Genomic DNA, 55,371 nt, shown 5'->3' with positions numbered 1-55,371 from the left:
ACTACTCACCCGGCGCCTGCTCGCTGTCCCCGCACATCGTGCTGCGCGAGGCCGGCCTGGCCTTCGAGCCGGTGCTGACGCCGACCAAGACCCACAAGACCGCCGACGGCACCGACTACTACACGATCAACCCGCTCGGCTACGTGCCGATGCTGGAGCTGGACGACGGCACGCGCCTGCGCGAAGGCCCGGCCATCGTGCAGTACATCGCCGACCAGGTGCCCACCAAGAACCTCGCGCCCGCCAACGGCACGCTGCCGCGCTACCGCCTGCAGGAGTGGCTGACCTTCATCGGCACCGAGATCCACAAGTCGTTCTCGCCGCTGTTCAACGCCGCCATGCCCGAGGAAGGCAAGCAGATCTACCGGGATCGCCTGTCGAACCGCTTCCAGTTCGTCGACGGCCAGCTCGAGGGCAAGCAGTACCTGATGGGCGACAACTTCACGGTCGCCGATGCGTACCTGTTCACCGTGAGCGGCTGGACCAAGCCCCTGAACATCGACATCTCCGGCTTCAAGAACCTGCTGGCCTACCGCGACCGCGTGTCGGCACGTCCGGCCGTGCAGGAAGCGATGAAGGCCGAAGGCCTGATCAAATAGCGCGTTCCGTCATCCCCGCGAAGGCGGGGACCCACCGCTTCCATTCGGAAGCTCGTCAAGAAGGAAGCGATGGATTCCCGCCTTCGCGGGAATGGCGATTACGGCCTGCCCGGCACCGCGCGCTGGCGCCACGCCAGTGCCGCACCCAACCACAGCGCGCCTGCCGACACCAGCAGGCCGCGCCCCAATCCTCCTGAGCCGTCGGCGATCCAGCCGACGATGGTCGGGCCGACGATCTGGCCGGCGGCGAACACGATCGTGAACGCACTGATGCCGGCGGCCCACTGCGACGCCGGCAGGTTGTGGCGCACCAACGCGGTGGTCGAAGCCACCACCGACAGGAACACGGCGCCGAACAGCAGGCCCGAGCCGAGCACCAGCGGCCAGGACGCGGTGAGCGCCGGCAGCATCGTGGCCACGCCCAGCAGCACGTTGAGGATGGCGAGCGGCTGTCCTTCGCGGAAGCGATCGAGCAGCCCGGCCCACAGGCGCGACGACGCGATCACCGCGAGCCCCAGCAACGCATAGAACAAGGTGATGCGCGTCGCGGGCACCTGCTGCTCGCGCAGCAACGCGACGACGAAGGTCATGTAGCCGATGTAGCCGACGCCGAACATCGCGTAGCCCGCGAGGCCCGGCGCGAAGTCGGTCCAACGAAAGCGCATGCCCGATGCCGCCGTGTGCGCCGCCCCCGCGCCGCCCACCTCACGCAGCACGCGCAGCGGCCACGCCAGCACGCCGGTCGCGATCGCACACGACAGTGCGAGTGCCCACCAGGCCCAGGCCCACGCATGCGGCCGTGCGTGCGCCGCGTCGATCACTGCAGGGACCAACAGCGCGGACAGCGCGATGCCCAGCCCGGTGCCGCCGTAGTAGATCCCCAGCAGCAGTCCGGCGCGTGACGATTGCATCGCGCCCAGGCGCGCCGCCAGCAGCCCGCCGGCGATGAAGAGGAAGGCACTCGCGACCCCCGCGAGCACGCGTTGCACCAGCAGCGCCGTCGCATCGGTGAAGAACCCCGACAAGCCCATGAACACGGTCGCGAGCACGGCGCCAGCCAGGCCGACTCGCGCCGCGCCCCAGCGCTGCATCAAGCGCGGCGTCACCAGCGCGCCGATCAGGTAGCCGAGCGCGTTCGCGGTGTTCATGCCACCGGCGAGCGTGTACGACCACTGCAGATCGGCGCGCATCGGCGGCAGCAGCAAGCCGTAGGCGAAGCGCGTGATCCCGAGTGACACCGCCGCGCCCAGCGAGAGCGCCACGGCGAGGGCGAAGTGCGGCAGGCGCTCCTGGCTGCTGTGCATGGCGGCGCATTGTCCTGCGTCGAGGTCGAGCGAGGCGGGCCGGCCGGGATGTCCCGCGCCGCCACGGGTTTCCCGCGGCGTCCGACGCCGCGCAGGCGCACTCGCCGCTACGCTGCGCCCTTCGTTTTTTTTCCGAAGCACCCCAACCGATGCCCAGCCTCTTCGATCCCGTGCAGGCCGGCCGCCTGCAGCTGCGCAACCGCATCGTCATGGCGCCGCTCACGCGCAACCGCGCGCCCAACGCCGTCCCGACGCCCCTGATGGCCGAGTACTACGCGCAGCGCGCCAGTGCCGGCCTGCTGATCACCGAAGCGACGGCGATCAGCCACCAGGGACAGGGCTATGCGGACGTGCCGGGGCTGTATGGCACCGAGCAGCTCGATGGCTGGAAGCGCGTCACCAGCGCCGTGCACGCCAAGGGCGGGCGCATCGTCACGCAGTTGTGGCACGTGGGCCGCGTGTCGCACACCAGCCTGCAGCCGGAGGGCCAGGCGCCGGTCGCGCCATCGGCCATCACGGCCAAGACCAAGACGTACCTGATCGACGACCAGGGCGGCCGCTTTGCCGAAACGTCCGAGCCGCGTGCCCTGCGCCTCGAGGAGCTGCCCGGCATCGTGCACGACTTCCGCCACGCGGCGCGGCACGCGGTGAGCACCGCGCACTTCGACGGCGTCGAGATCCACGGCGCCAACGGCTACCTGCTGGACCAGTTCCTCAAGCGCGGCTCCAACCACCGCACCGACGACTACGGCGGCTCGATCGAGAACCGCGCGCGGCTGCTGCTGGAAGTGATGCGCGCGATCTGCGACGAGGTCGGCGCCGGCCTGGTCGGCATCCGCCTGTCGCCGGTCACGCCCGCGAACGACGTGCACGATCCGGACCCGCAGCCGCTGTTCGAGTACGTCGTGCGCCAGCTCGCGCCGCTGGGGCTCGCGTACATCCACATCATCGAAGGCGCGACCGGTGGCGCGCGCGAACTGCCCGATCGGCCCTTCGACTACGACGCACTCAAGCGCGCGTACCGCGACGCCGGTGGCCGCGGGGCCTGGATGGTGAACAACGGCTACGACAAGGCGAGCGCGGAGAAGGCGGTCGCAAACGGTGCCGACCTCGTCGCGTTCGGCAAGCTGTACATCGCGAACCCGGATCTCGTCGAGCGCCTGCGCACCGATGCACCGCTGAACGCGCCGGACAAGATGACGTTCTACGGCGGCGGCGCGAAGGGGTACACGGACTATCCGGCGCTGGGGCAGACGAAGTAACCCTGTCGTCCCCGCGCAGGCGGGGACCCATCGCTTTCATTCGGAAGCTTGCAAAGACGGAAGCGATGCATTCCCGCCTTCGCGGGAATGACGAATCAGCGCAACCGCCGTCCCACCGGCAACCACCGCGCCAGCTTCGCGACGCCATCGCGCCCGCTCGCCGCACGGCCCACCAGCGCCGTGCCGGCCGCGAGTCCTGCGGTGCGCACCAGCGGCGACGGGTGGACCCGCGACGCGAGCCACACGCCGACGCCAGCGGCCAGCGTGATCCAGTGTTCGCCGGGCAGGCTGGGCCGCTGCTCGTCGTACTGCTTGAGGCGTTGGAGGGCGTTCATGGCGAATCCTTGGCATCGTCCGGCCCGGCGCCTGACGCTTCGCCGGACGGCACGTCCTTCTGCGCGTCGGCGTCCAGCACGTCGTCCCAGCTGCGCGTGCGCTCGACCAGCGACGACGCATTGCGGCCGATGCGCGACGGGTCCACCGGTTGCGATTTGGGCTGGTTCTGCTGCGCGCGCACGGGCGCGCCGTCGATCACCACCGCACCTTGGCTGTCGCGGTGCTCGGCCGGCAGCGGCTCGGCGTCGCTCAAGACCTGGCCGGGCACCGACGGCGGCGCGTCCGATTCCGGCTGGGTTTGGCCCACCGCGCCGAACGCCCACGCCGCCGCCGCCGCGGCAAGCGCGAGGCGAGTGAGCAGGCACGGCTGGCTGGACATGGGCACATCCTGCATTCTCAGCCGCGGGCCGCCATGTCGCTGTGGATGCGGTGTTGCTGTAGGAAGTGACTGGCCGAAGCACGTCTTTACACGGGCGTGACCGTGGGGCAGTGGGCGATTGACACTTCGATTCCACAGTCCATCCACCTTGGCAGGTTTCCTGCCGGGAACCCCGAAAGGACAAGCACCATGCATTTCCCGCTTCGCAAGCACTTCGTCACCCTCGCTCTGCTCGCAGGCGTGGGACTCGCTTCCGCCCAGGCGCAACAACCGGCGCCGCAAGCCGCGCAAGCCGGCCCGGCCGCGTCCGCCCCGAAGGCGCACAAGTTCGATCCGGCCAAGCGCGCCGAGCGCGTCAACAAGCGCCTGGCCGACCTCCATGCCAAGCTCCAGCTGAGCCAGGGGCAGGAGTACGCGTGGTCGCAGTTCGTTGCCGCCATGCAGCCGCCGGCCAACGCGCCGCAGCGCCCCGATCGCGCCGCGTTCAAGGCGATGACGACGCCGGAACGCATCGACCAGATGCGCGCCATGCGCGACCGCCGCAACGCGGAGATGGACCAGCGCGCCGAAGCCACGAAGACCCTCTATGCCCAGCTGACGCCGGAGCAGAAGAAGACCTTCGACGCCGAGAGCTCGCGCATGTTCCAGCGCGGCCACCGCGGCATGCACGGCCACCACGGCCGCTCCTGACCCTGCCGTGCCCCGGCTTGCGCCGGGAGGGCAAGACCGGGCCTGCGTGGCGACACGCAGGCCCTTTTCATTGGGGCGGGGTGCGCGGGCTTGCAGTGCCGTGCGTGCGGGTCGCACGCAGGTTGCCAGCAGGTGCGACAGCGTCCCTGCCTTGCGTCCTACAGCTTGCGGCAGAGCGCATCCGTACAACGGAAGGCTCTCACCAGCCATGACGGGAATGCCAGAGACGACCTCGGCCACTGCCGCCCCGCTCACCGTGATGACGGTCAACACGCACAAGGGCTTCACCAGCTTCAACCGCAGGTTCATCCTGCCCGAGCTGCGCGATGCCGTGCGCAAGGTCGGCGCCGACGTGGTGTTCCTGCAGGAAGTGCTGGGGACCCACGAAGAGCACGGCAAGAAGTGGGAAGAGTGGCCCGACGCGCCGCAGTACGAATTCCTGGCGGACAGCATCTGGCCGCAGTACGCGTACGGCCGCAATGTCGTGTATCCGAAGGGCGACCACGGCAATGCCGTGATGTCCAAGTTCCCTATCGTGCATTTCCAGAACCACGACGTCTCGCTGCCCGGCCCCGAGAAACGCGGCCTGCTGCACGCGGTGCTGCGCGCGCCCAGCCTGCCGCACGACGTGCACACCATCTGCGTGCACCTGGGCCTGTCGGAATCGCACCGGGTCCAGCAGCTGGACCTGATGTGCGAGCTGGTGCGCAGCGAGGTGCCCGACAACGCACCGCTGATCGTCGCCGGCGATTTCAACGACTGGCGCCGCAAGGCCAACGCGATCCTCGAGCGCGAGATCGGGCTGCGCGAAGTCTTCCAGCAGGCGTACGGGGAGTCGGCCAAGACCTTCCCGTCGCGCTTTCCCCTCCTGTGCCTGGACCGCATCTACGTGCGCAACGCGTCGGTGCACCTGCCGGTCGTGCTGCCGCGGCGCCCCTGGTCGCACCTGTCGGACCATGCTCCGCTGGTGGCCGAGATCCATCTCTGAAACGGCTGACCCATGGCGGCGCGCTGGACCGACGGCAACGACTTCACCCTGCTCGAGAACGGCGAGCAGTTCTACCCGCGCGTGTTCGAGCGCATCGACCAGGCGCAGCGCGAGGTCGTGATCGAGACCTTCATCCTGTTCGAGGACAAGGTGGGGCTCGCGCTGCAGGAGCACCTGGTCAACGCAGCGCGCCGCGGCGTGCAGGTCGACCTGACCATCGACGGCTGGGGCTCGCCCGACCTGTCTCCGCGATTCATCGCCGCGCTCGTCGAGGCCGGCGCGCGTGTGCACGTGTTCGACCCGGGACCGCGGCCGTTCGGCTGGCGCCCGAACATGCTGCGCCGCATGCACCGCAAGATCGTGGTGGTCGATGGCGAGGTCGCCTTCATCGGCGGCATCAACTACTCGGCCGACCACCTGGGCGACTTCGGCCCCGAGGCCAAGCAGGACTACTCGGTCGAGATGCGTGGCCCGATCGTGGCCGAGGTGCATCGGTTCGCACATGCCAACCTCGATGCGGGGTCGCGGCACAACCACGCGCTGCGCCGGCTGTGGCGCTGGCGGCGCAAGTTGCGCCACAAGCCCGAAGACCTGCCGAAGGTCGGCACGGCGCGCGCGCTGCTGGTGTCGCGCGACAACAGCTTCCACACCACCGACATCGAACGCCAGTACCGCGTCGCGATCCGCAGCGCGCGCGAGCGCATCGTGATCGCCAACGCCTACTTCTTCCCTGGCTACCGCCTGATCCGCGACCTGCGCCGCGCGGCGCGCCGCGGCGTCGACGTGCGGCTGATCCTGCAAGGCATGCCCGACATGGCGATCGTGAAGGTCGGCGCCAGTGCGCTGTACAGCCACCTGGCCAAGGCCGGCGTGCGCATCTACGAGTATTGCGAGCGGCCGTTGCACGGCAAGGTCGCGCTGGTCGACGGCGAGTGGTCGACCGTGGGCTCGAGCAACCTCGACCCGCTGTCGCTGTCGCTGAACCTGGAAGCCAACGTCATCATCCGCGACCGCGGCTTCAACGAGCACCTGCACGAGCGGCTGGACTGGCTGGTGCAGAACCATTGCAAGCAGATCACCTTCGAGGAGGTCGAGCGCGAAGGGGGGGTGCTGAACCTGGTGCGAAGCTTCGTGGCGTTCCACCTGGTCCGGCTCTATCCGATGCTCACGACCTGGTTGCCCCGCCATCGTCCGCGCCTTGAAGCGGCGATGGCCCAACACCTGGCGCACGAGGCGGGACGATGAGACGCGATCGCCTGCCCCGCTCGCTGCTGGACGCGGCCAACGACAGCTCGATCGGCGAGCTGCGTGACGCGGACAGCCTCTCGCAGCCGCTCGGCCCTGACGATGCACCGCCGGCCCCGCCGGCCAGGCACGGCTGGTGGTCGCGGTGGAAGAAGCCGCTGTCGGTGCTGTTCTTCGCCGCCGTCGGCGTGCTGCTGTTCCAGTACGCCCGCCACATCAAGTGGGGCCTGGTCTGGCAATCGCTCACCGACCTGCCGATGCTGGCGCTGGGCGCCGCACTGGGCCTGGCGGTGGCCAGCCACGCGCTGTACGCGACGTTCGACCTGATCGGGCGGCGCTACACCAGGCACACGCTGAAGACGCCGATCGTGATGGCGGTCACGTTCATCAGCTACACGTTCAACCTGTGCATCGGCTCGCTGGTGGGCGGCGTCGGCTTCCGCTACCGCCTGTACTCGCGGCTGGGGCTGAAGATGGGCGTGATCACGCGCATCGTCACCATGAGCATGCTGACCAACTGGCTGGGCTACAAGCTGCTGGCCGGCATGTTGTTCATCCTGCATCCGCTGCCGCTGCCGCCGTCGTGGCACATGGGCAACCACGGCCTGCAGTGGATCGGTGCCGCGCTGGTGGCCATCTCCGCTGCGTACCTCATCGCTTGCTGGCGCATGGGCGACCACACCTGGAACTGGCGCGGCCACGAGCTGTACCTGCCGCCGCCGAAGATGGCGATGCTCCAGATGGCGATCTCCGCGCTCAACTGGTCGCTGATGGCGGCAATCATCTGGGTGCTGCTGCAGCAGAAACTGCCGTACGTCGACGTGCTCACCGTGCTGCTGATCGGCGCGATCGCCGGCGTGGTGCTGCACGTGCCGGCGGGCCTGGGCGTGTTCGAGGCGGTGTTCATCGCGCTCCTGAGCCACCGCATCGCCGAAGAGGAGCTGCTCGCCGCGCTGCTCGGCTACCGCGCCCTGTACTACATCCTTCCGCTCGCGATCGCCGGCCTGATGTACCTGGGCATGGAGCTGAAGGCCCGCCGGCTGCGAAAACGGGCGCACATCGCCCCTGCCTGAGGGACACCACGATGGCCCCGCCGCCTGCGACTTCGTTCACGGATTCCCGATGGGGACATCCCGCCGAAGCGAGGCGCAGGGCGGCCCGCTGCCGAGCACTGTACGATCATCCAGTGAACCTCAACGCCAAGCTCGCCATCCTCGCGGACGCCGCCAAGTACGACGCGTCGTGCGCGTCCAGCGGCGGGCGCGCGCGTGACTCGCTCGACGGCCGCGGCGTGGGCTCGAACGACGGCACCGGCATCTGCCACAGCTATGCGCCGGACGGCCGTTGCATCTCGCTGCTGAAGATCCTGCTGACCAACTGGTGCCAGTACGACTGCCTGTACTGCGTCAACCGCGCCAGCAGCAACGTCCAGCGCGCGCGGTTCACGGTCGATGAGGTGGTGCACCTCACGCTGGACTTCTACCGCCGCAACTGCATCGAAGGGCTGTTCCTGTCCAGCGGCATCATCCGCAGCGCCGACTACACGATGGAGCAGGTCGTCGAGGTCGCGCGCAAGCTGAGGGAGGAGCACGACTTCCGAGGCTACATCCACCTCAAGACGATTCCGGAAGCGGCGCCCGAACTGCTCGCGCGTGCCGGCCTGTACGCGGACCGGCTGTCGATCAACATCGAGCTGCCCACCATCGCGAGCCTGCAGTCGCTGGCACCCGAGAAGGACGTCGGTGCGATCAAGCGCTCGATGGCGCGGCTGCGCGTGCACATCGACGACGCGAAGGAGGCCAAGCGCGAGGTCGAGGCCAAGCCGTTGACCTTCGTGCCCGGCGCCACGAAGCGCACGCCCGCGCCGCACTTCGCCGCCGCCGGCCAGAGCACCCAGATGATCGTCGGCGCCGACGCCACCGATGACGCCACCATCCTGTCGACCAGCGCGCAGCTGTACGGCTCGTACAACTTGAAGCGCGTCTACTACTCGGCGTTCAGCCCTATTCCGCATGCGGCGCCGGCGCTGCCGCTGAAAGCGCCGCCGCTGGTGCGCGAGCACCGGCTGTACCAGGCCGACTGGCTGATGCGGTTCTACGGCTTCGAAGCGGCCGAGATCACGCCGCAGAAGGGCATGCTCGATCTCGACGTCGATCCCAAGCTGGCGTGGGCGCTGGCGAATCCGGAGCGCTTCCCGGTCGACGTGAATCGCGCGCCCAAGGAACAGTTGCTGCGCGTGCCGGGCCTGGGCGTGAAGGCCGTCGACCGCGTGCTGCAGGCGCGGCGCGTGCGCCGTCTTCGCACCGACGATCTCAAGCGGCTGCACGTGCCCGTGCGCAAGGTGCTGCCCTTCGTCGAACTGGCGGACCACCGGCCGCGGGCCGAAGCCACGCGGCGCGCGGTGCAGCCGCCGGCGCGCGCCGAGCAAGGCGTGCTGTTCTGATGCACGAGGCCGGCCATGCACGCGCGTCTGTCCTCTGAAATCGACCTGACCGGCTTCCGCAACGAAGCCCGCGAGCTGTTGGCGCGCCAGGTGCCGCCGGACGAGGTCGAGTGGGAAACGGATAGCGCGAACAACCCCGACCTGTTCGCGCAGCCCGGTGGCGACGCCTCGCGCGTCGACGCCAACATGCCGCGCGCCGCCGCGGCCATCGTGCCGGCCTCGTTCCTGCGCCTGTGTGAAGTGGTCGTGCTGCACCACGACCCGCAGCGCTTCGCCCTGCTGTACCGGCTGCTGTGGCGCCTGGTCTACGAGCCGTCGCTGCGCAACGACCCGCTGGACGCCGACATGCAGCTGGCGCAGCAGATGGCGCAGGCCGTGCGGCGCGACATGCACAAGATGAAGGCCTTCGTGCGCTTTCGCCAGGTGCCCGACGAGGACCATCCCGGCGAGCAGTTGCACGTGGCCTGGTTCGAGCCCATGCACCACATCGTCGAGGCGGTCGCGCCCTGGTTCGCGCGGCGCTTCGCCAACATGCGCTGGGCGATCCTCACGCCCGGGCGCTCGGTGCACTGGGACGGCGAGCAGCTGCTGTTCGGGCCCGGGGCCAGCCGCGCCGACGCGCCGCCTGCGGATGCGGGCGAGGAGCTCTGGCTGACCTACTACCGCAGCATCTTCAATCCCGCGCGGCTGAAGATGAAGCAGATGCAGAAGGAGATGCCGCGCAAGTACTGGGACAACCTGCCCGAGTCACGCCTGATCGGCGAGTTGTCGGCGCAGGCGCCGGAAAGGATCGGCAGCATGATCGAGCAGCCCGGCGAAGCGTCGCGCAAACGCGTGCCGCGGCCCGTCGCCAGCGACCCCGTGGTCACGTTGCACCGCGACGGCATCCATTCGCTCGACGAGCTCAAGGCCGCGACGATGCGCTGCCGCGAATGCCCGATCGGCGAGATCGCCACGCAATCGGTGATCGGTGAAGGGCGGCTGCACGCGCCGCTGATGTTCGTCGGCGAGCAGCCGGGCGACCAGGAGGACCTGCAGGGCCATCCCTTCGTCGGCCCGGCCGGCAAGCTGCTCGATCGCGCGCTGGAAGCGGTCGGCGTGCCGCGCGACGCGGTGTTCGTGTCGAATGCCGTGAAGCACTTCAAGTACGAACTGCGCGGCAAGCGCCGCATCCACAAGAGCCCGACGCAGCGCGAAGCCGCCGCGTGCCTGCACTGGCTGGAAGACGAGATCGCGCTGGTGAAGCCGCGCGCGCTGGTGGCGCTGGGCGCGACCGCGGCGCGATCGCTCATGGGGCACCAGGTGGCGGTGACCGCCGAGCGCGGCAAGTGGCTCGAGCGGGCGGATGGCTTGAAGGTGCTGGTGACGCTGCACCCGTCGGCGCTGCTGCGCATGGACCCGAGCGAACGCGAGGAAGCGTTCGCGGCCTTCGTGGCGGATCTGAAGAAGGCGCGGAAGGTTCTGGACCAGGGCGAGCATTGAGTCTGGATTCCGGCTTTCGCCGGAATGACAAAGACACTTGTCATTGCGGGCCTGACCCGCAATCCACGCGCAGCGCCGCCAGGCGCGCCTACTGCACCGACGGCACGCCGCGCCGCGAATGCTCCAGCGTGCGCCGCGCGCTCTTGCGCACCTTCTTGCCCGTGCTCTGGTCGGTGCCGGCGGAGTCGCGGTCGCGCTTGATCACCTCGCCGTCGTCGCGGTCACGGCGCGGCGACAGCTCGCCGTCCTTGGGCACGTCGACGCCGGGATCGCGCGGGACCGCCTGCTCGCCCTGGCGGGGCACGTCCTGGTCCGGCTGTTTGGGCGTGACGTCGCGATTGCGGATCGACTCCGGCGCCCGCAGCACCAATCCGCCGCCGGGCTGGTCCGTCGACTGCGGCGCGACACCGCCTTGCGGCGGCCCGGCCATCGCGCCGGTGCCGGCTTGTGCGCCAGCCATCGCCGGGCGGCCCTGGAACGTCGCCTGCGCACCGGTGCTGCCCTGGTTCTGCGCCTGGCCGTGCACGTGGCCGAAGGTGAACACCACCACTGGCACGACGGCGGCGATGGCGATCCATTGCGAGAGCGTACGTTGGGACTGCATGGCACTGCTCCTTGCACCCAGTGTCCCGCCGCCACGTGAAGAATGTCTGAAGCGGACGGCAACACAATGTGTAGGACGGCACCGCCGAGCCAAGCTAAGATGCGCCGGCCTCGCCGAGGCACAGCAGTCGCAGTAGAAGTAGCAGTACCCCATGCCTGTCGCCGTCACCGGCCGCTCGCCCGCCACGTTCGAGATCAAGAGCGCGACCCTCCCGTTGGTGTCGCTGCTGCTCAAGTCCGCCGACCTGGACGCGCTGGCCGACGAGTTCAAGGAGCGCTTCGGCGACATCCCCGATTTCTTCGACGGCGACGCGCTCGTCATCGACCTCGGCCCCCTGCGCGGCGGCGAGGACGTGCCCGACTTCGCCCGGCTGCTGGCGATGCTGCGCAAGTGGCGCGTCGCGCCGATCGCCGTGCGCAACGGCAACCCCAAGCAGATTGCCGCTGCCGTGCGCGCCGGGCTGGTCGTCGCCAGTGACGCGGTGAGCACCCTGCAGCGCCCCGCTGCCGCGCCGCGCGAGGCCGCACCCGCAGCGGCCGCGCAGCCACCGCTGGGCGCCCTTCTCATCGACAAGCCGCTGCGCTCGGGCCAGCAGGTCTATGCGCGCGGCCGCGACCTGGTCGTGATGGCGATGGTCAACCCGGGCGCCGAAGTCATCGCCGACGGCAGCATCCACGTCTACGCCCCGCTGCGCGGCAAGGCGATCGCCGGCGCGCGCGGGGATGCCGAAGCGCGCATCGTCACGCTGTCGCTGCAACCCGAACTTCTCTCGATCGCCGGCGTGTACCGCACCAGTGACGTCCCGCTGCCCGCCGAAGTGCTCGGCAAGCCGACGCAGGTGCGGCTGGTCGGCGGCACCGAAGGCACGCTGGTGATGGAAGCACTGGCTGGATTCACTCCCTCCCCTTTGGGGCGAGGGCGCTAGACCGAAAAGGAACCCGCACTCATGGCAAAGATCATCGTCGTCACGTCCGGCAAGGGCGGCGTCGGCAAGACGACCACCAGCGCGAGCTTCGCGTCGGGGCTGGCGCTGGCCGGCCACAAGACCGCCGTCATCGACTTCGACGTCGGCCTGCGCAACCTGGACCTGATCATGGGTTGCGAGCGACGCGTCGTGTACGACTTCGTCAACGTGATCCACGGCGAGGCGACGCTGAACCAGGCGCTGATCAAGGACAAGCAGTGCGACAACCTGTTCGTGCTGGCGGCCTCGCAGACACGCGACAAGGAAGCGCTGACGAAGGAAGGCGTCGAGAAAGTCCTGAACGACCTGGCGACGATGGGCTTCGAGTACATCGTGTGCGACTCGCCCGCGGGCATCGAGACCGGTGCGCTGATGGCGATGCACTTCGCCGACGAGGCGCTGCTGGTGACCAACCCGGAGGTGTCGTCGGTGCGTGACTCCGACCGCATCCTGGGCATGCTGTCGTCCAAGACCAAGCGCGCGATCGAAGGCAAGGACCCGGTCAAGGAACACCTGCTGGTCACCCGCTACAACCCGAACCGCGTCGACCAGGGCCAGATGCTTTCGCTGCAGGACATCGAGGACATCCTTCGCATCCCGCTGATCGGCGTGATCCCCGAGAGCGAAAACGTGCTGCAGGCCAGCAACCAGGGCACGCCGGCCGTGCACCTGAAGGGCACCGACGTGTCCGAGGCGTACAAGGACGTGGTGGATCGCTTCCTGGGCGCCGACAAGCCGCTGCGCTTCGTCGACGCGCAGAAGCAGGGCTTCCTCAAGCGGCTGTTCGGGGGGCGCTGACCATGGCCTCGCTGCTCTCGTTCCTGCTCGGGGAAAAGAAGAAGACGGCCAGCGTCGCCAAGGAGCGGCTGCAGATCATCCTGGCGCACGAGCGCTCGGGTCGCAATGCCGCCGAGCCCGACTACCTGCCCGCGCTGCAACGCGACCTGGTCGCGGTGATCAGCAAGTACATCAAGATCGACCAGCGCGACATCAAGGTGCAGCTGGATCGGCACGACAATCTGGAAGTGCTCGAAGTGAAGATCGAGCTGCCCGAGTCGCGGTTCTGATTCGTCAGGAAGGCCGGAGCGGTGGATTCCCGCCTCCGCGGGAATGACGGAGCCGTTGGCTCAGCTTGACGCCACGCTGGCCCCGCGGCGATAACCGGGCCATGAGCTCGATTTCCACCATCCTGCGCGTGCAGCGCGCGTACGCGTGCACCGCCGAGACGATCTACGACGCGTGGCTCGACCCGGACGTCGCGCGCCACTTCCTGTTCGCCACCCCGCCGACGGGTGAAGTGACGACGTGCGAGATCGATCCGGGCGTCAACGGCCACTTCGTCGTCGTCGACCACCGGCCGGTGGATGGCGACAGCGCGATGGACATGCGGCACGAAGGCCGCTACCTGCAGCTGGACCGGCCGCGGCGCATCGCGTTCACATTCTGGCTGCCGCAGTTCGGCGGCCACGAGACCACGGTGATCCTCGACATCGAGCCGCAAGGCGATGGCTGTGAGCTCACGCTGCGCCACGACCTCGGGCCGTGGTTCAAGGACCCCGAGGTGCGCCAGCGCACCGAGGACGGGTGGTCGAAGATGCTGGCGAACCTGGAGGCGGCGCTGGCGAAGGCGTGACCTTCGTCATGCCCCGCCCGGGATTGTCATTGCGGGCTTGACCCGCAATCCACACGAAGGGGCGAACGCCCGCATGGATTCCGGCTTGCGCCGGAATGACAAAGAGCCGTCAGCCCGCCCCGCGCGGCGAACGCCCGCCGCCCTTGCCGCCGGTGCGCATCTCCACTTGGTTGCTCGAGCCGGCCTGGTTCTGCCGGTCATGCCGCGCCTGCGGCGAGCGCTGGCCCTGGTTGGTCTGCGTCGCTTCCTTGTTGCCCATCTTGTTGCGGTCGTTCTGGACCTTGGGCGAGCCGGGCTGCTGGTGGTCGGCCGTGTTGCCCTTGGCCTGGCTGCGCACCGTCTTGTCCGCGCCGGTGCCCTTCTGGATCCGCTCGGGATGCTTGTCGCGGCTCTGCTCGGACCGGATGTGATCCTGCTTCTTGGTCATCACTTGTCTCCTTCGTCATGCTGGCCATGGGGCCCGATCGGGTGCACTTCCTCGTGCTCGGGGTGGTTGTGCTTCGCGCTGCCGGGCTGCGCGAGCTTGCGGTGCGTCTCGGCGACGGCCTGCGCGGGCAGGACCTTCGACGCGATCACCTGCATCTTGCTCTTCCAGCCGGCGACGACGTCGGCTTCGCCCTTGAGCATCGCGTCGAAGCCGACGCGCGCGACCATCGCCGGGTCGTCCTTCTTCATGTCGACACCGACCTTGGTCTCCGCGGCGGTCAGCCCGGAGCGCTCGAAGAACTCGGTGTCGGTCGGTCCCGGCATCAGCAGGCTCACCGTGACGCCGGTGCCCTTCAGCTCGTTGCGCAGCGCGTGCGCGAACGAGTCGACGAACGCCTTGCTGCCGTTGTAGACCGCGTGGAACGACCCCGGCTGGAAGCCCGCGATCGATCCGGTGACGAGGATGCGCCCCTGCTTGCGGGCCACCATGCCGCGCGCCACCTGCTGGATCAGGTAGATCGTGCCGGTGACGTTGGTGTCGATCACGTGCTGCACTTCGTCGAACGCCTGGTCGAGGAACGCACCGGCCAGTCCGTGGCCCGCATTGGCCAGCAGCGCATCGATCTCGCGGCCTTGCAACTTCGACAGCAGTTCATCGACACCCTGCTTGCTCGCCAGCTCGACTTCGCACGCGTCGACGCGCACCGCGCCTTCCGCCTGGCAATCGAGCACCGCCTGCTGCAGTGGCGTGTCGGCCGCGAGCACGAGGTCGTACCCGTGCCGCGCGGCCAGCACCGCGAGGTGGTAGCCGATGCCGGACGACGCGCCGGTCACGACCGCAAGCGGCCGTGCGCGCTTCGCTTCTTCCATGGAGGTTCTCCCTGTCTTGCCTGGTTGCGATGCATTCTGCGAAGCGCGTGCTCGTCCTTGGTGTCGGACGACGGCGGGCGCGCGTGTGCCCTTGTGTCGCAGCGCAAGCAGGCGCAACAGGCGAAGAGGCGCCGCAGTTGTCATTCCGGCGTCCATGCTGGTGCGCCGCTAGCGTGGCTTCGTGTGGATTGCGGGTCGAGCCCGCCATGACAAAGTCCCGGTCACGCGTGGCCGTCATGAGGCCGCAATGACAAAGGTCGGGGCGCGCGCCGCGCCGCCTCCTCAAACCCCCAGCGGGCTGACCCCGATCAGGAACGTATGGCCCCAGAACGCAAACACGGCCCAGGCCACCAGGCCCACCAGCGCCGCGATCACCGTCGGTTGCGTGCGGCCGGGCGGATACGTGACACCGGCCGCGCGATCGCGCCGGCGCGCGGACGCGAAGTCCACGATCGCCCACACCAGGAAGCTGCCGAACAGCACCACGTCGGCGACGTTGCCGTTGGCCAGCAGGTGCGCGAAGGCCCACACCTTCACGCCGATCACCATCGGGTGGTGCAGCCTGGCCTTGAACGCGTTGCCGGGCACGTAGGCAGCGACCAGGAACACGAACGAGATGACCATCAGCAGTGCGGCCGCGTGGTTCATGCCGCGCGGCGGGTACCACAGCGCGACCGGCTGCTGCCGAGCCAGCCCGTAGCCCCACACGATCAGCGCGAAGCCGACCAGCGACGCCAAGGTGTACAGGCCCTTCCAGGCGCCAGGGCCCATCCGTGCGATCGTGCGCGTGCGCCAGCCGTCGGCGACGATGCGCGTCGAGTGCACGCCCAGGAAGAGCACCAATCCCAGTACCAGCATCGCCATGGCCACCTCCAACGGTTGTGTCGTGCGGATTATTGCCGCGCCAGCGGCGTGCGACTGCGCCGGCAGGCGGATGGGAAATAGCTGGCGGGCAAAGTTACCGCACTGCCACGCCCGCCAAGCCGACGGCTGCGTAGATTGCCCAGCGATGCAAGGCAGCAGTTCGACCGGGCAGGAGTGGCGCGGCTACGCAGTGGCGGCCGTGCTCTGCCTGCTCGCCGCCATGCTGCGCGAGGCGCTGCAGCCGTGGCTGCACGGCCAGGCGCCCTTCATCCTGCTGCTGATCCCGCCGGTGCTCGCGGCCTGGTACGGCGGCGGCGGCCCGGGTTTTGTCGCCTTGCTCATTGGCGCGGTGCTGGGACAGCTGCTGTTCGTTCCGCCGCGCTGGTCGCTGCTGCCGGCGCAGGCCACCGACTGGATCAGGCTCGCGCTGTTCCTGCTGATGGGCGGCCTGTCCACCTGGCTGATCGCCACGCGCCACGCCGCCTTGCGCCGGCTGCAGCGTGACCACGAGCAGCTGCAACAGGCGCGCAACGAACTCGAACTGCGCGAGCGCCGCCTGCAGGACGCGCTGCACACCTCCCGCACCGCCGAAGCCGACCTGCGCCACAGCCGCGCGCAGCTGCAGCAGCTGTTCGAGACCAACCTGCTGGGCATCGTGTTCTGGCGCACGGATCGCCGCGTTGTCGAAGCCAATGACGAAGTGCTGCGCATCTGGGGCCGCACCCGCGAGGAGTTCACCGTGGACGGCCTGTGGCTGGACGCCCTCACGCCGCCCGAGTTCGCGCCCCAGGACCGGGCGGCGCTGCAGCGGCTGCGCACCGAAGGGCGCGTGCCGCCGATGGAAAAGCAGTACGTCCGCCCCGACGGCAGCCGCGTGTGGGTGCTGGTGGGCGCGGCGTTGACGGGCGAGGACGAAGGCGTGGCTTTCGTCCTCGACATCTCGGCGCAGAAGGAAGCGGAGCTGGCCACGCGTGCCAACGCGGCGATGTTCCAGAGCCTGGCCGACAACATCGCGCAGCTGGCGTGGATGACCGACGCCACCGGCTACATCACCTGGTACAACCGCCGCTGGTTCGAGTACACCGGCACGGACCTGCAGCAGATGAAGTCCTGGGGCTGGCAGTGGGCGCACCATCCCGAGCACGTCGAGCGCGTGCTCACCAAGTTCCGCCGCCACATGGCCAGCGGCGAGCCGTGGGAGGACACCTTCCCGCTGCGCGGCGCCGACGGGCAGTACCGCTGGTTCCTGTCGCACGCGTTCCCGCTGCGCGACCATGCCGGCCGCATCGTGGCCTGGTTCGGCACCAACACCGACGTCGACGCGCAGCGCCGCGCCGAGCAGCAGCTGCGCGAAGCCGACCGCCGCAAGGACGAATTCATCGCGGTGCTGGCGCACGAGCTGCGCAATCCGCTGGCGCCCGTGCGCAACGCCGTGGAGATCCTCAAGCGGCTGGACCTGGCCGAGCCACGCCTGGGCCGCGTGAGCGTGATCGTGGACCGCCAGGTGAGCCACATGGCGCGCCTGATCGACGACCTTCTGGACGTCAGCCGCATCGCGCGCGGCAAGCTCACGCTGCGCAAGGAGCCGTGCGACCTCAGCGACATCGTCTGCAACACCGCCGACGACTACCGCGCGACGCTGGCGGCTGCGCAGCAGCAACTGCACGTGACAGGCTGCGACGAGGCGACCTGGGTGGAAGGGGACCCGGTGCGCATTGCGCAGATGGTCGGCAACCTGCTGACCAATGCGGCGCGCTTCAGCAATGGGCCGGGCCAGGTGCGCGTCGAGTGTTCGGCCGACAGGGCGACCAACACGGTGCGCATCGGCGTCAGCGACACCGGCATCGGCATCGAGCCCGAGTTGCTGGTGCGGCTGTTCGACCCGTTCGCGCAGGCGGCGCAGGACATCGCGCGCAGCAAGGGCGGGCTGGGCCTGGGCCTGGCGCTGACCAAGGGCCTGGTCGAGCTGCACGGCGGCGGCGTGCTGGCGGAAAGCGACGGCAGCGGACGCGGCGCGCGCTTCACCATCACGCTGCCGCTGGCGCGCGCCGAGCGCGCCTCGCGCCCGGCACCGTTGGGGCGTGCGGGCAGCGAACCGCTGCGCATCCTGGTGATCGAGGACAACCAGGACGCCGCCAACACGCTGGGCGAATTGCTGCAGCTGGGCGGCCACGAGGTGCAGCTGGCGTACGACGGCGCGAGCGGCATCGACCTGGCGCGGCGGTTGCGGCCCGACGTGGTGATCAGCGACATCGGCCTGCCCGGCACGCTGAGCGGCTACGACGTCGGTCGCGCGCTGCGGGCCGAATCCGACCTGGACGGCGTGTACCTGATCGCGCTGTCGGGCTACGCGGATCACGTGGCCCGCGGGCGGGCGGCGGAGGCCGGGTTCGACACCCACCTGGCCAAGCCGCCGGACATCGGTGCGCTGGAGACGGCACTCGTGGCGGTGAAGGCGCGCAGCGCGGCCTGACCCCTCTTCGTCGTTCCCGCGGAGGCGGGGACCCATCGCTTTCAGCGCGCAGCTCGAAGGAGACGGAAGCGATGGATTCCCGCCTCCGCGGGAATGACGGGGTGGCAGCGCGGATGCCCCCGCTTTCCTACAATCGCCCCTTGCCCAGGCCACCAGGCCGGCGCCTCTCTCCGGAACCCTGCCCATGCGTCCCACCCTCTCCCGCCGCGCCCTCGTCCAGGCCGCGTCCGCCTCCCTCGTCGCCGGCGCGCTGCCTTCGCTGCATGCCCAGGAAGCCGCACGCCGCTTTGCGCCGCAGCCCAGCGGCTGGCGCACCTTCGACGTCGTGACCACCGTGACCCTGCGCCAGCCCAAGGGCGAGTCGCTGGTCTGGGTGCCGGTGCCGTCGCTGGACACGCCGTGGCAACGCACGCGCGACGTCAGCTGGACGTCCAACGGCGGCGACGTGAAGCTGGGCGCCGACGGCCAGACCGGCGCCAAGGTGCTGGTCGCGCGCTTCGACAAGACCACACCCGAGCCCAGCGTCGTGCTGACCAGCCGCGTCGAGACGCAGGACCGCGCCGTCGACTGGCAGTCGCGCGATGCCGGCCCGGCGGCGGATCCCGCGGACCTGCGCCGCTGGCTGGAGCCGAGCGAGCTGATCACCACCGACGGCATCGTGCGCAAGATCGCGAAGCAGATCGTGCTGGGCTCGCGCAACGACCGCGAGAAGGTGCAGCGCATCTACGACTGGGTGATCGTCAGCACCTACCGCGAACCCAAGGTGAAGGGCTGCGGCGAAGGCGACATCAAGGCCATGCTGGAGACCGGCAACCTGAGCGGCAAGTGCGCCGACATCAACGCGTTGTTCGTCGGCCTGTGCCGCGCGGCCGGCGTGCCGGCCCGCGACATCTACGGCGTGCGCCTGGTGCCCAGCCAATTCGGCTACCGCGAACTGGGCGCCAACCCGGCCAGCCTGAAGGGCGCGCAGCACTGCCGCGCCGAGGTGTACCTGCAGGCGCATGGCTGGGTGGCCATGGACCCGGCCGACGTCACCAAGGTGATGCGCCAGGAAACGGCCGAGTGGATCAAGGACGCCGGCCACCCGGTGGTGACGCCGGTGCGCAAGGCGCTGTTCGGCAGCTGGGAAGGCAACTGGATGGGCTACAACACCGCCAGCGACATCGCCTTGCCTGGCGCGAAGCGCGGCAAGCTCGGCTTCTTCATGTACCCGCAGGCCGAGAGCGGCGGCGCCGCACGCGACCCGTACGACCCCGACAGCTTCGCGTACCAGATCACGGCGCGCGAGATCAAGGCCTGAGCTTCGCCCGCATGCCGTCGACCACCAGCAACCCCGTCACGCCGCCGCCGGAAGGCACGCGCAGCAGCGCTTCGGCACTGACGCTCGCCGGCTTGGCCGCGCTGCTGGCGTCCAGCTGCTGCGTGCTGCCGCTGGCATTCGCGCTGGTCGGCATCTCAGGCGCGTGGATCGTGCACATGCGCGTGCTCGAGGCGTACACGCCGGTGCTGCTGGTCGTCGCTTTCGCGGCGCTCGCGTTTGCCGCCTGGCGCCTGTACCGGCCGGCGCGTGGTGAAGAGGCCGTCTGCCGCGACGGCACGTGCTCGCCTGCCGTCGGCATCGCCCGCCGCTGGTTCTGGCTGGTGGCTGTGCTCACCTTGATTCCCTTGCTGGTGCCGCTGGTGGCGCCGCTGTTCTACGAATGATCCCGAGGCCTCGCATGAACAACAAGCTGCTCGCTCTTGCCGCCACTGCGTTGCTCGTCACCGCCGCGCCGGCCTTTGCCGCCCAGAAGCAAGTGACCCTGTCCGTCCCCACGATGGACTGCGAGACGTGCCCGGTCACGATCCGCGTGGCGCTGATGAAGGTACCGGGCGTGAGCAAGGCGGTGGTGAGCTACCAGCGCCGGAACGCCAAGGTCACGTACGACGACGCAAAGACCGACGTCGCCGCCCTGACCAAGGCCACCGAAGCGGCCGGCTACCCGTCGTTCGCCGAGTAAGCGCGCTTGCCGTCGTCCCCGCGAAGGCGGGGATCCACCGCTTCCTAAAGCAGCGCCGCGACCCAGCGGCGCGCATCGGCACCAGCCCAGTCGACTTCCCCGGTGACAACGAACCGGGCCCGCCCCTGCCGGTCGATGCCCACCGTGCTCGGGAAGATGCGCACACCGAACGACTTGGCAGCGGCGCCATCGCGGTCGTAGAGCACGGGCAGTGACAGCCCGGTCGCGCCGAGGAATTTCCGCACGGCGTGTTCGCCTTCCTTGAAGTTCACCGCCATCACCTGCAGCCCCTGCCCCTGGTGCTGCGCCGCCAGTTGCTGCAACGACGGCATCTCGGCCCGGCACGGCTCGCACCAGCTGGCCCACCAGTTCAGCAAGACCGGCTTGCCGCGCGCAGCGGCGAGTGACCACGTCGTGCCATCGAGCGCCGGCAGCTGAAGTGAAGGCGTCGCGCGCTGGCGCGGCCAGGCGCGGTGCTGGCTTCCTTGTTCAGCGAACGCCGGCAACGCCCAGGGCGCACCAGCAGCAGCCGCGAGCCAGCGACGGCGAGAGATGTCCATGGAAGGGTTTTACCCCCTCCCTCGTCGTCGAGGGGGTAGGGTGAGTGGCGTCCCCGGAACGACGCCTAGATGTACCTCGCCCGCGACCGTTCCTCGGCCACCTTCAGGAAGCGGAAGAACAGCCCATCGCACTCGTCCTGCGTCGCACGCAACCTCGTGCGCAGCTCGATGGGCTCGGGTCCGCCCTCCTGCTCATGGTGACGCAGCGCCCGGTCGTACCCCGGCCGCAGGTCCCTGACCGCGCAGTGGCAAAGGTCCCACGTGTTGAAGGCGCTGTGGACACGGATGTCGATGGAATCGGCGTGGTCGCCGTCGGTGGGTCGCATGGGGGCACTCCTGGAAACGAAGTGCATCGGCAAGAAAGCGACCCGCTTCGAATCGCGGAAGCGCCGGCCCAGGGCACGAAGGAGGGCGGCGGAGGTCGAGACGGGACAGTGTACGCCTGACCTCGCATCTGCGGGGCGAGCGCGACGAGCGGGGAATGCGGCGAACCAGCAGCTGCGCTTCAGTGGTCCGCCACCCGCCGCGCCAGGTGGGCCAGCGCCTCTTGCACCTGGTCCACGAGCACCAGGCACAAGTCGCCGGGCTGCAGCCGGGCCAGCGCGGCGTCGATGGCGGCGAATTCGCCGCGGATCTCCTCCACGTGCGTGGTGCGGCTCGCGCCGTCGAGCCCCTGGCGCAGCAGCGCCATCACCTCGCCGTCGGCGCGCCCGCGCTGGGCCGCGTCCTGGTACAGCAGCACGTCGTCGAAGGCAGCGCCCAGGATGGCGGTCTGGTCGCGGATGTCCTGGTCGCGCCGGTCGCCGGCGCCGCTGATCACCACCGAGCGGCGCTTGGCCGGCATCGCATCCACCGCCGCCACGAGCGCGCGCATCGCGTCCGGGTTGTGGCCGTAGTCGGCGATCACGGTCGCGCCCCGGTAGTCCATCACGTTGAAGCGGCCGGGCACGGTGTGCGAGTCATTGACGAAGGTCGCCATCCCGCTGCGGATGGCGTCCCACGCCAGGCCCGCGCCCCACGCCGCGCCGACCGCGGCCATCACGTTCTCCACCTGGAAGCCGATGGTGCCGTTGCGGGTGATCGGGATGTCGGCCAGCCGCACGTGGCGGCGCCAGGTGCCCTCGGCCGCGACCACCGAGCCGCCGTCCAGCGCGGGATCGACGTAGACCACGCGCCCACCCTGCGCGCGGTGCGCGGCCATGACGGCGTGGTGGCGGTCGGCCGCGAAGTAGATCACCTTGCCGGGGCAGGTCTGCGCCATCGCGGCGACGATGGGGTCGGCGGCGTTCAGCACCGCATACCCGTCCTTCGGCGTCACGTTCTGCACGATCACGCGCTTGAGGACGGCGAGATCCTCCACCGTCGTGATGTAGTTGAGCCCCAGGTGGTCGCCGGCGCCCACGTTGGTGACCACCGCGACCTGGCAATGGTCGAAGCCCAGGCCTTCGCGCAGGATGCCGCCGCGCGCGGTCTCGAACACCGCCGCCTCGACGTCGGGGTGCATCAGCACGCTGCGCGCGCTCTTCGGGCCGCTGCAGTCGCCCGAGTCGATCTGCCGGCCATCGACGTAGACGCCGTCGGTGTTGGTCATGCCGACCGTCAGGCCGCTGCTGGCGAACAGGTGCGCGACCAGCCGCGCGGTGGTCGTCTTGCCGTTGGTGCCGGTGACCGCGACGGTGGGGATGCGGCCGTCGTGCCCGGGTTCGAACAGGTGGTGGACGATCGCCTCGCCGACGTTGCGCGCCTTGCCGTACGACGGCGACAGGTGCATGCGCAGGCCGGGCGCGGCGTTGACCTCCACGATGCCGCCGCCCTGCTCCTCCAGCGGCTGGAGCACGTTCTCGCACACCATGTCCACGCCGCACACGTGCAGCCCCACCATCTGCGCCGCGGCGATCGCGCGCTCGGCCACCTCGGGGTGCACGTCGTCGGTGACGTCGGTCGCGGTGCCGCCCGTCGACAGGTTCGCGTTGTGGCGCATCCGCACGCGCTGGCCCCGCGCCGGCACGCTGTCCGTGGTGAAGCCCTGCTCGGCGAGCAGCGCGATCGCGATGTCGTCGATGCGGATCTTCGTGAGCGACGTGGCGTGGCCATCGCCACGCCGCGGGTCGGCATTGACCCTGGCGACCAGCTCCGCGATCGTGTGCTCGCCGTCGCCCACCACCAGCGGCGGCTCGCGGCGCGCGGCGGCGACCAGCCGGTCACCGACCACGAGCAGCCGGTGGTCGTTGCCGGCCAGATACTTCTCGACCATCACTTCGCCGATCTCCGCCGCGGCCTTGTAGGCCAGCGCCATGGCGTCGCGCGTGGTGAGGTTGACGGTGATGCCCTTGCCCTGGTTGCCGTCGCGGGGCTTCACCACCACGGGCAGGCCCACCTCCAGCGCGGCGGCCCAGGCATCGGCCTCGTCGACGACCGGGCGGCCGATGGGCACCGGCACACCGACGGCGCGCAGCAGTTGCTTGGTCAGGTCCTTGTCCTGCGCGATCGATTCCGACACCGCGCTGGTCTGGTCGACCTCGGCGGCCCAGATGCGCCGCTGGTGCTTGCCCCAGCCGAACTGCACCAGGCTGCCGTCGGTCAGGCGCCGCCACGGGATGCCGCGCGCTGCCGCGGCCTGCACGATGGAGCCCGTGCTCGGGCCGAGGCGAACGTCCTCGTCGGTCTCGCGCAGGCGGGCGAGCGCGGCGTCGATGTCGAAGGCGGCCTGTGGGTCCAACGCGGCCGTGACCAGCTGCTGCGCGAGGTCGAAGGCGAGGCGGCCGACCGCCTCCTCGCTGTATTCGACGACCACCTGGTAGACGCGCGGTTCCACCGTGGCCTGGGTGCGGCTGAAGCTCACCGGGCAGCCGGCTTCTTCCTGCAGGGCCAATGCCGCGGCCTCGAGCACATGGGCCAGCGACACCGGGCCGCTGGTGGGCAAGTCGCCGATTCCCGGGAACAGGGTGCGCAGGCGGGCCTCGAAGCCGGGGCGCTCGGCGACCGAGACTTCGTCTTCGGCGCACGCCACGACGGCCTCGATGGAGGTGTGGCGGCTCCACAGGTTGGGGCCGCGCAGCGCGCGGATGCGGGAGATGTCCATGGCGGGCTCAGGCTGCGGCGTTGTGGGCGTCGAAAGTCTCGAGGCCGGCGGTGATGAGGTCGCGCGGGATGTCCAGCGCCCAGGCGGTGGCGACGACGGCAAGCAAGGTGTCGTCGTCCATGTCGCCCCGTGCGGCGGGCGACAGCACGGCCAGTCGCGCCTCGGCGCTGCCGGTGGCCAGCACCGGCCGGCCGTCCTGCAGGAACACGACACGGCCGCCGCGCGCGCCCTTGTCGCGATGCGCCAGCAGTGCAGGCGTGCGCGCATCGGCCGCGTAGAGAATGACCTCGCCGTCGCAGAACTCGCCCAGCGCCGCGACGCGCTCGTCCGCCGCGTTCAGCACGGCGACGCCGTCGTCCAGCACCACGTCGACCTGCGTTCGCAGCACCTTGGCCATCTGCTCCGGCGATTGCACGTCGAAGTCGGCCAGCGCCTCGGAACCATCGAAATCGGTGACCACGCCGACCGTGCAGCGGTCGTAGGCCAGGCCGTCGCGCAGGATGCAGCGGGCATCGTTCTCGAACACGGCGGCCTTCACGTTGCGGTTGACCAGCAGGCGGTGCGCCACGTCGAAGCGGCGCGCGTCGCCAGGTGCCAGGCAGCGGCGATCGAGGAAGAGACCGTCGGCACAGGCCAGGCCCACGCGCAGGCCGCGCAACTGCGCGAGCCAGGCGACCAGCTGCGCGATGCGGGTGGTGCCGCGCGTGCCGGCGACGCCGACGATGGGGATGCGGCCGGCGTGTGCGCGTTCGTCGGCCATGGGGAACAGCGCGTCGACGATGGCGCGGCCCACCGGGCGCGGCTGGCCCACCGCGGGCTTCAGGTGCGCCAGCAGGCCGGGGCCGGCGTTGACTTCGACGATCGCACCGCCCTGCTCGTGCAGCGGTCGCGAGATGTCCTGCGCCACGAGGTCGATGCCGGCAATGTCCAGCCCGACGATGCGCGCGGCCAGGGCGACCACGTGTTCGACTTCGGGGTGGACCTGGTCGGTGCAGTCGATCGCGACGTTGCCATTGCGCTGGATCAGCACCTTGCGGCCCGCCTCGGGCACCGCATCGGGCGTGAGGCCTTGCCGCGTCAGGTCCCCCAGGATGGCCTCGTCTTCTTCGAGCACCAGCCGGTTCAGCGGGTAGTCTTCGGTGGTGCCGCGGCGCGGGTCGCTGTTGATCTGCGCGTCGACCAGCTGGCGCACGGTCGAGCGGCCGTCGGCGGTGACCCAGGCGGTCTCGCCACGCGCCGCCGCCACCACCTTGCCGGCGACCACCAGCAGCCGGTGCTCGTCACCCGGGATGGAGCGTTCGACCAGGACTTCGCTGCCATGGGGCTCGGCGATCGCGAAGGCGGCTTCGACATCCGCCTGGGTGCGCAGGTCCAGCATCACGCCGCGGCCGTGGTTGCCGTCGCTGGGCTTGACGACGACGGGCAGCCCGATGTCCTGCGCCGCCTCCCAGGCCTCGGCCGGTGAGGCAACGGCGCGGCCCTCCGGCACCGGGACGCCGCAGCCGGCGATCAGGCGCTTGGTCAGGTCCTTGTCGCCGGCGATGCCCTGGGCGATGGCGCTGGTGCGGTCGGTCTCGGCGGTCCAGATGCGGCGCTGGCGGGCGCCGTGCCCCAGCTGCACCAGGTTGCCGTCGTTCAGGCGGATGTGCGGGATGCGCCGGTCGGTCGCCGCGGCCACGATGGCGGCGGTGCTGGGCCGAGGTACGAGTCGTCGACCTGCTCGCGGATCTTGCCGACAGCCTGGGCCACATCGAAGGATTCGCCGTTGATGGCCGCCATGAGCAGGCGGTGGCCCTGCGCCAGCGCACTGCGCGCGACCTGCTCGTCACGGGCGCGGAACACCATGCGGTAGACGCCGCGCTGCGAGGTGCTGCGCGTCTGGCCGAAGCCGGTAGGCATGCCGGCCAGGTTCAGCAGCTCGATGACCACGTGTTCCAGCACATGGCCGGCCCAGGTGCCTTCCTGCAGCCGCTGCAGGAAGCCGCCGCGCTCGCCGACGCCGCAATGGTGTTCGATGAGCGCGGGCAGCAGCGCGGTGAGCCGATCGTTGAACCCGGGGAGCTTGTTCGACGGCCAGTCTTCCAGCTCGCCGAGGTCCAGCCAGGCTTCGAGCACCGGCCGGTAGGTCCAGAGGTTGGGGCCGCGCAGGTAGTTGACGCGCAGCAGTCGGATGTTGTTGTGCTTGCTCATGGGCAGTTGCCGGCTTGGGCGAAAATCCGCGTCCCAACCAGGGCACGGGCCCAGTGTTTCCTCACCACCGCCGCATGCAATCTACTTCTCCGGCCGTCGCAGTGCCGGGCCCGGACTGGCGCAAGGCGCTCGACACGGAACTCGACAGCAACGAGAACGTCTTGGCCACCCTGGAGGTTGACATCGACGCGGCGATGCACTTCAACACCGGAGCGTTGGTCCTGACCGAGAAGCGGCTGCTAGCTTGCGTGGACGGCCAGTGGGCTGACTGGCAACTGGCTGACGGCATGGTGCTGCGCCACGGCGACCATGCGGGAATTGGCACGCTGGAGTTGCTGGATCGCACGCGGCGCGTGGCTTTGTGGCGCTTCACGCTGGCGCAGCAGCGCGCGGTGCTGGCCTTCGTCGCCCGTTTCGAGCGCCTGCAATCGGGCGAGCCCGCGCCGGAGGAGGCCGCCAGCGAGGACGAGGCCGACGAGGACACCCGCCCGCCCTCGACCTGGGTCCTGCTGCGCCTGGCCCGCTTCGCCCGCCCGTACCGCAAGCAGCTGGCCATCGGCTTCGGGCTGACGCTCGCGTCCACCGCCGCGACGCTGGTGCCGCCCTACCTGACCATCCCGCTGATGGACAAGGTGCTGATCCCGTTCCAGAACGGCCAGCGCATCGACGCCGGCTACGTGCTGCTGCTGCTGGCCGGACTGCTCGGCTCGGCGCTGCTGGCGTGGAGCCTGGGCTGGGCGCGCACCTGGCTGCTGGCCCTGGTGTCCGAGCGCATCGCGGCCGACCTGCGCACCACGGCCTTCGAGCACCTGCTGCAGCTGTCGCTGGACTACTTCGGCGGCAAGCGCACCGGCGACCTGGTGGCGCGCATCGGCTCCGAGACCGACCGCATCTCGGTCTTCCTGTCGCTACACGCGCTGGACTTCGCCACCGACGTCCTGATGTTCGCCATGACGGCGGCCATCCTGTTCTCGATCAACCCCTGGCTGGCGCTGGCGACGCTGCTGCCGCTGCCCTTCATCGCCTGGATGATCCACGCCGTGCGCGACCGCCTGCGCACCGGCTTCGAGAAGATCGACCGAGTCTGGAGCGACGTGACCAGCGTGCTGGCCGACACCATCCCGGGCATCCGCGTGGTCAAGGCCTTCGCGCAGGAGCGGCGCGAGGCGCAGCGCTTCCGCGAGGCCAACCAGGCCAACCTGGTCGTCAACGACAAGCTCAATAAGACCTGGAGCCTGTTCTCGCCGACCGTGTCGCTGCTGACCGACGTCGGCCTGCTGGTGGTCTGGGCCTTCGGCATCTGGCTGGTGAGCAAGAGCGAGATCACGGTGGGCGTGCTCACGGCCTTCATCGCGTACATCGGACGCTTCTACACGCGGCTGGACTCGATGAGCCGCATCGTCTCGGTCACGCAGAAGGCAGCCGCCGGCGCCAAGCGCATCTTCGACATCCTGGACCACGTGTCCAACGTGCCCGAGCCGGCGCAGCCAGTGAAGATCGAATCGCTACGAGGCGCGATCGACATGCAGGGCCTGGGCTTCCGCTACGGCAACCGCAGCGTGATCCGCGGCCTGGACCTGTCGATCCGCCCCGGCGAAATGATCGGCCTGGTGGGCCACAGCGGATCGGGCAAGAGCACGCTGGTCAACCTGATCTGCCGCTTCTACGACGTGACCGACGGCGCCATCAAGGTCGACGGCACCGACATCCGGCGCTTCGGCGTGGCCGACTACCGGCGCCACATCGGCCTGGTGCTTCAGGAGCCCTTCCTGTTCTTCGGCACCATCGCCGAGAACATCGCCTACGGCCGCCCTGACGCCACCCGCGCCGAGATCGTCGCCGCCGCGCGCGCCGCGCACGCGCACGAGTTCATCCTGCGCCTGCCCCTGGGCTACGACTCCATGGTCGGCGAACGCGGCCAGGGCCTGTCGGGCGGCGAGCGCCAGCGCATCTCGATCGCCCGCGCGCTGCTGATCGACCCGCGCATCCTGATCCTGGACGAAGCCACCTCCAGCGTCGACACGGAAACGGAGAAGGAGATCCAGAAGGCGCTGGACAACCTGGTGCAGGGCCGCACCACCATTGCCATCGCACACCGCCTGTCCACGCTGCGCAAGGCGGATCGGTTGGTGGTGATGGATCGGGGGCGGGTGGTGGAGGTGGGGCCGCACGACGAGTTGATCGCCAAGCAAAGCGCGTATTGGCGGCTGTATGAAGCGCAGGCACGTCAGGTCGATGAGGAAGACCAGCTGCAACTTCCGGCGCCGGTGCATGCAGCGCATCCGGCGGGGGAATGACGATGTTCAAGCTTGAACGGAGTTCATTCGGCCGGCTGGTGCTGACGCTGGCGGACGGCGCGGTGCACGAGGGCGTGGTGCCGGTGCGGGCGTTTCCGCTGGCTGCGCCAGAGGAAGGCGTGTCGCTGGTGAGTGGCGAGGGGCGGGAGGTGGCTTGGGTGGAGCACCTCGGGTCACTTGCTGGTGAGGTCCGCGCCTTGATCGAAGAGGAGCTGGCCGGGCGCGAATTCGTGCCGACGGTGCAGCGCATCGAGGCGGTGTCCAGCTTCTCGACGCCCAGCACGTGGAGCGTGGTGACCGATCGCGGGGCGACGCAGTTCGTGCTGAAAGGGGAAGAAGATATTCGGCGGCTTGGGGACGGGGCGCTGTTGATTGCGAGTGGGGAAGGGATCAACTTTCGGATCGCGAACCGATCTGGACTGGACCGACATTCGCGGAAGTTGTTGGAGCGCTTCCTGTAGAACTCCCTCTCCGCTCCGTCCCCCGCCCTGTCATTCCGGCGGAAGCCGGAATCCATCCCTGCCACCGCCCCGCTTCGTCACCGCCACGACGACAAGCGCCATCCCCAGATGCACCGCCGCCGAGAGCACCTTGACCCCGCCCTGCGCGTGCACATCCACCTGCCATGCGGCGTCGATCGCCTGTCCCGCGAAATTCCATCCCCAGTGCAACCCTAACGCGGCCCATAACGTCCCCGTCCGCCAGAACGCCAGCCCGTAGGCGATGCCGAAGCAAAGCAGCATGAACCACTCGCGCCAGCCCGCACCGAGGCGCCACACGTGGTTGAGGACGTACACGGCCGCCGTCGCGACCACGAACACCAGGCCGCTGCGCGCGAGCGGCGACTGTGCGAACACGCCCCGCGTGAGGATGTCCTCGGCGAGCGAGGGCACGAAGGTGACCAGCAGCAAGGAGAACCACGTCCCCGCATCGATCGCGCGACCGGCCGGGCCGCCCGACAGGTACAGGCCCCAGTGCACGCCGATTGCGATGGCTGCAATCTTCGCGACGACCGCCAGCAGGAAGAGCGCCGCCAGCCAGGCCCACCACTCGTTGCGAGGAGCCAGGCCATAGGCCGACAACGGCCCCGGGCCGCTGCGGCGCCCGAGCCAGAACGCGAGGGGAAAGAACAGCAGCAGCGCCGCCGAGGCCACCCCCGCTGCCACGCCGAGACGCGCGGCGACTTCAGGCAGGTGGTACGCGAGGAAGAGCGGGCCGAAGGCGAAAAGCCAGAAGCGCGGGCGAGCGGCGGACAGCGGGGACACGCACGTATTGTCTGCGGCGCCGCGCCCCACCCACGGACGCCCTGAGAGAGGCGCCGCCTAGATGAAGCGGATGCGCGTGCGGTCTTCGGCGGCGCGCAGGAAGCGGAAGAACGGCCGGTCGCACTCCACCTGCGTTGCCCGGATCCGCGTGCGCAGGTCCACCGGCTCCGGCCCGCCTTCCTGCTCATGGTGGTACCGCGCGAGCTCGTACGACGGCCGCAGGTCGCGCACGTCGCAGTGGCTCAGGTCCCAGGCGTGGAACGCCTGGTGCCCGTGGGTGTCGAGGGAATCGGCGAAGTCGCCGTTGGGGTCTGCATGCGCACTCCTGGGATGGGAAAGTGCGATGGCTTCGGAGTGACCCGCTTCAGGCTGCGAAGCGCTGCCCAGGGCACGAAGGAGGGCGGCGGAGGTCGAGAGGGCAGTGTACGCGTGCTGACTACACTGTGCATTGGCTCGTTTCATGTGATCAACGCGGTGGCACTGCGCAAAGCGGAAAAGTTCGATCGAAATGCAGATTTGCGATCTGTCTTCACTCCACCCGAAAATTCCGGGTGGGGCGTAGTCCTCATCACCCTGGCGGTTCTTGCCCTCGTGTGGCTCGCCTTCGATCGATATCCTGTTGTCGGTCGCTCGCACCAAGCCCCCGCCCCGCCTGCGTCCACTCCAACTCCGCTGCCTACGCCGTCGGTCCACTCTCAAAGTGTGAGAACCCCGCCGCGCGCAACGCGCAGAGAAGTGGTGAAGTGCATCCTTGGTGGTCGGGTGACGTTCTCTGATGGTCCTTGCGAACCCGGCGCGCAAACCAGCGTGGTCACCCTGCAAGAGCCCAACGTCGCAGACCCGGTTCGTCAAGTTCAGAGCACGTTGACGCAAACCCAGCCTCCACCGCAGGCTCACAGCGGCGCCGCGGCCGCAGCGAATGTTTCCGATCATCGAGATGCGAGCATTGATCGCCGCGCGGAGTGTGCTGCGCTGGAACAGGCTGTACTCAGTATCGATGCTCAAGCCCGTCAGCCTCAATCGGCGGCCATGCAGGACTGGCTTGCTTCCGAACGCAAGAAGCACCGAGATCGTCAATTCGCGTTGCGCTGCTGATTACCGAAGGACAGGTATACCGATCTGCCTAAGGTATTCGAAGGTGGAGTCGTAGAACTTCGGGTCTCGCGTTGCATCGCTGGCGGTGCCAGTTGGAACAACAATGGCCACCCCCTGCCGCGCTCGGGTCAGAAGGACTCGATAGGCGTTCTTCTGAAACGTTCGCCGTTCAGGGCTGTTGATGTTCTGCCACTTGCTTCCCACGAAGGCGTGGTGCGTCCAGGCTGACCCTGCAAACCTGAAGTCGCCGTCCCAAACAACACAGCCCCAGTCCAACTCCAAGCCTTGGACGTGAAACTCTGTTGCCACGTCTTCGAGGTAGTAGGACGACCGCACGTCCTCCTTCCCGTCCAAAAACCAGTGGACCGGATCCATCGGTGCGCGCACGTGAATCGCATGCGGCCTTAGTCGCTCCGCCTGGGACGAGACCATGAGACCGTAGCGTTCGTTCCCTCGAGCTTGGGAGCGAACCCACTCCTTGCCGAGATTGACGTCGCGGGTCAGAACGATGGGATAGCTCGGAAGCACTCTAACGAGAGTCCTCACCGCCTCTTGTCGCTCGAGATCAAGCACTTGCTTCACGAGCGTCGAGACGTGTTGCGCCCGGAATGAGCGCATGGACACTGCGAGGTGCAGGCGCTCGTCATTGACAACAGAAAAGGTCGGGGGCGCCTGCCGCAAGAAATCCGCAACCTGGTATTCGCTATCCCGCAGTTCGGCAGGCAAGTGCACCTTCCAGTGGGGGAACCGGCGTGAAAGCGCCTCGAGCCAGCCGCGAATGCCCGCCTCACCCGTATTGATCTCCTGCCCGCCTCCAACCAGACAGACGATCACTGCCCAATCAGGGTGCCGGTCCATGCACGAAATTAGGTACTCCGGCTCGGACATATCGAACCCGGCCTGGCCGCGCTTCCTCTGCATGAAGGCTGCAGTTTGCGTCAAATTCCATGCGCGTTGAGCCTCATCGAACACAGCTACGTGGTCAACGGGCGGTCGCTGGTCGCGCAAGTATTCGTCGCGGAAGTGGTGGACGTTCTGGATGAAGGACTTGACGGTTGTCAGCGCAGCAGACTTAGTCAACTTCTCTCCGCGCGCGCGCGTGCGACGGACCTGATCTCTCGTGAGCGCCTCTCGCAGAACAGCAACAAGGGGCCCGTTGCCAGACAGGAAAACAGAATGAGTGTCGCCTTGCTGCGCGTGCGTGGCCGCGACGTTCAAACCAACCAGTGTTTTCCCCGCACCGGGCACGCCCGTGACAAAGCAAATCGCCTTCTGTCGCGATTCGCGGCATTGTTCGATCAAGGCATCAACGGCGCTAGAAGTCTCTCGTAGGTTTCTCTCCTCGGCGCCGAACCGCGAGATCTCCGCGACGCCATGGCCAGAGTAAAGCGCTAATGCCGCTTCAATGATGCTTGGCGTTGGGGCATAGCGACCAGCATCCCAGTCTCGCGCCACGACGAGCGATTGCGGTCTGGATTGGAGAACATGATCCAGGACAGCATCCAACTGGGCAGAGTTACAGCAGATCGGAACGAGGACGCCATCGTCTCTGACGCTTGTTGCAGTCCTGATAGGCCGTGCAGGAGCGTCTGTCGCAACAAGCACCGGGCATAGCACCTTGTCGTGCGATGTCTCATGGAAGTTCTTCAGGTCAAGCGCGTAGTCCCAAACCTGATCCAGTGCGGCGGCAGTGTATTGCTTCGCGCCCACCTTGAATTCGATGACGAAGACAACTCCGCCAAGAACCAACACGACATCAATACGCCTTCCAAGCCTCGGAACCGCGTACTCAAAAAAAACCCCGCCAGTTGAGGCAGGGTGAGACCTGAGCGCGGACGTGAGACAGCGAATCTGCTGTTCCCAAGAGAGCAGTTGGGCGGGCTCTATTGGACCGTCATCGCTCGCGGCGCGTGACAACGTGCCCAGAATCCGCGTGTTCTCCTCATCGAGGAATGTCGCGAGGTCACTGCTGTAATAAGCGCGCGAGCGTGCCACTCTGTAACTGGCAGCTGCAACTTCAGACGTCGATGTTTGCGGCGCGGAGCGCATTCGTCTCGATGAAGTCCCTGCGCGGCTCCACCTCATCGCCCATCAGCATCGTGAACACCTTGTCCGCCTCGATCGCGTCCTCGATCTGCACGCGCAGCAGGCGGCGCACGTTGGGGTCCATGGTGGTTTCCCACAGCTGCTCGGGGTTCATCTCGCCCAGGCCCTTGTAGCGCTGGCGCGAGGTGGCGCGCTCGGCTTCCGAGAGGAGCCAGCGCATGGCCTGGCGGAAGTCGCCCACGCGTTCTTCCTTCTGCCGTTCGCCTTCGCCGCGCATCACGCGCGCGCCCTCGTGCAGCAGGCCGCGGAAGGTGTCGGCGGCTTCGGCTAGCGCCTTGTAGTCGGCGCCGTGCACGAAGTCCTGCGTGATCACGCTGCTCTTCACGTTGCCGTGGTGGCGGCGGCTGATGCGCAGCACGGGCTTGTCGGTGCGGGCGTCGAACTCGCCCGCGACTTCGGCCGGCGCCTGGTTGCTGGCGCGGTCCAGTTCCTGCAACTTCGTTTGCAGGGCGACCGCGCTGGCTTCGGCGTCGGCCACGGTGTCCAGGTTCAGGCGCACGCCGTCAGCGATGGCGCGCAAGGCTTCGGCATCCATGAAGTTGGTCAGGCGGTGGATGACCTGCTCGGCCACCTGGTGCTTGCGCGCCAGTTCGGCCAATGTGTCGCCCGTCAGCAGGGTGCCGTTGTCGCCGCCCGTGTGCACGCTGGCGCCATTGAGCGCGATGCGCAGCAGGAAGGTGTCGAGGTCGCCGGGCCCTTGCAGGTACAGCTCCTCCTTGCCGGCCTTGACCTTGTACAGCGGCGGCTGCGCGATGTAGATGTGGCCACGCTCCACCAGCTCGGGCATCTGGCGGTAGAAGAACGTGAGCAGCAGCGTGCGGATGTGCGCGCCGTCCACGTCCGCGTCGGTCATGATGATGATGCGGTGGTAGCGCAGCTTGGCGACGTTGAAGTCGTCGGTGTCACCCTTGCCGTTGCTGTTGATGGTGCCGGCCTTGCCGATGCCGGTGCCCAGCGCGGTGATCAGCGTCAGGATTTCATTGCTGGTCAGCAGCTTCTCGTAGCGCGCCTTCTCCACGTTCAGGATCTTGCCGCGCAGCGGCAGGATGGCCTGGAACTTCCGGTCGCGGCCCTGCTTGGCGCTGCCGCCGGCGGAGTCGCCCTCCACGATGTAGATCTCGCACATCGCGGGGTCCTTCTCCTGGCAGTCCGCCAGCTTGCCCGGCAGGCCCATGCCATCGAGCACGCCCTTGCGGCGCGTCATCTCGCGCGCCTTGCGCGCCGCTTCACGCGCACGCGCGGCTTCGATGATCTTGCCGACGATGATCTTGGCGTCGTTGGGCCGCTCCTGCAGGTAGTCGCCCAGCGTGCGGGCCACCACGTCTTCCACCGGGCCGCGCACCTCGCTGGAGACCAGCTTGTCCTTGGTCTGGCTGGAAAACTTGGGCTCGGGCACCTTGACGCTCAGCACGCAGGTGAGGCCTTCGCGCATGTCGTCGCCGCTGACTTCCACCTTGGCCTTCTTGGCCAGCTCGCTCTCTTCGATGTACTTGTTGATGACGCGAGTCATCGCCGCGCGCAGGCCGGTGAGGTGCGTGCCGCCATCGCGCTGCGGGATGTTGTTGGTGAAACAGAGCACCTGCTCGTTGTAGCCGCTGTTCCACTGCATCGCCACCTCGACACCGATGTTGGTGCCCTGGTCGCTCTGCCGGTCGCCCATGGCGACGAAGGCATTCGGGTGCAGGACGCTCTTGCCCTTGTTGATGTAGTCGACGAAGCCCTTCACGCCACCGGCGCCGGCGAAGTCGTCGGTCTTGCCGGTGCGCTCGTCGTGCAGCTTGATGTTGACACCGTTGTTCAGGAAGGAGAGCTCGCGCAGCCGCTTCGAGAGGATCTCGTAGTGGAAGTCGTTGTTCTCCTTGAAGATCTCGGTGTCGGGCAGGAAGTGCACCTCGGTGCCGCGCTTGTCCGTGTCGCCCAGGATCTGCATCGGGCGCACTTCCACGCCGTCGCGCATCTCGGTGACGGGGTTCTGCACGAAACCCTTGCTGAACTCCAGCACGTGCACCTTGCCGTCGCGGCGCACGGTCAGGCGCAGCATCTTGGACAGCGCGTTGACACAGCTCACGCCCACGCCGTGCAGGCCACCCGAGACCTTGTAGCTGTTCTGGTTGAACTTGCCGCCGGCGTGCAGTTCCGTCAGCGCGATCTCGGCCGCCGAGCGCTTGGGCTCGTGCTTGTCGTCCATCTTCACGCCGGTGGGGATGCCGCGCCCGTTGTCCACCACGCTGATGGAGTTGTCGGTGTGGATGGTCACCACGATGTCGTCGCAGTGGCCGGCCAGCGCCTCGTCGATGGAGTTGTCGACCACCTCGAACACCAAGTGGTGCAGGCCCGTGCCGTCGCTGGTGTCGCCGATGTACATGCCCGGGCGCTTGCGCACGGCCTCCAGGCCTTCCAGGATCTGGATCGACGACTCGCCGTAGGCGGCGCTGGCGCCGGCCTGGTTGGTGTCGATCTGGGGCTGGAAGTTGGAGCTGTCCTCGCCTGCGGGACCGGTATTCACTTGGTTCTGATCAGACATTCGCGCACTTCTCTCAAACTCTTGAAGGACGGAACCCGCCTGGTGGGGCGGGCTCCTCAGGACGTCGTCATTGCGGGCTCGACCCGCAATCCATGCTCGATCAGGCATGGATTCCGGCTTTCGCCGGAACGACAGTTCATCAAATCCTCATAGGCATGACGACGTACTTGAAGTTGGCGTCTTCCGGGTTGGTGATGAGCGCGGAACTGTTGGAGTCGGCCAGTTCCAGCTTCACCATGTCCTGGCCCATGTTGGCCAGCGCGTCGATGAGGTAGGTGACGTTGAAGCCGATCTCGATGGCGTCGCCGCCGTAGTCGATGTCGAGTTCGTCGGTGGCCTCTTCCTGCTCGGCGTTGTTGCTGGCGACCTTCAGGGTGCCCGGCTCCAGGTTCAGGCGCACGCCCTTGAACTTCTCGCTCGTCAGGATGGCGGTGCGCTGCAGGCTGGCCAGCAGCGGCACGCGGCCCAGCGTGACGTGGTTCTTGTGGTTCTTGGGGATCACGCGGTTGTAGTCGGGGAACTTGCCCTCGACCAGCTTGGTGACGAACTCCATCCCCTCGAACGAGAACTTGGCCTGGTTGCTGGCGAACTGCATCTCGATGGCGCCTTCGCCTTCGACCAGCAGGCGCTGCATCTCCAGCACCGTCTTGCGCGGCAGGATCACCTCTTGCCGCGGCACTTCCTTGTCCAGCGTGGCGCTGGCGAACGCCAGGCGGTGGCCGTCGGTGGCCACCAGCGACAGCTGCTTGCCTTCGGCCACGAACAGGATGCCATTGAGGTAGTAGCGGATGTCGTGCACCGCCATCGCGAAGGACACCTGCGCCAGCAGGCCCTTGAGCGTCTTCTGCGGCACGCTGAAGGCGGGGCCGAAGTTCGCGGCTTCCTGCACCAGCGGGAAGTCCTCGGCCGGCAGCGTCTGCAGCGAGAAGCGCGACTTGCCGCCCTTGAGCACCAGCTTGTTCTGGCTGGACTCGAGGCTCACCGTCTGGTCGGACGGCATCGTGCGCAGGATGTCGATCAACTTGCGCGCGCCCACCGTGGTGGTGAAGTTGCCGGTGTCGCCGCCCAGGTCCGCGGTGGTGCGGATCTGGATCTCCAGGTCGCTGGTGGTCAGCTGCACCTGCCCGCCCGTCTTGCGAATCAGCACGTTCGCCAGGATCGGGAGCGTATGGCGGCGTTCGACGATGCCCGCCACGGACTGCAGCACCGAGAGCACCTTCTCCTGGGGAGCCTTCAGGACGATCATGCTGTTCCCTCTTTCCTCTTGGTATTTGTCTTTGATTAAAGGTCGTAGTCGCTAGACAAGGGCTGGCGTCCTGGGGGGGACAAACGCCATTTTCCCCTTTTTCATCAGGCACTTGCCGCCGCGCAGATCCAGTCCGTCGTCCCCGCGGAGGCGGGGACCCACCGCTTCCCTTCGGGTGCGGCGATCCACCCTCACCCCTTCAGCGTCTGTTCCAGCACGTGCAGCTGCTGGTTCAACTCGGACACCGTCTGGCGCTCGCCGGCGATCTTGCGCACGGCGTGCAGCACGGTGGTGTGGTCGCGGCCGCCGAACAGCTCGCCGATCTCCGGCAGGCTCTTTTGCGTGAGCTCCTTGGCCAGGTACATGGCGATCTGGCGCGGGCGCGCGATGGAGGCCGGCCGCTTCTTGGAATACATGTCGGCGACCTTGATCTTGTAGTAGTCGGCCACCGTCTTCTGGATGTTCTCCACGCTGATCTGCCGGTTCTGGATGGACAGCAGGTCGCGCAGCGCCTCGCGGGCGAGCTGGATGGAGATGTCCTTCTGGTTGAAGCGGCTGTACGCCAGGATCTTGCGCAACGCGCCTTCGAGCTCGCGCACGTTGGAGCGCACGTTCTTGGCCACGAAGAAGGCGACCTCCTCGGGCATCTCGGCGCTTTCGCTGCGGGCCTTGTTGATCAGGATGGCCACGCGCATCTCCAGCTCCGGCGGCTCGATGGCCACCGTCAGGCCGGAGTCGAAGCGCGAAACCAGGCGCTCGTGGATGTCGGCCAGCCCCTTGGGGTAGGTGTCCGACGTCATCACGATGTGGCTCTTCCTGGCCAGCAGGGCCTCGAAGGCGTTGAAGAACTCCTCCTGCGTGCGGTCCTTGTTGGCGAAGAACTGCACGTCGTCGATGAGCAGCAGGTCCAGGCTGTGGTACTTGTTCTTGAACTCGTCGAAGGTCTTGCGCTGGTACGCCTTGACCACATCGCTGACGAACTGCTCGGCGTGGATGTAGAGAACTTTGGCGGCCGGGTTGTCGGCCAGCAGCTTGTTGCCCACCGCGTGCATCAGGTGGGTCTTGCCCAGGCCGACGCCGCCGTAGATGAACAAGGGGTTGTACATCACCCCCGACGAGGTGGCCACGTGCATGGCCGCGGCCCGCGCCATGCGGTTGGCCGTGCCCTCCACCAGGGTGTCGAACGTCAGCGCCGTGTTGAGCCGGGTCTTGAAGCCGCCGGCGCTGGGATCGGCGTGGTCCTCGGCGATGTCGGCCGGCTCGGCGGCCGGCGGGATCTCCGACGACGACGGCGTGGCGTAAGTCTTGGCGGGGCTTTCGCGCTGAGCGAGCGCCAACTCAAGCTGCACGGGCTGGCCGTAGATCTTCTCCAGCGTGGCCGCGATGCGGCCGGCGTACTGGGCCCGGATCCAGTCGAGCTTGAAGCGGTTGGCCACCATCAGGGTGACCTTGGAAAAATCGTCCGAGACCCTGGCCGCCAGCGGCTTGATCCAGGTGTTGAACTGCTGTTCGGGCAGTTCCTGGGCCAGCTGGTCGATGCAGGCCTGCCACAGGCTGCCGCCCGCATTGAGAGCGCCGCCTGCTGCCAGGCTGTCGCTGAACCCCTCACTCATCTAGTGGCCGCCTTGTGGATAGTTGTCGTTTGCGGAAGCCTCCCATTGTAGGTTCTCAAGGCCTTATCCACACCGGGTTTTCCGCATGGCCGGGCCATGCTTCCTTGGCTTGACGCGGGGGTGCTTTCTTGCTGGGGTTTGCGGAATCGGGGATAATCGCGGGTTCACCGGAAAGCACAGAACATGAAACGCACCTACCAACCCTCCAAAGTGCGCCGCGCCCGCACCCACGGCTTCCTGGTCCGCATGAAGACCCGTGGCGGCCGCGCCGTCATCAACGCCCGCCGCGCCAAGGGCCGCAAGCGCCTGGCCGTCTGAGGCCGCGCGTCCCGATCGCCCTGAGCTTGCCCTGGGGCCGTCGTTGCAGCGGCTGAAGACCCGGGCGCAGTTCGAGGCCGTCCTAGCCAATGGGCGCACCGTCAGCCGCACCGCGCACTTCGCGCTGCACCGGCTGCCGTTTCCCCCGACGCCGGAACCCGCCGCCGAGACAGGGCCTGGATCCAAGCGATCCCAGGCCCTGTTTGCTGTCCGTTCGGAAGCTTGGATGGGCACCATCGTCCCCAAGCGCTGGGCCCGGCGGGCCGTCACCCGCAACGCCATCAAACGCCAGATCGACGCCGTGAGCCTGGATTTCGAAGCCCGCCTGCCCGCCGCCGTGCACGTGGTGCGGCTGCGTGCCGGCTTCGACAAGGCCCTGTTCCCGAGCGCCACGTCGGTGCCGCTCAAGCGCGCCGTGCGCGCCGAACTGCAGCAGCTGTTCGAAGGGGCCAAGGCGTGATCCGCGCGGCGCTCATCGGCCTGGTCAAGGGCTATCGCCTGGTGCTGTCCCCGTGGCTGGGGTCGGCATGCCGCTTCACGCCCACCTGTTCCGCGTACTCGCTCGAAGCCCTCGAGCGCCACGGCGCGGGCTGGGGCAGCTACCTCACGCTGGCGCGCATCGCGCGCTGCCATCCCTGGTGCGCAGGCGGGCACGACCCCGTGCCGCACGCCAAGCCCGCCCTGTTCACCCGCTTCGAGGCCCGCGCCTCGACCAAAGAACCTTCATGAACGACATCCGCCGCTCCATCCTCTGGGTGATCTTCGGCTTCTCGATGGTCCTGCTGTGGGACCAATGGCAGATCCACAACGGTCGCCCGCCGATGTTCGGCCTGGGCACCAAGCCGGCGGTCACCGCGGCCAGCGGCCCGCAAGGCGCCGCCAGTGGCTCGCAGGCGCCGGCGTCTTCGACCGGCACCGCGACGTCGACTGCAGCCGCCGTGCCCGGTGGTCCGGCCACGGCCACGCCCGTCAGCAAGCCCGCCGAGCGCTTCACCGTCGACACCGACCTGATGCGCCTGACCTTCAGCACCGAAGGCGGCACGCTGGTGCGCAACGAACTGCTCAAGATCGCCGCCGATTCGTCGTCGGACAAGGTCACCAGCACCTTCGTGCTGCTGCAGGACTCGCCCGAGCGCGTGTACATCGTGCAGTCGGGCCTGACCGGCGGCGACTTCCCGAACCACACGACGGTGATGACCCCCAGTGGCGACCGCCAGCTGAAGGACGGCGCCAACGAGCTGAACGTGCGCTTCGAATCGCCGGAGAAAAACGGCGTCAAGCTGGTCAAGACCTACACGCTCAAGCGCGGCCACTACGACGTGGGCGTCAAGCACGAGGTGGTCAACACCAGCGGGGCGCCGGTGTCGCCGCGCGTGTACTTCCAGATCCTGCGCGACGCCAAGGACGCGTCCAGCGGCTCGAGCTTCTATTCCACCTTCACCGGCCCGGCGGTCTACACCGAAGAGGGCAAGTACCACACGGTGAAGTTCGAGGACATCGAGAAGAACAAGGCCGAGATCCAGAAGACGTCGTCGCTCGGCTGGGTGGCGATGGTGCAGCACTACTTCACCACCGCGTGGATCCTGCCGCAGGGTGTCCAGCGCGACCTGTTCGTCACCACCGTGCCCAACGTGCAGCAGCCCGCGCTGTCGCCGCACCTGTACGCGGTGGGCATGATCGCCCCGCTGGACGGCGTGGCGCCCGGCGCCAGCAAGGCGGTGGACGCGACGCTGTTCTCCGGCCCGCAGGAAGAAAAGACGCTCGCCGCGGTCGGCCCCGAGCTGGACCGCGTCAAGGACTACGGCCACTTCTACATCATCGCCAAGCCGCTCTACTGGCTGCTGGACAAGATCCACGGCGTGATCGGCAACTGGGGCTGGTCGATCATGGTGCTGGTGCTGATCATCAAGATCGCCTTCTACTGGCTGCAGGCCAAGGGCTACGAGTCGATGGCCAGGATGAAGGCCATCAACCCGCGCGTGATGCAGCTGCGCGAGCGCTACAAGGACAACCCCCAGCAGATGCAGCAGGAGATGATGCGCATCTACAAGGAGGAGAAGGTCAACCCGCTGGGCGGCTGCCTGCCGATCGTGGTGCAGATCCCGGTGTTCATCGCGCTGTACTGGGTGCTGCTGTCCACCGTGGAGATGCGCAACGCGCCGTGGATCGGCTGGATCCGCGACCTGGCCGCGCCGGACCCCTACTTCATCCTGCCGTTCGTGATGACGCTCACGACGCTGCTGCAGACCGCGCTGAACCCCGCGCCGCCGGACCCGATGCAGGCCAAGATGATGTGGATCATGCCGCTGGCGTTCTCGGTCATGTTCTTCTTCTTCCCGGCCGGCCTGGTGCTGTACTGGATCACGAACAACGTGCTGTCGATCGCGCAGCAGTGGCTGATCAACTACCGCATGGGCGTGCCACCGCAGTTCAACTTGCCGAAGTTCGGCAAGGCTGAATCGAAGTAAGACAAGGGCCGCGAATGCGGCCCTTGTCTCGTCACTCCCGCGAAGGCGGGAATCCACCGCTTCCGCCTTCTGCATCGCCATGGAAGCGATGGGTCCCCGCCGCCGCGGGGACGACGGATTCACTTCGCCTTCTTCACCTTCCGGATGATCTCCTGCCGCAGGTCGGTGATCTCGCGCGCGCCGGACATGCGCCCGTCGCACGGCTCCTGCCGCGGGCAGTGGCTGCTGCGCGGGCAGATGATGCGCGCCGGCCGCTCGAGCGCGTCGGGGATCCACGCGATGTTCAGCACGCCCGCCGCGCCCCGGATCGCGGCGGCCGCGTCTTCCGGGATGCGCGCTTCGCCGCCGTGCGTGAGGCACGCATAGGCGATCGAATCGACGATCGCCTGCGCGTCGCCGGTGTGCGACTGCAGCGCCGGCGCGAGGTCGACGCCGACCGACAGCACGTGCGGATTGCCCGCCATGTCCTCGGTGCGCCGCGAATGGCAGCAGTACAGGAGAAAGCGGTCGCCTTCGCGCAGCACCGAAATCTGCGAGCCGCGGTCATTGCCGCGCGTGCGATGCAGCATGCGGAACACCGCCCAGTGCGGGCACGGATCGGAGACCTGGGCCATGTTGCCCCAGGGCAGCGGGATGCCGTTGCCTCGGTAGACCGCGCGCAGGAAGCCGGGAGGGTAGGCGTCGAAGAAGTGCCAGTGCGGGTACGGCGACACCTTCGTCATGCGCCGCATCATCATCGCCGGCGCCAGCTCGATCTTCTCGCCCGCTTCCACGCGATGCGACTCCCGCGTGAGGAAGCGCCGGAACGGCACCTTCGGCGCCAGGAGCGCGCCGGCGAAGAAGCTGCATTCGAAGTCGCGCCACGCATGCAGAACGTCCTGCGGGCTCAGGCCGGCCGGACCCTTGGGGCTGTCGCCGAGTTGGCCGCCCGTGGCGTGCGCTGACTTCAGGCCGTCGCCGCCGTGCAGCACCTTGTGCGCGAGGTGTGAGGCGAGGTCGAACTTCAACCGCGCCGGATGCTTCTGCAGCTCGCGGTTGACGTAGACCGTCGACGGTGAGTCGTAGAACGAGCGCAGCACGCTGCGCAACTCATGCTCGCCGTCCATGGCGAGGATCGGTGGCTGGTCGTACCACTTGAGCTGCAGGCCGTGGTGCTTGCACAGCTTCTGCAGGTCGTCCACGCCGAGCGGGAACCGGCGTTCACCCACCTGCTCGGCCGCACGCTCCAGGTCGGGGAAGTCGTTGCGCGACATCTCCTGGTGCGAGCGGATCAAGAGGTGCGCGAACTGCCGGCCGGTGGTGCCGGTCTGGGCCAGCAGTTCGGGGATCGCGGCCTGCAGCAGCTCCTTGGAAAACAGGAAAGCCGGCTCGAACGGCACGGTCGCGGTCGCCGTGGGGCGTTCCTGCGACGGCGGCGCCGGCGGGGGCTCGCTGGCGTCCAGGAACCAGTGCGGGTCGCGCTGGAAGACGCTCGCCAGTAGCCCGACCAGGTCACCCGACGGCACACGCTTGCCGCTTTCGATCATGCTCAGGTACGACACGGACGGGGCCCGTGCCGCATCGATCTGGATGCAGCGCGCCGACAGCTCTTCCAGCGTCAGCCCATGCGTCTTGCGCAGGCTTCGCAGCTTGCTGCCCAGCAGGTGGCTGTTGCGCAGGTGGGTGGCCATCACCCGATCCTAGCGGCCTTTGTGAAATTCACTCAGTGAAATTTCCGCTGTGAAATTTATGAGCTGCGGCTTCACATAATGAATCCAGTCGCTCCGTTGTCCGGGGCAGGAGTCTTGAAGAAATGGCAACGCGCATCCTCATCCTGGGCGCCTCCTACGGCTCCCTGCTGGCCACCAAGCTGTTGATGGCCGGCCACCGCGTCACGCTGGTCTGCACCCGCTCGACCGCGGACCTGATCAACGGCGAGGGCACCGTCGTGCGGTTCCCGCGCAAGGACAAGCCGGCGGTCTCGATCGCTTCGCGGTCCCTGCCCGGCTCGCTGGACGCCTGCACCCCGGACCAGGCCGACCCGGCCCGCTACGACCTCGTCGTGCTGGGCATGCAGGAGAGCCAGTACGGCCAGGACGGCGTGCGCCAGCTGATGGCGCGCATCGCCAAGGCGCGCGTGCCGGCGCTGGCGATCATGAACATGCCGCCGCTGCCCTACCTGTTCCGCCTGCCGGGCGTGAACGTCGAATCGCTGCAGGCGTGCTTCACCGAGCCGGCCGTCTGGTCCGGCTTCGATCCCAAGCTGGTGTCGCTGGCCTCGCCCGACCCGCAGGCCTTCCGTCCGGCCGACGAACCCAAGAACGTGCTGCAGGTCGGCCTGCCGACCAACTTCAAGGCCGCGCGCTTCGGCACCGAGGCGGCGACGCAACTGCTGCGCCGCCTGGAACGTGACATCGAGCAGGCACGCTTCGAAGGCGAGGAGATCCCCGTCAAGCTGAAGGTGCACGACTCGGTGTTCGTGCCGCTGGCGAAGTGGCCGATGCTGATGACGGGCAACTACCGCTGCATCGAAGACGACGGCATGGTGCCGATCCAGCAGGCGGTGCACGGCGACCTGGAGCGCTCGCGCGAGATCTACCAGTGGGTCGGCAACCTGTGCATGCGTCTGGGCGCGCAGCCCGAGGACCTGGTGCCCTTCGAGAAGTACGCCAACGCCGCGGCGTCGCTGAAGAAGCCGTCGTCGGCCGCGCGTGCGCTGTTCGGCGGCGCCGAGCACATCGAACGCGTCGACAGCCTGGTGCAGCGCCTGGCGCAGCAGTTCGGGTTGCGCCACGCCGCCATCGACCAGACCGTGCGCCTGGTCGATGCGCGGCTGGCGCGCAATCGCGCCGGCCAGCCGCAGGAAGAGCTCGAAGCCGCCTGACGGGCGCGGCCCGCTAGCATCGGGGCATGCTGCCGCGTGCCTCCGACCCGATCGCCGCCATCGCCACCGCGCCCGGGCGCGGGGCGGTCGGCATCGTGCGCGTGTCGGGCCGCAGCGTGCAGGCGGTGATCGACGCGGTCTGCGGCAAGGCGCTGCGGCCGCGTGAAGCGACCTACCTGCCTTTCCGCGCCGCCGACGGCGCGCCGATCGACCACGGTCTCGCGATCCACTTCCCGGCGCCGCACTCGTACACCGGGGAGGACGTGCTGGAGCTGCAGGCACACGGTGGCCCGGTGGTGCTGCAACTGCTGCTGGCGCGGTGCCTGGAAGCGGGACGCGCCATGCAGCTGCGCGTCGCCGAGCCGGGCGAGTTCACGCAGCGTGCGTTCCTCAACGACAAGCTCGACCTGGCGCAAGCCGAAGCGGTCGCGGACCTGATCGACGCCAGCACCGAAGCGGCGGCGCGCAGCGCGAGCCGGTCGCTCGCCGGTGAGTTCTCGCGCGAGATCGGCCAGCTGCGCGACGCGCTGATCCACCTGCGCATGCTGGTCGAAGCCACGCTCGACTTTCCGGAGGAAGAGATCGACTTCCTGCGCAAGGCCGACGCGCAAGGCCAGCTGGACAGGCTGCAGGAGATGTTGGCGGCGGTGCTGCGCCGAGCGCGACAAGGCGCGCTGCTGCGCGAAGGCATCAAGGTGGTGATCGCCGGGCAGCCGAACGCAGGCAAGAGCTCGCTGCTCAACGCGCTGGCCGGCGCCGAGCTGGCGATCGTCACGCCGATCCCGGGCACCACGCGCGACGTGGTGAGCCAGACGATCCAGATCGAAGGCGTGCCGCTGCACGTCGTCGACACCGCGGGGCTGCGCGAGAGCGACGACCCGGTCGAGAAGATCGGCATCGAGCGTGCCTGGGCACAGATCGCGGGGGCGGATGCCGTGCTGTTCCTGCATGACCTGACGCGTGCCGGCGATGCCGCGTACGAGGACGGCGATCGCCAGTTGCTGCAGCAACTTGCCGACCACGTGCCCGAAGCGGTGCCGGTGCTGTCGGTGTGGAACAAGGCCGATGCCGCGACTGCATCGGTGCAAGACGGCGAGGTGCGCCTGTCCGCGAAGACCGGCGACGGCTTGCAGGCGCTGCGCGCGCGCCTGCTCGAGCTCGCGGGCTGGCAGGCTGCGCCTGAGGGCGTCTACATCGCGCGTGAACGCCACCTGCAGGCGCTGCGCCGCGTCGACGGCCACCTGATGGAAGCGGTCGCGCACCTGCACGAAGGTTCTCTCGCGCTCGACCTGTTGGCCGAAGAGTTGCGCCTCGCGCAGAACGCGCTGAACGAGATCACCGGCGCGTTCGATGCGGATGACCTGCTCGGTGTCATCTTCTCGAGCTTCTGTATCGGCAAGTAGCGCTGCGTCGCGAAGTATTTCTGCGCGCAAGAGCCGGCGGACGGGCGGCACACCGCGCCGGATGCGCGGCGCGCCGCGCACGAACCCCCGCGAAATCCCGCGCGTAGACTGGCTTCGTGCCTCGGCCGTGCGCGGGGCGAATGCAGGGACGAAGCACCTATGTCGTTGTTGAACTGGTTCTCGGGCGGGAAGTCGCCGACCGAAGCGACCGAGCCGAGCTCGGGCCACTCGCGCGCCGATGCGCCTTCGTCGCGCAGCGATGCGGCGCCAGTCAGCGCGCGCCGCGGCGAGCGCATGGCGCGGCGTGAGCTGCTCTACACGGTGGTGCGCGAATGCATGACGCGCGCCGGCGTGCTGTCGTCGACCTACAGGTTCAAGGTGCTGTCGCTCGACGGTTGGGGGCGGCAGTTCCTGGTGATGGTCGACCTCGCTGCCGCGAAGGAGGAGCCGGTCCATCGCCTGCAGGAGATCGAGGCGCTGATCGGCCAGGCGGCCAGGGCGCGCCACGAGATCCTGGTGCAGGCGGTCTACTGGCGCCAGCACCCGGTGGCGCAACCGCCGGTGCTGCAGGAGCGCGTGGCGCCGGTCACCGCCAAGGTGGCGCCCGCCAGCCCTGCACCCGCCCGCGCCGACGAACCGTTCGAGCCGATCAACCAGCAGGAGCTTGCGGCGTTCCGCAACGCGCTCACCAAGGGCATGCACCGCCCGGCCGCGGAGCAGAGCTACACGCTGCTCACCGGCTTCGAGAACACCGAGATGCACGACGAGCCGACGCGCCCGCGTTCGCTCAGCAGCACGCAGTACGGCGAGCTGAACTAACCAGCGAGCAGCCGCTGCTCGGCCAGCGCCAGCGCCTCGGGCCGGCCCGAGAGCACCAGCGTGTCGCCATCCTGCAGCTGCGTGTCGTCCTGCGGCGCGGCCGGCTTGCCGTCCGGCCGCCGCAAGCTCACCACCCGCACGTCGAGCCCCGGCAGCCCGCACTGCCCAAGCGTGCCGCCGACGGCGCGCGCGTCGCCCGGCAGCGTCAGCGTCGACAGCCGCTCGGCGTGGCGCTCGTCGCGGCCCTCGTCGTCGGCGCCATGGAAGTAGCCGCGCAGCAGGTTGTAGCGGGCGTCGCGCTGGTCCTGCACCAGCCGGATCACGCGCCGCATCGGCACGCCCACCAGCGCCAGTGCGTGGCTGGCCAGCATCAGCGAACCCTCCAGCGCTTCGGGCACGACCTCGGTGGCGCCGGCTTCCTGCAGGCGCTCGAGGTCGAAGTCGTCCTGCGTGCGCACGATCACCGGCACCTGCGGCGCATGCGCGCGCGTGTTGGCCAGCACCTTCAGCGCGCCGGGCACGTCCAGGTACGTGATCACGACAGCGCTGGCCCGCGCCAGGCCGGCCGCCATCAGCGCCTGCAGCCGCGCGGCGTCGCCGAACACGACCGAGTCGCCCGCGGCGGCCGCCTGGCGCACCCGGTCCGGATCGAGGTCGAGGGCGATGTAGGGAATGTTCTCGCGCTCCAGCACGCGCGCCATGTTCTGGCCGCAGCGCCCGTAGCCGCAGATGATCACGTGCCGGTTGGCGTTGATCGACTTGCGCGCGATGGTCGTCATCTGCAGCGACTGCAGCAGCCACTCGTTGGCGACCAGCTTCATCACGATCCGGTTGGAGTACATGATGATGAAGGGCGTCGCCAGCATCGACAGCACCATGCTGGCGAGGATGGGGTTGAGCAGCGACGGCGGCACCAGCTGGCTCTGCTGCGCCAGCGACAGGAGCACGAAGCCGAACTCGCCGGCCTGCGCCAGGTACAGGCCCGTGCGCAGCGCCACGCCGTGCGTGCCGCCGAGGCGCCAGGCCAGCAGCGCGACCAGCACCAGCTTGAACACCACCGGCACCACCAGCATCACCAGCACCAGGCCCCAGCGGTCGGCGACCGCGCGCCAGTCCAGCATCATCCCGATGCTGATGAAGAACAGGCCCAGCAGCACGTCGTGGAACGGCCGGATGTCGGTCTCCACCTGGTGCTTGTATTCGGTCTCCGAGATCAGCATGCCGGCGATGAACGCGCCCAGCGCCAGCGACAGCCCCGCATGCTCCGTGAGCCAGGCAAGGCCCAGCGTGATGAGCAGCAGGTTGAGGATGAACAGTTCCTCGCTCTTGCGGCGAGCCACGATCGTGAGCCACCACCGCATGACGCCATGACCGCCCACCAGCAGGATGGTGATCAGCACCGCCGCCTTCAGCGTGGCGTAGCCGAGTGCCTCGAACATCACCTCGGGCTTGCTGCCCAGGGCCGGGATCAGCACCAGCAGCGGCACCACGGCCAAGTCCTGGAACAGCAGCACGCCCAGCACGCGCTTGCCGTGCTCGGACTCCAGCTCCATCCGGTCGGCGGCCATCTTGACCACGATCGCCGTGCTGCTCATGGCCAGCGCCCCCGACAGCGCCAGCGCGGTCTGCCATGACATGTGCCAGGTCCGCGGCAGCAGGGCGCTCAAGGCCAGGCTGCCCACCGTGCCGATCGCGATGGTCAGCACCACCTGCGCCAGCCCGAGGCCGAACACGTGCGCGCGCATCGCGCGCAGCTTGGACAGGTTGAATTCCAGCCCGATGACGAACATCAGGAACACGACGCCGAACTCGCCGACGTAGCGTGCCGCCGCGGCGTCCTCGGCCAGCGCGAGCGCATTCGGCCCGATCAGCACGCCCACCGTCAGGTAGCCCAGCATCGGGGGCAGCTTGAGGGAGCGGAAAACGACCACGCCGATCACTGCAGCAAGGAGATACACCAGCGTGAGATCGAGCGAGCCCATGGGCCGATGCTAACGGCACCTAAAATCCCCTCCATGCCCTTCGACCCCGACCAGGCCCTGCGCCTCGCGCAGGAGACCATCGACATCGAGGCCGCCGCGGTGCTGGGGCTGAAAAAGCGCATCGGCCCGGCGTTCGCCCGCGCGGTCGACACCATCCTGGCGGTGCGCGGCCGCGTGGTCGTGATGGGCATCGGCAAGAGCGGCCACATCGCCCGCAAGACGGCGGCCACGCTGGCGTCCACCGGCACGCCGGCGATGTTCGTGCACCCGGCCGAGGCCAGCCACGGCGACCTCGGGATGATCAAGCCGGTCGACCTAGTGCTGGCCATCTCCAACAGCGGCGAGGTCGACGAGGTCACCTCGCTGCTGCCGGTGATCAAGCGCCTGGGCGCGCCGCTGATCGCCATGACCGGCAACCCGCAGTCCACCCTGGGCCGCCACGCCGACATCGTTCTCGACAGCGGCGTGGACAAGGAAGCCTGCCCGCTGAACCTGGCGCCGACGGCGAGCACCACCGCGCAACTGGCGCTGGGCGACGCGCTGGCCGTCGCCCTGCTCGATGCGCGGGGCTTCCGCAGCGAGGACTTCGCGCGCTCGCACCCGGGCGGCTCGCTCGGGCGCAAGCTGCTCACGCACCTGTCGGACGTGATGCGCACCGGCGAGCTGGTGCCGCGCGTGACGACCACCACCCCTTTCATGGACCTGATGCGCGAGATGAGCCGCACCGGGTTCGGCGCCGCCGCGGTCGTCGATGGCGGCGACCGGCTGAAGGGCATCTTCACCGATGGCGACCTGCGCCGGCTGATCGAGCGCGGCGCGGACCTGCGCAGCCTGAGCGCCGGCGAGGTGATGCACGCCAATCCGCTCACCATCCGCGACGACGTGCTGGCCGTCGAGGCCGCCGAGCTGATGGACCAGCGCGGCATCACGCGGCTGCTGGTGGTCGACGCCGAGGGTCGCCTGTGCGGGGCGATCAACAGCAACGACCTGATGCGCGCCAAGGTGATCTGAGCCCGTGGTGCAACCCGCCCTGTCCTTCCCGCCCGAGCTGCTGCTCGCCGCCCAAGGCGTGCGCGTCGCGTTCTTCGACGTCGACGGCGTGCTGACCGACGGCGGCCTGTACATGTCCGCGCAGGGCGAGTCGCTCAAGCGCTTCCACATCCTCGACGGCCTGGGGCTCAAGCTGCTGCAGCGCGCCGGGATCACGCCGGCCGTGATCACCGGGCGCGACTCGGAACCGCTGCGCGCGCGCCTGGGCGCGCTGGGCATCACGCACGTGCACTACGGCACCGAGGACAAGGCGCCGGCGGCGCAGCGCACGCTGTCCGAGCTGGGGCTGGACTGGTCGCGGGCCGCCGCCATCGGCGACGACTGGCCGGACCTGCCGGTGCTGCGCCGCTGCGCGTTCAGCGCCGCGCCGGCCAATGCGCACGCGGAAGTGAAGGCCATCGCCCAGTACGTCACCACCTTGCGCGGCGGCGAAGGCGCGGCGCGCGAGTTCTGCGACTTGCTGCTGGTGGCCAGCGGCCGCTACGCCGAGCTGCTGGAGTCGCACGGGTGACCGCGGCGGCGTCGCGCGCGTGGCGCTGGACGCGCACGACCTGGGACCGGCTGGCGATCTACCTGCCGGTGATCCTCATGGGCCTGCTGGCACTGGGCACCTATTGGCTGGCACGCAACACGCCCACCTTCCTGGGCGGCAGCGACACGCAGCGTCCCGTCACGCACGATCCGGACTACTTCATGCGCGGCTTCCAGGTGCGCACGTTCGACGTCAACGGGCGCCTCAAGACCGAGGTGTACGGGACCGAGGCGCGCCACTACCCGGACACCGACACGATGGAGATCGACCAGCCGCGCATTCGCTCGTACGACGAGCGCGGCGCCGTGACGGTGGCCACCGCCAACCGGGGCCTGAGCAACGCGGATGCGTCCGAGGTGCAGCTGATGGGCAATGCAGTGGTGGTGCGCGAGCCCGTGCCGGGCACGACGATCCCGCGCATGGAATTCCGCGGCGAGTTCCTGCACGCCTACATGAACACCGAGCGCGTGAAGTCGCACAAGCCGGTGACGCTGATCCGCGGCAACGACGTCTTCACCGCGGACCAGATGGACTACGACAACCTGGACCGGGTGATGCAGCTGGGTGGCCGCGTGCGCGGCAGGCTGGTCCCCGATCGCGCCAAGCCCTGACCGGGCGGGAGGCCCGCATGGACCGCAAGCTCGTCTTCATCACCGGCGCCTCCAGCGGCATCGGGCAGGCCTTGGCTTGGCGCTTCCACCAGGCCGGCTGGTCGCTGGCGCTGGCGGCGCGCCGCACGGGCGAGATCCAGGCCTGGGCGCAGCGGCAGGGCATCGCGGCGGACCGCTACGCGGTCTACGAAGCGGACGTGGCCGTCACCGACAGCATCGTGGCGGCGGGCCGGCGCTGCGTCGAGACGCAAGGCGTGCCCGACGTCGTGATCGCCAACGCCGGCATCAGCATCGGCGTCGACACGGCGATCCGCGACGACCTTGACGTGCTGGCGCGCATCTACGCCACCAACAACATCGGCCTGGCCGCGACGTTCCATCCCTTCCTGGGCCCGATGACCGCGCGTGGCTCGGGCCGGCTGGTGGGCATCGGCAGCGTCGCGGGCATTCGCGGGCTGCCCGGACACGGCGGCTATTGCTCGAGCAAGGCCGCCGTCATCAGCTACTGCGAGAGCCTGCGCGGCGAACTGCGGAGCAGCGGCGTGCGCGTCGTGACGATCTGCCCGGGGTACGTCGACACGCCGCTCACGCGCGAGAACCGCTATTCGATGCCGTTCCTGATGTCGGCCGAAGCCTTCGCCGACCGCGCGTTCCGCACCATCGAGGCGGGCCGCAGCTACCGCGTGATCCCGTGGCAGATGGGCGTCGTCGCCAAGCTGCTGCGCCTGCTGCCGAACGCGCTGTTCGACCGCGTGCTGGCCGGGCGCCCGCGCAAGCACCGGCAGGCCGCTTCGTCCTGAGGGCGCCAGAAACGACGATGCCCGCCAGGTGACCCTGGCGGGCATCGCTGGCGGCGCTTTCACGCCACCGGAAACTCAGGCTCGATCAGTAGCTGCCGCCGCCACCGCCACCGCCGCTGCCGCCGCGGTTGCCACCACGGGGGCCGGAGCCGTACGGGCTGCGGAAGCCACCGTCGCTGCCGCCGCCGGCGCTACGGCCACCGTAGCCGCCGCGGTCACCGCCGCCGCCGCCACCGTAGCCGCCGCGATCGCCGCCGCCGCCACCGCCGTAACCACCACGGTCGCCACCGCCGCCGCCGTAGCCGCCGCGGCCACCGCCGCCACCACCGTAGCCGCCGCCGCCGCCACCGCCGCCGTAGCCGCCACCACCACCACCGCCGCCGAAGCCGCGCGGACGCTGCTCCATCGGACGCGCTTCGTTGACGACGACGCTGCGGCCGCCGAGCGGCTGGCCGTTCATGCCCTGGATGGCGGCTTGCGCCTCGGCATCGCTGCCCATCTCCACGAAGCCGAAGCCCTTGGAGCGGCCGGTGTCGCGTTCCATCATGACCTTGGCGCTGGTGACGGCGCCGAATTGGCCGAACGCCTGCTCCAGATCGCTGTCACGCACGCTGTAGGGCAGGTTCCCCACGTACAGTTTGTTGCCCATGACTGGGACTCCTCAAGAAAACATAGAACCAAAAAGCGATGGAGTCCCGGAAACGCCTGTCAGAGAAGCGAAGCGAAGGTGACTTGTTCACCGCACCGCACGGACCCTTGCGAGCCGCGCGAGGCCATTATGGAGCAGATATCCCACGCGCACGCAAGGGGATGCTCCCCACACGTGGCCCCTCCGGGGGCTGTCGAAGACCCGAAGCTGGGCCGTAGGGTCATGGGCCGGGGTCCTGCTCGCCCGCCTGGTGGCGCCAGCGGCCGAAGGCGCGCCGCATGAGGTCCAGTTGCCGCCCGAAGCGCGGGCACGCCTCGCACACGGCGAGGTGCAGGCGCAACGCCACCCGGTCGGCGAGCGCCAGCTCGCGGTCTTCCCTCGCCACCAGCAGGGCGGCGGCTTCCTTGCACGTGCGGCGCAGGGGAATCATCGTGGCGATCCGGCGAACCAGTTGAGCTCAAGGCACTCGCGCAGGCGCAGGCGGGCCCGGTGCAGTTGGACGTACAGGTTGGTCGGGGTGAGCGCCAGCTCCTTACAGATGTCCTCGCTGTCCATCTCCAGCCACTCGCGCATCAGGAACACCCGCGCCATCGCCGGCGGCAGCTTCTCGGTGCAGGCTTCCAGCACCTCGAAAAACTGCCGCGAGCCGAGCGCCTGCTCGGGGTCGCCCCAGTCGGCGGGCGGCGTGGCGTAGTGGCCGTCGGCCTGGAACATCAGGGCGTCGAGCTCCTCGCTGCCGTCGGCGTCGCTCTCCGGGAGCGCCACCTCGCGCTGGCGGGCGCGCAGCGTGTCGATGATCTTGTGCTTGAGGATGCCGACCAGCCAGGTCTTCAGCTGCGAACGCTGGCCGAAGGCCTGCGGCTTGGAGAGCGCCGCCAGCAGCGTCTCGGACACGCAGTCCTCGGCCCAGGCGTCGTTGCGCAGCTGCAGCCTGGCGTACCGCAGCAGGGAGCTGCGGTGCTGCGCGACTTCGGTTTCGAACGACATGGACCGGCGGCCTGGACCTGCGCCGCATCGTATCGGACTCAACCGGAGCGCAAGCCCGCGCTCACCAGGTCACTTCGCGCTCGGGGGTCGAGCCGATGCGGTGGATCGCGAGGTCCGCGCCTTCGTGCTCCTCTTCCTGCGACAGGCGCAGGCCGCTGATCGCCTTGATCGTGCCGTAGACGATGAAGCCGCCCACGAGCGCCCATGCCACGCCCAGCAGCGAGCCGAGTGCCTGCGCGCCGAAGCTCACGCCGCCGAGGCCGCCGAGCGCCTTGCTGCCGAAGATGCCGGCGGCCAGGCCGCCCCAGAGCCCGCACAGGCCGTGCAGCGGCCACACGCCCAGCACGTCGTCGATCTTCCAGCGGTTCTGCGCGATCGTGAACATGGCGACGAACACCGCGCCGGCCACGGCGCCAACCGCCAGCGCGCCGACCGGATGCATGAGGTCGGAGCCGGCGCAGACCGCCACCAGCCCGGCGAGCGGCCCGTTGTGGACGAAGCCCGGGTCGTTGCGGCCGAAGGCCAGCGCCGCCAGCGTGCCGCCCACCATCGCCATCAGCGAGTTGACCGCGACCAGGCCCGAGATCTTGTCGAGGGTCTGCGCGCTCATCACGTTGAAGCCGAACCAGCCCACCGTGAGGATCCACGCGCCAAGTGCCAGGAAGGGGATGTTGGACGGCGGATGCGCGGACACGGCACCGTCCTTGCGGTAGCGGTTGCTGCGCGCGCCCAGCAGCAGCACGGCCGGCAATGCCAGCCAGCCGCCCACCGCATGCACGACGATGGAGCCGGCGAAGTCGTGGAACTCCTCGCCGGTCGCCGCCTTGATCCAGTCCTGCACGCCGAACGCATGGTTCCAGGCCACGCCTTCGAACAGCGGATAGACGATGCCGACGAGCACCGCGGTGGCCGCCAGCTGCGGGCCGAAGCGGGCGCGCTCGGCGATGCCGCCGGAGATGATGGCCGGGATGGCCGCCGCGAACGTGAGCAGAAAGAAGAACTTCACCAGCTCGTAGCCGTTCTTCGCCGCCAGTTGCTCGGCGCCGACGAAGAAGCTGGTGCCGTACGCCACGCCGTAGCCGACCGCGAAGTAGGCGACGGTGGACACCGCGAAATCCGCCAGGATCTTGACCAGCGCGTTGACCTGGTTCTTCTTGCGCACCGTCCCCAGCTCGAGGAACGCGAAGCCGGCGTGCATCGCCAGCACCATGATGCCGCCAAGCAGGATGAACAAAGCATCCGCTCCCTGTTTCAGTGCTTCCATGGAACCCTCATTGGATCGACTGCGATGTTTTGGTGCGCAGCGCGCCAACTTCGGCCGCCACGCACCGAAGCCAAGCAATAACCGCGCCACAACAGTGCGAAGGTCGTGCGCGGGTTAGAATGCGCGCTGTCATTGGGGAGTAGCCTCCCTGCATCCCAGGGGCTGGCGTCAACAGACTTGGACCTCGCGTCCATGGCGCCCGCGACTCCGGTTTGGCGAGACCTTTGACTGCGCAGCCCCGTGTTCCTGGCCGGGCGGCCGCGCAGTCATTGGTGCGTCCACGCCCGGCCGGAGATCCCATGCAAGCCTTTTTCGTTTCCACCGGCCTCGTCGCGCTCGCCGAGATGGGCGACAAGACGCAGTTGCTGTCGCTGCTGCTCGCCGCGAAATTCCGCCGTCCCTGGCCCATCGTCCTGGGCATCCTCGTGGCCACGCTGGCCAACCACGCGCTGGCCGGTGCGCTGGGCGCCTGGATCACGGCATACGTCGGCCCCGGCGTCATGCGGTGGATCCTCGGCGGCTCGTTCCTGGTCATGGCGGCCTGGATGCTGGTGCCCGACAAGCTGGACGAGGACGACGCGCCGTCGAGCGCCACGCACCTGGGCGTGTTCGCGACCACCGTCGTCGCCTTTTTCCTGGCCGAGATGGGCGACAAGACCCAGGTCGCCACCGTGATGCTCGCGGCGCGCTTCGACGCGTGGGTTGCCGTGGTCGCGGGCACGACGCTCGGGATGATGCTGGCCAACGCGCCGGTGGTCTGGTTCGGCGACCGGCTGGTGCGCAGGGTGCCGATCCGCCTCGTGCACCTGGTGTCCGCGGGCATCTTCGTGGTGCTCGGCGTCGCGGCCCTGCTCGGGGCCGGTTGATATACTGCCCCACAGCGCCGATTTGCTTCCGCTTGCGGGCGCTCTACCAAATGCAGCTAAAGACGAAGCCCCGATGACCCGGCCTCGTGTTTAGCGACGCCGGGTCTTTCTTTTGCCATGACGCTGATCGCCGAACCGAAGGCCATGCATTTCGACACGCCGCTGCCGCTGCAGAGCGGCGCGTCGGTGCGCGACTACGACCTCGCCTACGAGACCTAC

At 68.7% G+C, this 55,371-nt stretch carries 54 protein-coding genes, 1 pseudogene and 1 riboswitch (2 of these 56 cut by a window edge); of the genes and pseudogenes, 32 read left to right on the top strand and 23 right to left on the bottom strand.

The window, feature by feature from the left end; genetic code table 11:
- A protein-coding gene (gene gstA / locus I8E28_RS02155) for a glutathione transferase GstA (protein ID WP_200786205.1) crosses the window boundary here: on the top strand, nt 1-599 show its 3' portion. The gene continues 10 nt to the left of window position 1, outside the view; only the last 599 of its 609 coding nucleotides appear in the window; the start codon falls outside the window, past its left edge; its stop codon occupies nt 597-599.
- A gap of 98 nt (nt 600-697) precedes the next feature.
- Here the strand turns inward: gstA and I8E28_RS02150 are convergent, their stop codons facing one another.
- The gene (locus tag I8E28_RS02150) at nt 698-1,903 is read right to left on the bottom strand and encodes a YbfB/YjiJ family MFS transporter (protein WP_200786204.1); all 1,206 of its coding nucleotides are present in this window, start codon (nt 1,901-1,903) and stop codon (nt 698-700) included.
- A gap of 149 nt (nt 1,904-2,052) precedes the next feature.
- On the opposite strand from I8E28_RS02150, the gene I8E28_RS02145 reads away from it, so the two are divergent.
- Nucleotides 2,053-3,165, top strand: a complete 1,113-nt coding sequence (locus I8E28_RS02145; RefSeq protein WP_200786203.1) for an alkene reductase — start codon at nt 2,053-2,055, stop codon at nt 3,163-3,165.
- 95 nt (nt 3,166-3,260) lie between these two features.
- Here I8E28_RS02145 and I8E28_RS02140 read toward each other — a convergent pair whose 3' ends face one another.
- Nucleotides 3,261-3,500, bottom strand: a complete 240-nt coding sequence (locus I8E28_RS02140) for a hypothetical protein (protein ID WP_200786202.1) — start codon at nt 3,498-3,500, stop codon at nt 3,261-3,263.
- Nucleotides 3,497-3,880 (bottom strand): hypothetical protein, encoded by a 384-nt coding sequence (locus tag I8E28_RS02135; protein WP_200786201.1) that lies wholly within the window; start codon nt 3,878-3,880, stop codon nt 3,497-3,499. The genes I8E28_RS02140 and I8E28_RS02135 overlap by 4 nt, the downstream gene beginning before the upstream one ends.
- A gap of 189 nt (nt 3,881-4,069) precedes the next feature.
- Here I8E28_RS02135 and I8E28_RS02130 point away from each other — a divergent pair, with 189 nt between their 5' ends.
- The 6 genes from I8E28_RS02130 to I8E28_RS02105 all read left to right on the top strand — a co-directional run bounded on the left by I8E28_RS02130 (nt 4,070) and on the right by I8E28_RS02105 (nt 10,728).
- Nucleotides 4,070-4,570: a Spy/CpxP family protein refolding chaperone gene (locus I8E28_RS02130; RefSeq protein ID WP_200786200.1), complete on the top strand. Its 501-nt coding sequence runs from the start codon at nt 4,070-4,072 to the stop codon at nt 4,568-4,570.
- A 217-nt stretch (nt 4,571-4,787) separates the two neighbouring features.
- Nucleotides 4,788-5,558 (top strand): endonuclease/exonuclease/phosphatase family protein, encoded by a 771-nt coding sequence (locus I8E28_RS02125; RefSeq protein WP_200786199.1) that lies wholly within the window; start codon nt 4,788-4,790, stop codon nt 5,556-5,558.
- Between the two features lie 12 nt (nt 5,559-5,570).
- Nucleotides 5,571-6,803 (top strand): cardiolipin synthase ClsB, encoded by a 1,233-nt coding sequence (gene clsB, locus I8E28_RS02120; protein WP_200786198.1) that lies wholly within the window; start codon nt 5,571-5,573, stop codon nt 6,801-6,803.
- Nucleotides 6,800-7,876, top strand: a complete 1,077-nt coding sequence (locus tag I8E28_RS02115; RefSeq protein WP_200786197.1) for a lysylphosphatidylglycerol synthase domain-containing protein — start codon at nt 6,800-6,802, stop codon at nt 7,874-7,876. Before clsB ends, I8E28_RS02115 begins: the two co-directional genes overlap by 4 nt.
- A gap of 113 nt (nt 7,877-7,989) precedes the next feature.
- Entirely contained in the window at nt 7,990-9,246 is a 1,257-nt protein-coding gene (locus I8E28_RS02110) for a putative DNA modification/repair radical SAM protein (RefSeq protein WP_200786196.1), read from the top strand.
- A 15-nt stretch (nt 9,247-9,261) separates the two neighbouring features.
- The gene (locus I8E28_RS02105; protein ID WP_200786195.1) at nt 9,262-10,728 is read left to right on the top strand and encodes a UdgX family uracil-DNA binding protein; all 1,467 of its coding nucleotides are present in this window, start codon (nt 9,262-9,264) and stop codon (nt 10,726-10,728) included.
- Nucleotides 10,729-10,816: 88 nt separating this feature from the next.
- Here I8E28_RS02105 and I8E28_RS02100 read toward each other — a convergent pair whose 3' ends face one another.
- Nucleotides 10,817-11,332, bottom strand: coding sequence for a hypothetical protein (locus I8E28_RS02100; RefSeq protein WP_200786194.1), 516 nt, complete (start codon nt 11,330-11,332; stop codon nt 10,817-10,819).
- A gap of 151 nt (nt 11,333-11,483) precedes the next feature.
- Between I8E28_RS02100 and minC the strand changes: the two genes are divergently transcribed.
- The 4 genes from minC (at nt 11,484) to I8E28_RS02080 (ending at nt 13,929) form a co-directional block, all read left to right on the top strand.
- On the top strand, nt 11,484-12,257 hold the full coding sequence (minC, locus tag I8E28_RS02095; protein ID WP_200786193.1) for a septum site-determining protein MinC: 774 nt from the start codon (nt 11,484-11,486) through the stop codon (nt 12,255-12,257).
- 21 nt (nt 12,258-12,278) lie between these two features.
- On the top strand, nt 12,279-13,094 hold the full coding sequence (gene minD, locus I8E28_RS02090) for a septum site-determining protein MinD (RefSeq protein WP_200786192.1): 816 nt from the start codon (nt 12,279-12,281) through the stop codon (nt 13,092-13,094).
- Between the two features lie 2 nt (nt 13,095-13,096).
- Nucleotides 13,097-13,363 (top strand): cell division topological specificity factor MinE, encoded by a 267-nt coding sequence (gene minE, locus I8E28_RS02085; RefSeq protein WP_200786191.1) that lies wholly within the window; start codon nt 13,097-13,099, stop codon nt 13,361-13,363.
- Nucleotides 13,364-13,464: 101 nt separating this feature from the next.
- Entirely contained in the window at nt 13,465-13,929 is a 465-nt protein-coding gene (locus tag I8E28_RS02080; protein WP_200786190.1) for an SRPBCC family protein, read from the top strand.
- Nucleotides 13,930-14,038: 109 nt separating this feature from the next.
- Here I8E28_RS02080 and I8E28_RS02075 read toward each other — a convergent pair whose 3' ends face one another.
- The 3 genes from I8E28_RS02075 to I8E28_RS02065 all read right to left on the bottom strand — a co-directional run bounded on the left by I8E28_RS02075 (nt 14,039) and on the right by I8E28_RS02065 (nt 16,089).
- On the bottom strand, nt 14,039-14,356 hold the full coding sequence (locus tag I8E28_RS02075) for a hypothetical protein (protein WP_200790470.1): 318 nt from the start codon (nt 14,354-14,356) through the stop codon (nt 14,039-14,041).
- The gene (locus tag I8E28_RS02070) at nt 14,356-15,225 is read right to left on the bottom strand and encodes an SDR family NAD(P)-dependent oxidoreductase (RefSeq protein WP_200786189.1); all 870 of its coding nucleotides are present in this window, start codon (nt 15,223-15,225) and stop codon (nt 14,356-14,358) included. Before I8E28_RS02070 ends, I8E28_RS02075 begins: the two co-directional genes overlap by 1 nt.
- A gap of 282 nt (nt 15,226-15,507) precedes the next feature.
- Nucleotides 15,508-16,089 carry an NnrU family protein gene (locus I8E28_RS02065; protein ID WP_200786188.1) on the bottom strand — a complete coding sequence of 194 codons (582 nt, stop codon included), beginning with the start codon at nt 16,087-16,089 and terminating at the stop codon, nt 15,508-15,510.
- 145 nt (nt 16,090-16,234) lie between these two features.
- Here I8E28_RS02065 and I8E28_RS02060 point away from each other — a divergent pair, with 145 nt between their 5' ends.
- The 4 genes from I8E28_RS02060 (at nt 16,235) to merP (ending at nt 20,562) form a co-directional block, all read left to right on the top strand.
- On the top strand, nt 16,235-18,562 hold the full coding sequence (locus I8E28_RS02060) for a hybrid sensor histidine kinase/response regulator (protein WP_200786187.1): 2,328 nt from the start codon (nt 16,235-16,237) through the stop codon (nt 18,560-18,562).
- 184 nt (nt 18,563-18,746) lie between these two features.
- On the top strand, nt 18,747-19,862 hold the full coding sequence (locus tag I8E28_RS02055) for a transglutaminase-like domain-containing protein (RefSeq protein WP_200786186.1): 1,116 nt from the start codon (nt 18,747-18,749) through the stop codon (nt 19,860-19,862).
- A gap of 11 nt (nt 19,863-19,873) precedes the next feature.
- Entirely contained in the window at nt 19,874-20,266 is a 393-nt protein-coding gene (locus I8E28_RS02050; protein ID WP_200786185.1) for a mercuric transporter MerT family protein, read from the top strand.
- Nucleotides 20,267-20,280: 14 nt separating this feature from the next.
- Entirely contained in the window at nt 20,281-20,562 is a 282-nt protein-coding gene (gene merP, locus I8E28_RS02045; protein ID WP_200786184.1) for a mercury resistance system periplasmic binding protein MerP, read from the top strand.
- A 44-nt stretch (nt 20,563-20,606) separates the two neighbouring features.
- On the opposite strand, the gene I8E28_RS02040 is transcribed toward merP, so the two are convergent.
- From I8E28_RS02040 to I8E28_RS02025, 4 genes and pseudogenes are all read right to left on the bottom strand, one after another.
- Entirely contained in the window at nt 20,607-21,122 is a 516-nt protein-coding gene (locus I8E28_RS02040; protein WP_200786183.1) for a TlpA family protein disulfide reductase, read from the bottom strand.
- A gap of 65 nt (nt 21,123-21,187) precedes the next feature.
- Nucleotides 21,188-21,448: a hypothetical protein gene (locus I8E28_RS02035; protein ID WP_200786182.1), complete on the bottom strand. Its 261-nt coding sequence runs from the start codon at nt 21,446-21,448 to the stop codon at nt 21,188-21,190.
- Nucleotides 21,449-21,627: 179 nt separating this feature from the next.
- Nucleotides 21,628-24,204: a cyanophycin synthetase gene (cphA, locus tag I8E28_RS02030; protein ID WP_200786181.1), complete on the bottom strand. Its 2,577-nt coding sequence runs from the start codon at nt 24,202-24,204 to the stop codon at nt 21,628-21,630.
- Nucleotides 24,205-24,211: 7 nt separating this feature from the next.
- A pseudogene (locus I8E28_RS02025) lies at nt 24,212-26,394 on the bottom strand (cyanophycin synthetase).
- 74 nt (nt 26,395-26,468) lie between these two features.
- Between I8E28_RS02025 and I8E28_RS02020 the strand changes: the two are divergent.
- Both I8E28_RS02020 and I8E28_RS02015 read left to right on the top strand, forming a co-directional pair.
- Complete coding sequence (locus I8E28_RS02020) at nt 26,469-28,691, top strand: cyanophycin metabolism-associated ABC transporter (protein WP_200786180.1); 2,223 nt, start codon at nt 26,469-26,471, stop codon at nt 28,689-28,691.
- On the top strand, nt 28,688-29,152 hold the full coding sequence (locus I8E28_RS02015; protein WP_200786179.1) for a cyanophycin metabolism-associated DUF1854 family protein: 465 nt from the start codon (nt 28,688-28,690) through the stop codon (nt 29,150-29,152). The genes I8E28_RS02020 and I8E28_RS02015 overlap by 4 nt, the downstream gene beginning before the upstream one ends.
- A gap of 30 nt (nt 29,153-29,182) precedes the next feature.
- Here I8E28_RS02015 and I8E28_RS02010 read toward each other — a convergent pair whose 3' ends face one another.
- Nucleotides 29,183-29,956, bottom strand: coding sequence for a CPBP family glutamic-type intramembrane protease (locus tag I8E28_RS02010; protein ID WP_200786178.1), 774 nt, complete (start codon nt 29,954-29,956; stop codon nt 29,183-29,185).
- 57 nt (nt 29,957-30,013) lie between these two features.
- Entirely contained in the window at nt 30,014-30,592 is a 579-nt protein-coding gene (locus I8E28_RS02005) for a hypothetical protein (protein WP_200786177.1), read from the bottom strand.
- Nucleotides 30,593-30,694: 102 nt separating this feature from the next.
- Between I8E28_RS02005 and I8E28_RS02000 the strand changes: the two genes are divergently transcribed.
- A complete protein-coding gene (locus tag I8E28_RS02000; protein WP_200786176.1) occupies nt 30,695-31,051 on the top strand; it encodes a hypothetical protein in 357 nt (118 codons plus the stop codon).
- Here the strand turns inward: I8E28_RS02000 and I8E28_RS01995 are convergent, their stop codons facing one another.
- From I8E28_RS01995 to dnaA, 4 genes are all read right to left on the bottom strand, one after another.
- Nucleotides 31,052-33,046, bottom strand: coding sequence for a DUF2075 domain-containing protein (locus I8E28_RS01995; RefSeq protein WP_338050705.1), 1,995 nt, complete (start codon nt 33,044-33,046; stop codon nt 31,052-31,054).
- A 22-nt stretch (nt 33,047-33,068) separates the two neighbouring features.
- Nucleotides 33,069-35,681 carry a DNA topoisomerase (ATP-hydrolyzing) subunit B gene (gyrB, locus tag I8E28_RS01990; RefSeq protein ID WP_200786174.1) on the bottom strand — a complete coding sequence of 871 codons (2,613 nt, stop codon included), beginning with the start codon at nt 35,679-35,681 and terminating at the stop codon, nt 33,069-33,071.
- Between the two features lie 139 nt (nt 35,682-35,820).
- Nucleotides 35,821-36,927, bottom strand: a complete 1,107-nt coding sequence (gene dnaN, locus I8E28_RS01985) for a DNA polymerase III subunit beta (protein WP_200786173.1) — start codon at nt 36,925-36,927, stop codon at nt 35,821-35,823.
- 191 nt (nt 36,928-37,118) lie between these two features.
- Nucleotides 37,119-38,540 carry a chromosomal replication initiator protein DnaA gene (gene dnaA / locus I8E28_RS01980; protein WP_200786172.1) on the bottom strand — a complete coding sequence of 474 codons (1,422 nt, stop codon included), beginning with the start codon at nt 38,538-38,540 and terminating at the stop codon, nt 37,119-37,121.
- A 183-nt stretch (nt 38,541-38,723) separates the two neighbouring features.
- Between dnaA and rpmH the strand changes: the two genes are divergently transcribed.
- The 4 genes from rpmH to yidC are packed head-to-tail and all read left to right on the top strand — an operon-like array spanning nt 38,724 to nt 41,326.
- Nucleotides 38,724-38,858 carry a 50S ribosomal protein L34 gene (rpmH, locus tag I8E28_RS01975; protein ID WP_027101598.1) on the top strand — a complete coding sequence of 45 codons (135 nt, stop codon included), beginning with the start codon at nt 38,724-38,726 and terminating at the stop codon, nt 38,856-38,858.
- A 43-nt stretch (nt 38,859-38,901) separates the two neighbouring features.
- Entirely contained in the window at nt 38,902-39,318 is a 417-nt protein-coding gene (locus I8E28_RS01970) for a ribonuclease P protein component (RefSeq protein WP_200786171.1), read from the top strand.
- Nucleotides 39,315-39,587, top strand: coding sequence for a membrane protein insertion efficiency factor YidD (gene yidD / locus I8E28_RS01965; RefSeq protein ID WP_200786170.1), 273 nt, complete (start codon nt 39,315-39,317; stop codon nt 39,585-39,587). Before I8E28_RS01970 ends, yidD begins: the two co-directional genes overlap by 4 nt.
- Nucleotides 39,584-41,326 carry a membrane protein insertase YidC gene (yidC, locus tag I8E28_RS01960; protein WP_200786169.1) on the top strand — a complete coding sequence of 581 codons (1,743 nt, stop codon included), beginning with the start codon at nt 39,584-39,586 and terminating at the stop codon, nt 41,324-41,326. The genes yidD and yidC overlap by 4 nt, the downstream gene beginning before the upstream one ends.
- Nucleotides 41,327-41,445: 119 nt before the next feature.
- Here the strand turns inward: yidC and I8E28_RS01955 are convergent, their stop codons facing one another.
- Nucleotides 41,446-42,996: a DUF3612 domain-containing protein gene (locus I8E28_RS01955; RefSeq protein ID WP_200786168.1), complete on the bottom strand. Its 1,551-nt coding sequence runs from the start codon at nt 42,994-42,996 to the stop codon at nt 41,446-41,448.
- 122 nt (nt 42,997-43,118) lie between these two features.
- Here I8E28_RS01955 and I8E28_RS01950 point away from each other — a divergent pair, with 122 nt between their 5' ends.
- From I8E28_RS01950 to I8E28_RS01940, 3 genes are all read left to right on the top strand, one after another.
- On the top strand, nt 43,119-44,189 hold the full coding sequence (locus I8E28_RS01950; protein WP_200786167.1) for a ketopantoate reductase family protein: 1,071 nt from the start codon (nt 43,119-43,121) through the stop codon (nt 44,187-44,189).
- Nucleotides 44,190-44,215: 26 nt separating this feature from the next.
- Nucleotides 44,216-45,592: a tRNA uridine-5-carboxymethylaminomethyl(34) synthesis GTPase MnmE gene (mnmE, locus tag I8E28_RS01945; RefSeq protein ID WP_200786166.1), complete on the top strand. Its 1,377-nt coding sequence runs from the start codon at nt 44,216-44,218 to the stop codon at nt 45,590-45,592.
- A 159-nt stretch (nt 45,593-45,751) separates the two neighbouring features.
- Nucleotides 45,752-46,411, top strand: a complete 660-nt coding sequence (locus tag I8E28_RS01940; RefSeq protein WP_200786165.1) for a hypothetical protein — start codon at nt 45,752-45,754, stop codon at nt 46,409-46,411.
- Here the strand turns inward: I8E28_RS01940 and I8E28_RS01935 are convergent.
- Nucleotides 46,408-48,393 carry a monovalent cation:proton antiporter family protein gene (locus tag I8E28_RS01935; RefSeq protein ID WP_200786164.1) on the bottom strand — a complete coding sequence of 662 codons (1,986 nt, stop codon included), beginning with the start codon at nt 48,391-48,393 and terminating at the stop codon, nt 46,408-46,410. The two genes, I8E28_RS01940 and I8E28_RS01935, sit on opposite strands and share 4 nt — an antisense overlap.
- A gap of 33 nt (nt 48,394-48,426) precedes the next feature.
- Here I8E28_RS01935 and I8E28_RS01930 point away from each other — a divergent pair, with 33 nt between their 5' ends.
- The 4 genes from I8E28_RS01930 (at nt 48,427) to I8E28_RS01915 (ending at nt 51,386) form a co-directional block, all read left to right on the top strand.
- A complete protein-coding gene (locus I8E28_RS01930) occupies nt 48,427-49,404 on the top strand; it encodes a KpsF/GutQ family sugar-phosphate isomerase (protein WP_420850199.1) in 978 nt (325 codons plus the stop codon).
- Nucleotides 49,405-49,408: 4 nt separating this feature from the next.
- Nucleotides 49,409-49,954, top strand: coding sequence for an HAD hydrolase family protein (locus tag I8E28_RS01925; RefSeq protein WP_200786162.1), 546 nt, complete (start codon nt 49,409-49,411; stop codon nt 49,952-49,954).
- Nucleotides 49,955-50,031: 77 nt separating this feature from the next.
- Entirely contained in the window at nt 50,032-50,586 is a 555-nt protein-coding gene (gene lptC, locus I8E28_RS01920; RefSeq protein ID WP_200790204.1) for an LPS export ABC transporter periplasmic protein LptC, read from the top strand.
- Between the two features lie 17 nt (nt 50,587-50,603).
- The gene (locus tag I8E28_RS01915) at nt 50,604-51,386 is read left to right on the top strand and encodes an SDR family oxidoreductase (protein WP_200786161.1); all 783 of its coding nucleotides are present in this window, start codon (nt 50,604-50,606) and stop codon (nt 51,384-51,386) included.
- An 85-nt stretch (nt 51,387-51,471) separates the two neighbouring features.
- On the opposite strand, the gene I8E28_RS01910 is transcribed toward I8E28_RS01915, so the two are convergent.
- The 4 genes from I8E28_RS01910 to I8E28_RS01895 form a co-directional block, all read right to left on the bottom strand.
- Nucleotides 51,472-52,035, bottom strand: coding sequence for an RNA recognition motif domain-containing protein (locus I8E28_RS01910; RefSeq protein WP_200786160.1), 564 nt, complete (start codon nt 52,033-52,035; stop codon nt 51,472-51,474).
- 220 nt (nt 52,036-52,255) lie between these two features.
- Nucleotides 52,256-52,465 carry a zf-HC2 domain-containing protein gene (locus I8E28_RS01905; protein ID WP_200786159.1) on the bottom strand — a complete coding sequence of 70 codons (210 nt, stop codon included), beginning with the start codon at nt 52,463-52,465 and terminating at the stop codon, nt 52,256-52,258.
- Complete coding sequence (locus I8E28_RS01900) at nt 52,462-53,022, bottom strand: sigma-70 family RNA polymerase sigma factor (RefSeq protein ID WP_200786158.1); 561 nt, start codon at nt 53,020-53,022, stop codon at nt 52,462-52,464. The genes I8E28_RS01905 and I8E28_RS01900 overlap by 4 nt, the downstream gene beginning before the upstream one ends.
- A gap of 61 nt (nt 53,023-53,083) precedes the next feature.
- Nucleotides 53,084-54,286, bottom strand: a complete 1,203-nt coding sequence (locus I8E28_RS01895) for an ammonium transporter (RefSeq protein WP_200786157.1) — start codon at nt 54,284-54,286, stop codon at nt 53,084-53,086.
- Nucleotides 54,287-54,408: 122 nt separating this feature from the next.
- Nucleotides 54,409-54,583, top strand: a riboswitch (yybP-ykoY riboswitch).
- A gap of 2 nt (nt 54,584-54,585) precedes the next feature.
- On the opposite strand from I8E28_RS01895, the gene I8E28_RS01890 reads away from it, so the two are divergent.
- Together I8E28_RS01890 and metX are read left to right on the top strand one after the other, a co-directional pair.
- The gene (locus I8E28_RS01890; RefSeq protein WP_200786156.1) at nt 54,586-55,152 is read left to right on the top strand and encodes a TMEM165/GDT1 family protein; all 567 of its coding nucleotides are present in this window, start codon (nt 54,586-54,588) and stop codon (nt 55,150-55,152) included.
- 117 nt (nt 55,153-55,269) lie between these two features.
- A protein-coding gene (metX, locus tag I8E28_RS01885) for a homoserine O-succinyltransferase MetX (RefSeq protein ID WP_200786155.1) crosses the window boundary here: on the top strand, nt 55,270-55,371 show its beginning. It continues 1,035 nt past the right edge of the window; only the first 102 of its 1,137 coding nucleotides appear in the window; it begins with the start codon at nt 55,270-55,272; its stop codon lies beyond the right edge, outside the window.

This window comes from Ramlibacter algicola (assembly GCF_016641735.1).
Lineage (GTDB): Bacteria > Pseudomonadota > Gammaproteobacteria > Burkholderiales > Burkholderiaceae_C > Ramlibacter > Ramlibacter algicola.
The sequence above is the reverse complement of the archived record's forward strand: the minus strand, read 5'-3'. Positions and strand labels throughout refer to the sequence as shown.

Bases quoted from the DNA above. Each gene is read 5' to 3' on its own strand.
- I8E28_RS02065 (WP_200786188.1), bottom strand. From the start codon at position 16,089: ATGGCGATGCTGGTACTGGGATTGGTGCTCTTCCTGGGCGTGCACTCG.
- I8E28_RS01930 (WP_420850199.1), top strand. From the start codon at position 48,427: ATGCCCTTCGACCCCGACCAGGCCCTGCGCCTCGCGCAGGAGACCATC.
- lptC (WP_200790204.1), top strand. From the start codon at position 50,032: ATGGGCCTGCTGGCACTGGGCACCTATTGGCTGGCACGCAACACGCCC.
- mnmE (WP_200786166.1), top strand. From the start codon at position 44,216: ATGCTGCCGCGTGCCTCCGACCCGATCGCCGCCATCGCCACCGCGCCC.
- I8E28_RS01890 (WP_200786156.1), top strand. From the start codon at position 54,586: ATGCAAGCCTTTTTCGTTTCCACCGGCCTCGTCGCGCTCGCCGAGATG.
- I8E28_RS02080 (WP_200786190.1), top strand. From the start codon at position 13,465: ATGAGCTCGATTTCCACCATCCTGCGCGTGCAGCGCGCGTACGCGTGC.
- I8E28_RS02105 (WP_200786195.1), top strand. From the start codon at position 9,262: ATGCACGCGCGTCTGTCCTCTGAAATCGACCTGACCGGCTTCCGCAAC.
- I8E28_RS01955 (WP_200786168.1), bottom strand. From the start codon at position 42,996: ATGGCCACCCACCTGCGCAACAGCCACCTGCTGGGCAGCAAGCTGCGA.
- I8E28_RS02140 (WP_200786202.1), bottom strand. From the start codon at position 3,500: ATGAACGCCCTCCAACGCCTCAAGCAGTACGACGAGCAGCGGCCCAGC.
- yidC (WP_200786169.1), top strand. From the start codon at position 39,584: ATGAACGACATCCGCCGCTCCATCCTCTGGGTGATCTTCGGCTTCTCG.
- I8E28_RS02055 (WP_200786186.1), top strand. From the start codon at position 18,747: ATGCGTCCCACCCTCTCCCGCCGCGCCCTCGTCCAGGCCGCGTCCGCC.
- minD (WP_200786192.1), top strand. From the start codon at position 12,279: ATGGCAAAGATCATCGTCGTCACGTCCGGCAAGGGCGGCGTCGGCAAG.
- I8E28_RS02150 (WP_200786204.1), bottom strand. From the start codon at position 1,903: ATGCACAGCAGCCAGGAGCGCCTGCCGCACTTCGCCCTCGCCGTGGCG.
- I8E28_RS01940 (WP_200786165.1), top strand. From the start codon at position 45,752: ATGTCGTTGTTGAACTGGTTCTCGGGCGGGAAGTCGCCGACCGAAGCG.
- I8E28_RS02035 (WP_200786182.1), bottom strand. From the start codon at position 21,448: ATGCGACCCACCGACGGCGACCACGCCGATTCCATCGACATCCGTGTC.
- I8E28_RS02020 (WP_200786180.1), top strand. From the start codon at position 26,469: ATGCAATCTACTTCTCCGGCCGTCGCAGTGCCGGGCCCGGACTGGCGC.
- clsB (WP_200786198.1), top strand. From the start codon at position 5,571: ATGGCGGCGCGCTGGACCGACGGCAACGACTTCACCCTGCTCGAGAAC.
- minC (WP_200786193.1), top strand. From the start codon at position 11,484: ATGCCTGTCGCCGTCACCGGCCGCTCGCCCGCCACGTTCGAGATCAAG.
- I8E28_RS01910 (WP_200786160.1), bottom strand. From the start codon at position 52,035: ATGGGCAACAAACTGTACGTGGGGAACCTGCCCTACAGCGTGCGTGAC.
- I8E28_RS02135 (WP_200786201.1), bottom strand. From the start codon at position 3,880: ATGTCCAGCCAGCCGTGCCTGCTCACTCGCCTCGCGCTTGCCGCGGCG.
- dnaA (WP_200786172.1), bottom strand. From the start codon at position 38,540: ATGAGTGAGGGGTTCAGCGACAGCCTGGCAGCAGGCGGCGCTCTCAAT.
- I8E28_RS02130 (WP_200786200.1), top strand. From the start codon at position 4,070: ATGCATTTCCCGCTTCGCAAGCACTTCGTCACCCTCGCTCTGCTCGCA.
- I8E28_RS02060 (WP_200786187.1), top strand. From the start codon at position 16,235: ATGCAAGGCAGCAGTTCGACCGGGCAGGAGTGGCGCGGCTACGCAGTG.
- I8E28_RS02040 (WP_200786183.1), bottom strand. From the start codon at position 21,122: ATGGACATCTCTCGCCGTCGCTGGCTCGCGGCTGCTGCTGGTGCGCCC.
- I8E28_RS02015 (WP_200786179.1), top strand. From the start codon at position 28,688: ATGACGATGTTCAAGCTTGAACGGAGTTCATTCGGCCGGCTGGTGCTG.
- rpmH (WP_027101598.1), top strand. From the start codon at position 38,724: ATGAAACGCACCTACCAACCCTCCAAAGTGCGCCGCGCCCGCACCCAC.
- merP (WP_200786184.1), top strand. From the start codon at position 20,281: ATGAACAACAAGCTGCTCGCTCTTGCCGCCACTGCGTTGCTCGTCACC.
- I8E28_RS02145 (WP_200786203.1), top strand. From the start codon at position 2,053: ATGCCCAGCCTCTTCGATCCCGTGCAGGCCGGCCGCCTGCAGCTGCGC.
- cphA (WP_200786181.1), bottom strand. From the start codon at position 24,204: ATGGACATCTCCCGCATCCGCGCGCTGCGCGGCCCCAACCTGTGGAGC.
- I8E28_RS02100 (WP_200786194.1), bottom strand. From the start codon at position 11,332: ATGCAGTCCCAACGTACGCTCTCGCAATGGATCGCCATCGCCGCCGTC.
- I8E28_RS02050 (WP_200786185.1), top strand. From the start codon at position 19,874: ATGCCGTCGACCACCAGCAACCCCGTCACGCCGCCGCCGGAAGGCACG.
- I8E28_RS01915 (WP_200786161.1), top strand. From the start codon at position 50,604: ATGGACCGCAAGCTCGTCTTCATCACCGGCGCCTCCAGCGGCATCGGG.
- gyrB (WP_200786174.1), bottom strand. From the start codon at position 35,681: ATGTCTGATCAGAACCAAGTGAATACCGGTCCCGCAGGCGAGGACAGC.
- minE (WP_200786191.1), top strand. From the start codon at position 13,097: ATGGCCTCGCTGCTCTCGTTCCTGCTCGGGGAAAAGAAGAAGACGGCC.
- I8E28_RS01900 (WP_200786158.1), bottom strand. From the start codon at position 53,022: ATGTCGTTCGAAACCGAAGTCGCGCAGCACCGCAGCTCCCTGCTGCGG.
- I8E28_RS02075 (WP_200790470.1), bottom strand. From the start codon at position 14,356: ATGACCAAGAAGCAGGATCACATCCGGTCCGAGCAGAGCCGCGACAAG.
- I8E28_RS01935 (WP_200786164.1), bottom strand. From the start codon at position 48,393: ATGGGCTCGCTCGATCTCACGCTGGTGTATCTCCTTGCTGCAGTGATC.
- I8E28_RS02115 (WP_200786197.1), top strand. From the start codon at position 6,800: ATGAGACGCGATCGCCTGCCCCGCTCGCTGCTGGACGCGGCCAACGAC.
- dnaN (WP_200786173.1), bottom strand. From the start codon at position 36,927: ATGATCGTCCTGAAGGCTCCCCAGGAGAAGGTGCTCTCGGTGCTGCAG.
- I8E28_RS02070 (WP_200786189.1), bottom strand. From the start codon at position 15,225: ATGGAAGAAGCGAAGCGCGCACGGCCGCTTGCGGTCGTGACCGGCGCG.
- I8E28_RS01905 (WP_200786159.1), bottom strand. From the start codon at position 52,465: ATGATTCCCCTGCGCCGCACGTGCAAGGAAGCCGCCGCCCTGCTGGTG.
- I8E28_RS02125 (WP_200786199.1), top strand. From the start codon at position 4,788: ATGCCAGAGACGACCTCGGCCACTGCCGCCCCGCTCACCGTGATGACG.
- I8E28_RS01950 (WP_200786167.1), top strand. From the start codon at position 43,119: ATGGCAACGCGCATCCTCATCCTGGGCGCCTCCTACGGCTCCCTGCTG.
- I8E28_RS01895 (WP_200786157.1), bottom strand. From the start codon at position 54,286: ATGGAAGCACTGAAACAGGGAGCGGATGCTTTGTTCATCCTGCTTGGC.